We start from the raw sequence: 47,869 nt of genomic DNA on the forward strand, positions 1-47,869 counted from the left end.
CCATACCGGGTCTGCCCGAGATCCGGGTGAACCCGAACCTCGAGAAGCCCTGGGGCTAGGCCCCGGCGACCGCGGCCTGCGGTGCGGTGTGCCACCGGGATCGTCTTGTCCCAGACTTTATTGGCGCCGGCAGGGTCTCATAGCGTGATGCTTGAGGAGGTCGCGACGACTGCCTTGACATGCGCGAGGTCATCGCAGGCCGCGCCCCGAACGACGGGACCGCGCCGGTCGTGTGGTCGCATGCCGGGAACCTCGGCTGGGAGGACGACGAGGCGGCCCCGATGGGGCCGACCCTCGCCGCGTTCCTGGCCGCCACAGGACTGGCGCGTCCCGCCGCCCTGCCGTGTCCGCGACGCCGACCGTCAGGCAGCCTCTAGAGATCGACCGAGTTCGCGGGACCGTTCGACTCCGGAGTCCGCCGCCGTGCCGCGCCCGGAATCAGGGCCGTTCGGCACTCCGAGGGCCGCGGAACGTCCTCGCGCCTCGCCGGTTCCGCCCGTGTCGCCTGTCCAGGTGATCCGCTCACCGCGCCCTTACGTTATAGGGATATGAAGAGCTGGCGAGTCTTACTCCTGCCCGTGCTCCTGCTGCCGGTGGCCACGGCCACGGCGCAGCCCGCCCAGGCGGCGGACGTGCGGAAGAAGGTCTGGGTCGAACTGCGTGAGCAGGGCGGTTTCGCGGGGCTCGACGATCGCGTGATCGTCTACACCGACGGGTGCGCACGGGTGAGCCACCGGACCGGCCCTGCCGTGCGCAGGTGCCTGACCGGGGCGGAGACCCGTGCACTGCGGAGCGCCCTGAAACACCTGCGCCTCGGCCACACCCAGGTGCGGCCCCCGGGAGCCGACTTCATCAAGTACACGATCACCTACAAGAAGCACCGCGTCAGCCGCTACACCCTGTCCAGCACCTGGAAACCGCTGGTAAGACAACTGGAGAAGACTCTCCACAAGTAACCGGCGCGAACCGGCGACACCCTCCGCGAGTCGGCCGGCGAAACGGTCGAACGCCGCAAGCAGGCTCGGGCCCGCTGAGGTAACCGGCCCAACCGGCCGCAGATCGGTCTACGGTGCGGCCGTACGCTCAAGGAAGATCAGCAGTGCGATCAGACTGGATCCTCGTTGACCGACGAAGGCATCGTTCGTGGTCGTAGGACCATGAGCGGGCCTTCCAGGGTCGCCACCATGGCGAAGGGGAACCGGTCGAGCTCAAGACAGAGCGCGACGTCATCGGGATGGGCTCCTTGACGCACCCCCTGCGCGAGTTCGGCGGCGGCGCGCGAGCCGGCGGCGCGGCGGAGGAACTCGGCGGCATCCGTCCCGGCCTCGGTGACCCGCCGGGCGATGTACTGAGCACACGCCAGATCTTCGTCGGCCCGCCCACCTTCGCCGGTGACCACGAACGTCACACCATCACTCCTGCGCGTCCGCAAGAGCCGGGCCGTCGCCTCCGCCACCACGAATCCGGCGCACAGCACCAGCGACGCATCCTTGACCGCAAGGGCGCCGACCGTTCCCGCCGTGGTCTTCTGCACAACCGTCCGTCCGCCAAGGTCGGCAGACCGCAGCAGGCCCGGCGAGTTGACGGCGTCGAACCCGGCCGCGGGCGGACCGTCCTTGAGCGCCACCCACTCCGGATGGCGAGCCTTGAGCGCCAGGGCCTCATTCAGCGACCCGGCCAGAACGATCTTTTCCGCGCCTCGGGCGAAGGCCCAGGCGGCGACGGTGAAAGCTCGCATGACGTCGACCACGACCGCCACGGACGGAACTTCGACCAGCTCGGTGATACCTAGGAAATGAGTGTCCATTCCGGACATGATCGTGCACACCCGACCCGTGCGCCCCGCGATGATGGAGCGGCACACCGACGATCACCGGAGGAACGATGGCGGACATGACCGGCATGTGGGAGATGGTTCCCCGGCTGCTCGGGGAGAGCCGCTACCTCGTGCAATGATCGAGCGGCACCCATCGGCATCGGCGCCGAGGTGGCCTGAGCCGGGCCCACCCGCCGCGGCGGACGAGGAAGGGTCAGGTGAGCGCATGATCGCGCGGATGTGGCGAGGATGGGCCTCGGCGGCGACAGCCGACGACTACCGGCGCCATTACGAATCCGAGGTGGCCGAGCACCTCCGGCACATCGCCGGCTTCCGCGGCGCCCGCCTGCTCCGTCACGACGACGGCGACGAAGTGATGTTCACCTCGCTCACCTTCTTCACCAGCATGGACGACGTGCGCGTCTTCGCCGGACAGGACCCGGAGCAGGCCGTCGTCGAAGACGCGGCCCGTCGCGCTCTGACCCGGTGGGACGAACGCGTCACCCACCACGAGGTCACCGTGGATCTCCGCCCCTGACCGGCGCGATCAGGCGCGCGGCCGGCCTCGCCGCCGATGAGGCGGCCGTGGTCTCGTACGCGGGAGGGGGGCGGCCTGGAGCCTGGCACGCTCCGACAGGACCGGATTAGGGTTATCGGTAGGCTGAAGTGCATGACGACGCCTGCGGAACGCTATGCCGCCTTCCGTGAAAAGCATGCCCACAGCGGGCCCGCGCTCACATCGTTCCGCGGGCTGTACGACTTCGAGCTGGACGAGTTCCAGCTGGACGCCTGCCGGGCATTGGAGGCGGGCGACGGCGTGCTGGTGGCGGCCCCGACCGGTTCCGGCAAGACCGTCGTGGGCGAGTTCGCCGTGCACCTGGCCCTGGAGCAGGGCAGCAAGTGCTTCTACACCACGCCGATCAAGGCGCTGTCCAACCAGAAGTACAACGATCTCGTCCGCCGCTACGGCGCCAAGAACGTCGGGCTGCTCACCGGCGACAACAGCGTCAACGGCGACGCGCCGATCGTGGTCATGACCACCGAGGTGCTGCGCAACATGCTCTACGCCGGCTCCACGACGCTCGCCGGCCTGAGCCACGTGGTCATGGACGAGGTGCACTACCTCGCCGACCGCTTCCGCGGCGCGGTGTGGGAAGAGGTCATCATCCACCTGCCCGAGTCCGTGCGGGTCGTCGCCCTTTCCGCGACCGTCAGCAACGCCGAGGAGTTCGGCGAGTGGCTCGGCGAGGTGCGCGGCGACACCACCGTCATCGTCGACGAGCACCGCCCCGTGCCCCTCTGGCAGCACATGCTGGTCGGCGACAAGCTGTACGACCTGTTCGTCGACGAGGAGAACCGGCCCCGCATCAACCCCAGCCTCATACGGATCTCCCGGGACGAGCAGCGCCTGGCCCAGGCACGCGGCAAGCGCGGCTACTCCCGGCCGCGCCGCTCCGCCAACTCCGTCAGCCGTTCCGATGCCATCGAGAAACTGGACTCCGAGGGCCTGCTGCCCGCGATCACCTTCATCTTCTCCCGGGCCGGCTGCGACGCGGCCGTCCTGCAGTGCCTGCACGCCGGCATCCGGCTCACCACCGACAGCGAGCGCCACGAGATCCGGCAGATCGTCGACGAGCGCACCTCGCACCTTCCCGACGAGGATCTGTCGGTCCTCGGCTACCTGGAGTGGCGCGACTGCCTCGAGCGGGGCCTGGCGGCCCACCACGCCGGCATGCTCCCCGCCTTCAAGGAGGTCGTCGAGGAGCTGTTCACCCTGGGCCTGGTGAAGGCCGTCTTCGCCACCGAGACCCTGGCCCTGGGCATCAACATGCCCGCCAGGTCCGTCGTCATCGAGAAGCTCGACAAGTGGAACGGCGAGACCCACGCCGACCTGACCCCGGGGGAGTACACCCAGCTCACCGGGCGGGCCGGGCGGCGCGGCATCGACGTCGAGGGGCACGCCGTGGTCGCCTGGCAGCCCGGCATGGACCCCGTCGCGGTCGCCGGCCTGGCCAGCACCCGGACCTACCCGCTGCGCTCCAGCTTTCGCCCCTCCTACAACATGGCGGTCAACCTGGTCGGCCAGGTCGGCAGGGAGCGTGCTCGCACCCTGCTGGAGGCGTCCTTCGCCCAGTTCCAGGCCGACCGGGCGGTGGTCGGCATCGCCAAGCAGGTGCGGCGGGCCGAGGAGGCGCTCGACGGCTACTCCGAGGCGATGACCTGCCACCTGGGCGACTTCCAGGAGTACGCCCGCATGCGCAGGGAGCTGTCCGACCGCGAGGCCGACCTGTCGCGCCAGCGCGGTACGGCCCGGCGGGCGCAGGCCGTGCGCTCCCTGGAGGCGCTCAAGCCCGGTGACGTGATCCGGGTCCCTGGCGGCAGGCGCGCGGGCCTCGCGGTCATCCTCGACCCGGGCCTGACCATGCGCACCGAGGGGCCCTCGCCGCTGGTGCTGACGATCGGCAAGCAGGTCAAGCGGCTGTCCGCGGCCGACTTCCCCGTGCCGGTGGAGCCGGTCGAGCGCCTGCGCATCCCCAAGGGGTTCAACGCGCGGGCGCCCAAGGACCGCGCCAACCTCGTCGCGACCCTGCACGCCAAGATCGGTGACCGCGATCTGGGCCGCCCGGTCCGCGTGCGCGACCACGACGCCGACAGCATGCTGTCGCGCGGTGCCACGCCCGGCACCCCCGAGTGGGACATCGCCGAGCTGCGCCGCCGGCTGCGCGCCCACCCCTGCCACGGTTGCGACGAGCGCGAGGACCACGCCCGCTGGGCCGAGCGCTACTACAAGCTGCTCCGCGAGACCGAGGGCCTGCGGCGCCGGGTGGAGAGCAGGTCCCACGTGATCGCGCGCACCTTCGACCGGGTGTGCGGGGTGCTCGACCAGCTCGGCTACCTGGAGGGGGAGGCCGTCACCCCCGAGGGCCGCCGGCTCGCTCAGCTCTACACCGAGCTCGACCTGCTCACCGCCGAGTGCCTGCGCGCCGGCGTCTGGGAGGACCTGGACCCGGCCGAGCTGGCCGCGTGCGTCTCGTCCCTGGTGTTCGAGTCACGGCAGGCCGACGACGCGCGGCAGCCGAAGATCCCGGCGGGTGGCGCCAAGGAGGCGCTGGCCGCGACGGTGCGGATCTTCGCCGAGCTGGAGGACATCGAGCGCGACCACGGCCTGTCGTTCATCAGGGAGCCGGACTTCGGGTTCGCCTGGGCCGCCTTCCGCTGGGCCAAGGGCCACAGCCTGGACGCCGTGCTCACCGACGGCGACCTGGCCGCGGGCGACTTCGTGCGCTGGGTCAAGCAACTGCTCGACCTGCTGGACCAGGTCGGCAAGGCCGCCCCGCCCAGCAGCAAGGTCAAGCAGAACGCCTCCAAGGCCATCGACGCCCTCCGCCGCGGCGTCGTCGCCTACTCCTCGGTCGCCTGACGCGGCGCGGGTCAGGCCATGACCCGGGTGATCGGCGCGCGGGTCAGGCCACGGTGAACCGGACTTCCCGGGTGACCAGGTCCGCCCGCGTCAGCCGGACCTGGACCCGCTCACCGAGGGCCAGGCCCTCGCCGTCGCACTTGGCGACCACGGCCGGGTCGGCGACCTGCACGACCCCGCCGGGCTTGCCGTCGCCGACATCGACCACGACCGCCTCGAAGGTCTGCCCGACCCGGTCCCGCAGGACGAACGCCTCCACCAGGTCGACGCAGGCACGCTCGACGGCGGCCGCCCGGCGCCCGGTGCCCGCCATGAGGGCGGGAAGCCCTTCCAGGGCCTCCTGGACCGGCTCTGGCACCGGAACGCCCTCGGCGACGGCCAGGCACACCTCGGTGCCGTAGCGATCGACCAGGCGGCGCAGCGGGGCGGTCACGTGGGCGTACGGCGCGGCCACGGCGGCGTGGGTGGCGTCCTTGGGAGGCTCGCCGTTGAAGGCGGTGTACCCGGCGCCGCGCAGCAGGATCGTCGACTCCTGGAGGAACGCCGCGTTGCCGGGGATCTTGGGGTCGAGGTTGTGCACGACCACCCCGAAGCCCGCGCCCTCGGGCCAGGACACGCCCAGCGCCGCCGCGATCCTGCGGACCCGCGCGACCGTCTCCTGCGGGGCGGGGGGCAGCGTGCGCAGCACTCCCATCTCGGCGTCGAGCATCATCGCGGCGGCCGCCATGCCGGTCATCAGGGAGATCTGCGCGTTCCACGCCTCGGCGGGCAGCGGCGTGCGGAACTCGACGCGGTAGCCGTCGCCGTGGGGGACCACCTCCTGCTCGGGCGTGGGCAGCGTCACCCCGCCGCGTGCCCGTTCGAGCTCCAGGCGGAGCCCGCCGACGATCGGCAGCAGCCTTAGCGTGCCGTCGGCGGTGCCGGTGTCGACCGCCGCCTGCACGTAGTCGTAGTCGAGCCTCTCGCGGCTGCGCACCAGCGCCCGGGTGACGTCGGCTCCCACGGTCCGCCCGTCGGAGTCGAGGTCGAGGCACCACAACGCGGCCGGGCGGATGACGCCCGGCAGCAGGCTGGCCGCCCCCTCCGAAAGCACGGGCGGGTGCAGCGGGATGCGGGCGTCCGGCATGTACACGGTCTCGCCGCGCCTCCTCGCCTCGCCGTCGATCGCGCCCCCCGGCGAGACGAACGAGGCGACGTCGGCGATGGCGTACCACACGCGGTAGCCGCTGGGCCGCTCCTCGATGCACAGCGCCTGGTCGAGATCCATCGAGCCACGGGGATCGACGGTCAGCAGCGGCAGGTCGGTGCGGTCGGGCAGGGAGGGCGCCGCGGCGGCGGACACCCGATCGGCCTCCTCCAGCGTGGGGAGGGGGAACTCCTCGGGCAGCTCCAGCTCGCCGCGGATGCGCTCGAAGCCCTCGGCGAGCCGCGGCGCCTCGGACACAAGGATCGTTTTAGGACGCACAATCGAGGATCTTATGGGGCCAGCGTGGCAAGCAGGCGGTTCAAGGGGCCGTCGAGGCCGTAACGGTCGGCCAGGGCGACCAGCGCCTCGGGGTCGCGCGGCTTGGAAGGGCGGGCCGTGGTCACCTCGGGCAGCGGCGCGTCGTGGGCCACCTTCACCACGGCGGGGGCGACGGCGAGGTACTCGCGGGCCTTGGCGAGCTTGAGACGGCTGCCGGCGGGGAACCCGTCGGTCACCCCGTCGTCGAGGGCCTTGAGCATGGCTTCCAGGGAGCCGAACCTGGTGATGAGCGCGGCGGCCGTCTTGTCGCCGACCCCGGGGACGCCGGGGAGCCCGTCGCTCGGGTCACCCCGCAGGGTGGCGTAGTCGGCGTAGGCGCGGCCGGGGATGCCGTACTTGGCGGACACCTGCGCCTCGTCGATCACCTGGAGATTGCGAATCCCCTTTATCGTGTAAAGGACGCGGCACGGCTGATCGTCGTTCACGAGCTGGAACAGGTCGCGGTCGCCGGTGACGATCTCGACCTCCCCGGCGGCGCGCGCCGTGAAGGTGCCGATCACGTCGTCGGCCTCGTACCCCGGAACGCCCACACGGGCGATGCCGATGGCGTCGAGCACCTCTTCGATCACCGGGACCTGGGGGGCGAGGGTGTCGGGGATCTCCTCCTCGTGCCCGGTCGCGACCCGATGGGCCTTGTAGGAGGGGATCGCCGCCACTCGGAAGGCCGGCCGCCAGTCGGCGTCCATGCAGGCCACGATCTCGTCGGGGGAGTTGGCGCGGACCAGCGTGGCGATCATGTCGATCAGCCCTCTGACGGCGTTGACCGGCATGCCGTCGGGAGCGGTCATCGACTCCGGGACTCCGTAGTAGGCCCGGAAGTACAGCGATGGGGTGTCGAGAAGCATCAGCCCTGGCATGGGCCTATCCTTCCAGCACTCCCACGGCCAGCAGACAGATATCGTCCTCCGGATTGGGACCGCCCACCGACTCGACCAGCGTGTCGAGCCTCTCTTCCAGGCAATCGTCCCAGCTCAGCGTCTCGGCGGCGGCGACGGTGAGGGCGAGGCCCTCGTCGATGTCACGCCCGCGCCGCTCCACCAGGCCGTCGGTGAACAGCAGGAGCAGATCGCCGGGGCGCAGGTCGAGATCGCCCAGGGCGTAGGGCAGCTCCAGGCTCGCCCCGAGCAGCACCCCCTCGGGAGGGACGAGCTGCCGCGCGACGCCGTCGCGCACGAGGATCGGGGGAAGGTGGCCGGCCTGCGCCCAGGTGAACAGGCCGGAGAGGGGCTCCAGATGGCCGACCACGGCCGTGGCCGTGCCCTCGTCCATGCGGTGGAACACCAGGCCGTTGAGCCAGGCCATCAGCCGGTCGGCGGGCTCCCCGGTCATGGCGAGGCCCACCAGGGCATGGCGCAGCTGGGCCATCTGCGCGATGGCGGGCAGGCCGTGGCCGGCGACGTCGCCGATGGCCAGCAGCACCCTGCCGTCGGGCAGCGTGGTCGCCTCGTACCAGTCGCCCCCCAGGCTGGAGGCCTTCTCCGCCGGGACGTACCGCACGGCGATGTGGGCGCTCGGCAGGCGGATCGACCCGCCGGGATCGGGCAGGATGGCGTCGCGCAGGGCCAGGGACACCTGCCGCGCCTCGGCCGCCCGCTGGCGCGCGTCGAGGAGCTGCCTCCTGGACTCCGACATGATCCGCTGCGCGTGGGCGAGCCGCGCGCGCAGCCGCAGGATCGTCTCGGTGGTCGTCAGCGGCGCGGGGCCGTCGGGGAGTTCAGCCTCTCGGTCGTTCGGTGTGGGGAGGGGTGGCGGTGAGCCGCCCACTACGCCGACCATGTAGCAGCTCGCTCTCAGAACGCAGTGAAGTTGGAGTATTAAGGAACGGAACGTGATCGCCCCTATGCGAATAGTAGCCAGACCGGTGACCGTGTGAGGAGCGTTTCCCATGGCCGGAGGCATGGACCTGGGCCCATGACGGGTGATGCGGGCGGGGAGATACCGGTGGAATACATTGGTCGTTGTGACAACGACGTCGTCTGATCTTTACCCCGTGACCCGCGTGGCGGAGGTGCGCGAGGCCACCGCCGCCGCGGGCATCGACGCCCTGCTGCTGACCCCCGGCCCCGACCTTCGCTACGTCACCGGATACGACGCGCTGCCGCTGGAGCGGCTCACCTGCCTGGTGGTGCCGGCCCGCGGGGAGGCGTTCATGGTGGTGCCGAGACTGGAGCTCCCCGCGGCCGAGCACTCGCCCGCCGCGCGGCTCGGGGTGGAGTTCGTCCCCTGGGACGAGACGGACGACGCCTACTCCCTGGTCGCGGGCAGGATCGGACGCGTGGCCACCGTCGGGCTGGCCGACCGCATGTGGGCCATGCAGTCGCTGCGCTTCCGCGCCGTCATGCCGGGCTCCGAGCAGGTGCTGGCCGGATCGGTGCTGCGTGAGCTGCGCATGCGCAAGAGCCCCGCGGAGGTGGCCGCCCTGCGTGAGGCGGGCGCCGCCATTGACGCCGTCCACGCCCAGGTGCCCGGGTTCCTCAAGGCGGGCCGCACCGAGCGCGAGGTCGGCAGGGACATCGCCGAGGCGATCCTCGCCGCGGGGCACGCCAGCGTCGACTTCGTCATCGTGGGCTCCGGCCCCAACGGCGCCAGCCCCCACCACGAGCTGTCCGACCGGGTCATCGAGGCCGGCGATCCGGTGGTCGTCGACATCGGCGGCCAGATGCCGAGCGGATACTGCTCCGACTCCACCCGCGTCTACTGCGTGGGCGAGCCGCCCGCCGGCTTCGCGGAGTACTACGAGGTGCTGCGCCGCGCCCAGGACGCGGCCTGCGCCGCCGTACGGCCCGGCGCATCGTGCGAGTCGGTCGACGCCGCCGCCAGGCAGATGATCGCCGAGGCGGGCTTCGGCGACCACTTCATCCACCGCACCGGCCACGGCATCGGCCTGGAGACCCACGAGGAGCCCTACATCGTCTCGGGCAACACCGAACCCCTCGAGCCGGGATTCGCCTTCTCCGTCGAGCCGGGCATCTACCTGCCCGGCCGCCACGGCGCGCGCATCGAGGACATCCTGATCTGCACCGAGACGGCCGGAGAACGACTCAACAACCGGCCACGCGATCTGGTCATCGTGTGACCTGTGAGGTGACGCCCGTGCCATGCGAACCTCGGCGACCGGCCGCGCTGTGCGGCCATCCACCGTGTGACCGCAGTACCGACGCTCATGACAAGTGACCCCCTGTGACCCGGAGTGCATCGATGGCGGTCGACCGCGCCCTGCCCACCCCCGAGGCCCACGACCTGCTCGACCTGGTCCGGGACCTGATCGCCAAGGAGGTCGCGCCGCGAGCGGCCGGTGACGAGGCCGAGGGGCGGTTCCCCCGTGAGGTGTTCGCCACGCTCGGCCGTGCGGGGCTGCTGGGCCTTCCCTACCCCGAGCAGTACGGCGGGGCCGAGCAGCCGTACGAGGTCTACCTGCAGGTGATCGAGGAGCTGGCGGGGGCGTACCTCGCCGTCGGGCTCGGCCTGTCGGTGCACACGCTGTCCTGCTTCCCCCTGGCCTCCTACGGCACCGAGGAGCGGCGCGCCGCGCTGCTGCCCGGCATGATCGGCGGCGAGCTGCTCGGCGCGTACTGCCTGTCCGAGCCGCAGTCGGGCTCGGACGCCGCCGCGCTGACCACCCAGGCCGTGGCGGCGCCGGACGGCGGTTACGTCGTGGACGGCGTCAAGGCCTGGACCACCCACGGAGGCGTGGCCGACTTCTACACGCTGATGGCGCGCACCTCGGGCGCCGGGGCGCGCGGCATCTCCTGTCTCCACGTGCCGGCCTCCTCTCCGGGGCTGTCGTTCGGCCGCCCTGAGCGCAAGATGGGCATGAGGTCGTCCCCGACCGCGCAGGTGCGTCTCGACTCGGTACGGCTGGCGCCGGACGCGCTGATCGGGTCCGAGGGCGAGGGGTTCCGCATCGCGATGGCGGCCCTCGACGGGGGGCGGCTCGGCATCGCCGCCTGCGCGGTGGGCGTCGCGCAGGCCGCCCTCGACACCGCCACCTCCTACGCTCGCGAGCGCCGCCAGTTCGGCACGCGCATCGCCGACTTCCAGGGCGTGGGTTTCCTGCTCGCCGACATGGCCACCCAGGTCGCCGCGGCTCGTGCGCTGTATCTCGACGCCGCCCGGCTGCGCGACGCCGGAAGGCCGTACGGCACGCGGGCCGCTATGGCCAAGCTGTTCGCCACCGACATGGCCATGAAGGTCACCACCGACGCGGTACAGGTGCTCGGCGGCTACGGCTACGTCGAGGACTTCCCCGTCGAGCGCCTCATGCGCGAGGCCAAGGTCCTGCAGATCGTCGAGGGCACCAACCAGATCCAGCGCGTAGTGATCAGCCGGGCCCTCACCAAGGACGACGCGCGCTGACCCCTTCCGCATGGGGCCCGGCCGCGTGAACGTTTCATGGCGGAGGGGGCCCGCGAGCCGGTCGTCGGGAGCACCTTCCGCAGGGCGTTGACCAGGTGATCGGCATGGCGTACGTTGCCGCCTGAAACAGTTCGGGAATTTTTCGAAAGTTTCGGATCGTGGCCATCGACAGCCGTGCCGACAGGAGCCTCTGATGACGCGTCTCATGTCCGTGTTCCGCACCGCATGGCATGGCCGCCGTGAGGTCCTCCGTCGGAGGGTGAGCCGGTCGAAGCCGTCCCCGGTCGCGGGCGTGGGGCCCGCGCGGGACGCGTCCTCCTTCCTCAGGATGGTCGTCGTCGCGGCCGTCGCGGTCGCCGTCACCGCGGCCTCTCCGGCGCTCGGCGACATGACCGGGCGGAGCGGCCCCGGGACCCCCGGTGCCGCGGCCAAGGTCACCCCGAAGATGAACGGGCACTGGGTCAACACCTGGGTCTCGATGCCGCAGCTGACCGAACCGCACAACATGCCGCCGGCCCCGTTCACCCAGGACGGCCTGGTCCTCGCCGACAGCACGCTCCGGCAGACGATTCACACCTCCGTGGGCGGGCGGCAGATGCGGCTGCGCTTCTCCAACGCCTTCGGCGGCACGGCACTGCCCATCACGCGGGTCTCGGTGGCGCTTCCGGCCGGTGGCCAGGCCGGCGTCAGCGCCATCAAGCCCGGCACCTCGCAGGCGGTGACCTTCCACGGGCGGCCCTCCGTGGTGATCCCGGTCGGGGCGCAGGCGGTCTCCGACCCGCTGAACTTCGAGCTGGCCCCGCGGTCGAACCTGACGGTGACGGTCTACCTCGCGGAGGGGCAGAGCTCGAACGAGATCACCTCGCACCCCGGCTCCAGGACCACCTCGCACATGCTGACCGGCGACCATACCGATGACGAGGACCTGCCGGGGGCGGCCTCCACCGCTCACTGGTACTTCCTCAGCGGGCTGGAGGTGTGGTCCAAGCACACCACCACGGCGGTCGCCATCGTCGGCGACTCGCTCACTGACGGCAGAGGCTCCACCACGAACATGAACGACCGCTGGCCGGACCAGTTGCTCGACCGGTTGCAGGCCCACCCCGGCACCACCGAGATCGCGATCCTGAACCAGGCGGCCGGCGGCAACCGGGTGCTCAACGACGGCCTGGGCCCCAACGCCCTCGCGCGGCTCGACCGCGACGTCTTCGCGCAGAGCGGCGTCAGCTGGCAGATCGTCTTCGAGGGCGTCAACGACCTCGGCACGGCCGAGGCCACCGAGGCCGCCCAGAAGAAGGTCGCGGGCGACCTGATCGCCGCCTACGACCAGATGATCCTCCGGGCCCACGCCCTGGGCATCCGGGTGTACGGCGCGACGCTGACGCCGTTCGGCGGCAACGAGGCCTACGACGACGCCCAGGGATACCGGGAGGCGGCCCGGCAGGAGGTCAACCAGTGGATCCGCACCAGCCGCCGGTTCGACGCCGTGATCGACTTCGACCGGGCGGTGCGCGATCCGGCGGACCCCCGGCGGCTGGCGGCCGCCTTCGACGTCGGCGACCATCTGCACCTCAACCCCACCGGCTACAAGGCGCTCGCCGACGCGGTCCCGGCCCGCCTGTTCCGGTACGAGCCGCTTCCGTGGGGATTCGGCTTCCAGTGAGCCGCCCTGCCGCCGATGATCGCCGGTCCCGGCTTCGGCTCGATGCCCGGGGATGCCGTCGACGCGCACCATCACCGTCCGTCATCTCTCACCGAAACGTTTCGAGGACTGTTCGGCGGCGTACGCACGTGCGACCCCTGTGGCGCCGGCGGGCCGTTGACCCGGCGTACGAGCACCGAAACTCGATCGCACCTGGTGGATGAAGGGTGGTGACCGTACACGTTCGCGCGGGATGGTGTGACCCTTGACACACCATCCACCGAAATCTAGATTGGCGTGCCCCACGGTCATTTCATCATAATGCCGAAATGTTTCGGCCAGCAGTCAAGGAGAGAGTGGACCAGCGGCATCGGAGGGTGCTGATCCAGGCCCGCCGGCCACCGCGTCGACGACCAACGAGCCGTGGCCAGCCCTTGGCGTTTCGAGTACGGAGATCAGCGTGGAGCCCAGGACAACGTCTCGCCGCACCTTCATCAGCCTCTCCTTGGGCCTGCCCCTGGGAGCCGCGCTCGCCTCCTGTGGCAGCGCCGGGCCGGGCACCACCAGCGGTGGTGGCACCAAGGCCACCTACTGGTACCTCTCCACACAACCGGCGGAGGGCGTCCGCAAGGCCACCGTGGACCGGTTCAACAAGGCCAACCCCAACGGCCAGATCACCGCGACGCCCTTCCAGAATGACGCCTACAAGACCAAGGTCAAGACGGCGATCGGCGCCGGCCAGGCGCCCACGCTGATCTTCGGCTGGGGCGGCGGCACCCTGCGCAGCTACGTGCAGGCCGGCCAGGTCGACGACCTGACCCCGTGGTTGCAGCAGAACGCCGGGGTCAAGGACCGGCTGTTCGACTCCGCGTTCGGCGCCGCGACCATCGACGGCAAGATCTACGCGTTGCCGATCGAGCGGGTGCAGCCGATCGTCCTGTTCTACAACAAGAAGGTGTTCGAGCAGGTCGGCGCCAAGCCCCCGGAGACCTGGGGCGACATCATGGACCTGGTGCCGAAATTCAACGCCAAGGGCATCGCGCCGTTCTCCCTGGGCGGCCAGTCGCGCTGGACCAACATGATGTGGCTGGAGTTCCTCTACGACCGCATCGGCGGCTCGGAGGTCTTCCAGGCCGTGTTCGACGGCGAGAAGGACGCCTGGAACAACCCGGCCTCCCTGGACGCCCTGGGCAAGGTGCAGGAGCTGGTCAAGGCCGGCGGCTTCATCAAGGGCTTCTCCTCGATCACCGCCGACTCCAACGCCGACCAGGCGCTGCTGTACACCGGCAGGGCCGCGATGATGCTCCACGGAACCTGGTCCTACGGCGTCCTGACCGACCAGGGCGGCGACTTCGTGCCGAGCGGCGGCCTGGGGTACATGACCTTCCCGCCCGTGGACGGCGGCAAGGGTGACCCGAGTGACACCGTCGGCAACCCCGCCCAGTACCTGTCGATCTCCGCCAAGGCCACCCCCGAGCAGAAGGAGATCGCCAAGAAGTTCTTCGCCACCGGACTGTCCACCGACCAGGAGGTCAAGGACTGGATCGGCACCGGCTCGGTGCCGATCGTCAAGGGCACCGACAGCCTGCTGGCCGCCTCCAAGGACGCCGAGTGGCTGAAGTTCCAGTACGACATCGCCAGCAAGGCCAAGGTCTTCGCCCAGTCGTGGGACCAGGCGCTCAGCCCGACGGCGGCCGAGGTGCTGCTCGACAACATCGCCAAGCTGTTCCAGCTGTCCATCTCGCCCAAGCAGTTCGCGACCAACATGAACGCGGTCATCGGCAAGTGAGCACTCTCGCGGCCTCCACCCCGCGAGGAACGCCGCCCGCCGCCACGCGCGGCGGGGAGCGCTCTCTGGCGTGGCTGGGCCTCCCCGCGCTGATCTTCTTCATCGCGTTCGCGGTGATCCCGCTGGTCGGCGTCCTCGCGCTCAGCTTCACCACCTGGGACCAGGTCGGTGTCATCCAGCCGTCCGGCCTCACGAGCTGGCGCGCCGTCCTGACCGACCCCGGGCTCCCGCACGCGCTGTGGGTGACGTTCCTGGTGGTGGCCGTCTCCTGGGCCGTCCAGACGCCGATGAGCCTGCTGCTCGGGGTGTTCCTGGCCGGCGTCCAGCGCTACCGCGCGGTACTGGCCGTGCTCTACTTCATCCCGCTCCTGCTCAGCTCGGCGGCCATCGCCGTCGCCTACAAGGCCCTGCTCGACCCGAACTTCGGCCTCGGCGCGGGGCTCGGACTCGATCTGCTCCGCCAGGACTGGCTGGGAGAGGGCCACCTCGCCTTCAGCGTGGTGATCTTCGTGGTGTCGTGGCAGTACATCCCGTTCCACTCGCTGATCTACCAGGGCGGGGTGCGGCAGATCCCGCGGTCGATGTTCGAGGCGGCGCAGCTGGACGGCGCCGGGCGCGTCCGCACGTTCTTCAGCATCACCCTGCCGCAGCTGAAGTACACGATCATCACCTCCTCGACGCTCATGGTGGTGGGGTCACTGACCTTCTTCGACCTGATCTTCGTGCTGACCGCCGGCGGCCCGGGGGACGCGACCCGCGTGCTCGCCCTGGACATGTACAAGCGGGGCTTCCAGGCCAATCTCATGGGCCCGGCCAGCGCGATCGCCGTCATCCTCGTCCTGGTGGGCCTCGCCCTGGCGCTGCTTCTGCGCCGGCTCGGCGGGGGAAACGACGGCGCCAGCCAGATGGACGGTATCTGACATGGGGACGACCGTCATCGAGACCCCCGAGCGGACGGCCGAGCGCCGCGCCCAGGAGCGCGTCGGCAAGCCGACCCGCCGCCGCAACTGGCTGGGCGGCGCGGCCGGATGGCTGTGGCTGGCCATCGTCATCGTGCCGATCTACTGGATCGTCATCACCAGCTTCAAGGCCCAGTCGAGCTACTACGCGTCCAACCCGCTCGCGCCCCCGGTCGAGCCGACCCTGGAGAACTACCGGGCGGTCATCGAAGCGGACTTCGCGCAGTACTTCATCAACAGCGTCATCGTCACCGCCGGCGCGATCGTTCCCGCGGTGATCTTCTCGTTCATGGCCGCCTTCGCCATCGTGCGGAGCGGCGGCGGCCGCTTCCTGAGCGGGGTCAGGTGGCTGTTCCTCATGGGCCTGGCCATCCCGCTCCAGGCCGTGGTCATCCCGATCTACCTGATCATCATCCGGCTCCACCTGTACGACACCCTGCTGGCGATGATCCTGCCGTCGATCGCCTTCGCCATCCCGCTGTCGGTGCTGGTGCTGGCCAACTTCATCCGCGACGTGCCCAAAGAGCTGTTCGAGTCGATGCGGATGGACGGCGCGAGCACCTGGGTGATCCTCTGGCGCCTGGCCTTCCCGCTCACCCGCCCGGCGGTCGTGACGGTGACCATCTACAACGGGCTGCACACCTGGAACAACTTCCTGCTTCCCCTGATCCTCACCCAGGACCCGACCAAGCGGACGCTGCCGCTGGCCCTGTGGTCCTTCCAGGGCGACCACGGCGTCAACGTCCCGGCCGTGCTGGCCGCCGTCGTCCTGACCACCCTGCCCATCCTCGTCCTGTACGTCGTGGGCCGCCGCCAGCTCCTCAGCGGCCTCACGGCGGGATTCGGCAAGTGACCACTCCCGCCGCCGGTCGAGGCATGAGCGGCGCCGGTCGAGGGGACACGCCGTGAGCGGCGCCGGTCGAGGGGGTGCGCCGTGAGCGGCGCCGTTCTAGGGCAAGCGCCGTGAGCGGCGCCGGGCCGGAGGTCCGCGTCGCCGCGGGGAGGGTGCGCGGGCTCGTGGAGGACGGCGTGGCCGTCTTCCGTGGCATCCCGTTCGCGCGCCCGCCGGTGGGGGACCTGCGGCTGGCCGCGCCGGTGCCCGCCGAGCCGTGGGACGGGGTGCGCCCAGCCGTCGCGTTCGGCCCGCCGCCGCCGCAGTCCCAGATGCTGGGGCTGAGCCAGGCGGGGAACGACGGGAGCGAGGACTGGCTGACGGCCAACGTCTGGTCGCCCGACCTGGGCGCCCGGCTGCCGGTGATGGTATGGATCTACGGCGGGGCGTACATCTTCGGGTGGTCGGGGGACCCGGCCTACGACGGGGGCGTGCTCGCCCGGCACGATGAGGTCGTCGTGGTGACCTTCAACTACCGGGTGGCCGCCGAGGGCTTCGGGCACTTCGAGGGGGCACCGGCCAACCGCGGGCTGCTGGACCAGGTGGCCGCGCTCCGGTGGGTGCGCGACAACATCGCGGCCTTCGGCGGCGACCCCGACCGGGTCACCGTCTTCGGCGAGTCCGCCGGAGCCGGTTCCGCGGCGGCGCTGATGACGATGCCCAGCGCCGCCGGGCTGTTCCACAGGGTGATCGCGCAGAGCGTTCCCGGCCCGTTCCTGAGCACCGAGCTGGCCGCCGACGTCGCCCGCGCCGTCGCCGGTGAGCTCGGTGTGCCCCCGGTGGCGGGCGAGCTGGCCCGCGTCCCGCCGCAGCGGCTGATCGAGGCCGGGGACGCGGTGGCCGCCACGATGAGGGGGAACCTCCGCTGGGGTCAGCTCGCGCACACCCAGACCGCGTTCTCCCCGGTCGTGGACGGAGAGATACTGCCCGCGGCGCCGTGGCGGGCGCTGGCGGACGGGGTCGCGCGGGACGTGGAGCTGATCGCGGGCCACACCCGCGACGAGTACCGGCTGTTCATCGCCATGCGCGGCGACATCGGGCGGATCACCGAAGAGCAGGCCGCCACGGCGCTACGGGTGTTCGCCCCGGACCCGGACGCCTACCGCGCCGCCTACCCCGGTGCCGGCGCCGAGAGGCTGTACGAGCTGGTGTACTCCGACTGGCTGTTCCGGATGCCCTCCCTGCACCTGGCCCAGGCGCACCAGGCGGGCGGCGGGCGGGCCCATCTCTACGAGCTGACCTGGCCGGCCCCCGGCATGGGCGGCGAGGTGCTCGGCGCCTGCCACGGCCTGGACGTGCCGCTGACCTTCGGCAACCTGGCTGCAGGGGGGCTAGGGCTGCTGATCGGAGGTTCCCCCTCCCGCGAGACGGCCGATCTGTCGGCCCGCGTCCGCGCCGCGTGGACCGCCTTCGCGGCGACCGGCTACCCCGGGTGGCCGGCGTACGAACCGGAGGGCGGGCACACCTGGGTCATCGACGCCAAGCCGGAAGTCGCGGCATACCCCGAGAACACCTCACGCGCCCTGTGGGCCGAACACACCTTCGGCCCCCTTCCGCTGTGCGCGGGCTGACGGCCGATGCTCGGACGACCGGGGCGCCGGTCTCCCGTAACCTGCTGTCCATGACAGCGTGTGCCACGCCCCACACCCCCACGCCGGCTGACCCGGCGACGTGACCGGTAACCGCGGCTTCTTCGCCGGCCGTACGATCGCCGACCTCGGACGTGACCTGTCCGCCGGACTCCTGTCCGCCGCCGACCTGGTCGATCATGCCCTCGACTCGATCACCTCGCTCGACCGGGCGTTCAACGCCTTCGTGACCGTCGGCGCAGACGCGGCGCGTCTGGCCGCCCGGCAGGCGGACGCCGAACGTGCTGCCGGAGTCCACCGTGGTCCGCTGCATGGGATCCCGGTCGCGGTCAAGGACATCATCGACACCGCGGGAATGGCGACCCGTATGGGCTCCGCGCACTTCGACGGCCACATCCCCGGCCAGGACGCCGCATGCGTGCGGCGACTGCGCGACGCCGGCGCGATCATCGTGGGCAAGACCACCACCCACGAGTTCGCGTACGGCCCCACCGGCGACCGGTCCCGCAACGGTCCCTCGCGCAACCCGCACGACCCCGCGCGGATGACCGGTGGATCCAGCGGTGGCAGCGCGGCGGCCGTGGCGGCGGGAATGGTCCCCCTCGCGGTCGGCACCGACACCGGTGGCTCGGTTCGCATCCCGGCGGCGCTGTGCGGCGTCGTGGGCTTCAAGCCCGCGCACGGCGCGGTGCCGGTGGACGGGGTCTTCCCGCTCGCGTCGTCTCTCGACCACGTCGGGGTGCTCGCCGGCACGGCCGAGGACTGCGGGCTGGCTTTCGGCGTCCTGGCCGGCGAGGCGCGGGTGCCCTCCCCGGGCGACACGGTCTCGCCTCGGGTCGGCTGGCTGGCCACCGACTCCATGGCCCTCGGGGACCCAGCCGTAGGCGACCTGGTCAGGGCCGCGTTCCCCGACAGCGAGGAGGTCGCGCTGACCGGTGTCGCCGAGCTGTACCAGACGTACGCGGCGATCCAGGGCAGCGAGGCGTACGCGGTGCACGCCGACCGGGTCGCGCGATCACCGCAGCTGTTCGACCCCGAGGTGCTCGAACGGCTGCACCTCGCGGGAGCGATCCCCGGCTGGCGCTACGTCCGCGCGGTGGAGGCACGCGAGAGCTTCCGGCGGCGAGCCGCGGCGCTCCTCGACCGGTACGACCTGCTGGCGCTGCCGACCGTAGCCGTCGTGGCACCACCGGTGGGCGCGCGTGTCCTCGACATCGGCGGCGCCCAGGTCCCGGTCCGCGACGCCCTGCTCTCCTTCACCAGCCCGTGGAACCTCGCGGGGCTGCCCGCGCTGAGCGTCCCCGTGGGCACCGCCGGCGGCCTGCCGGTCGGCGCCCAGCTCATCTGTCGCACCGGGCGGGAGGAGACGCTCTTCGCGTACGCCGACCGCCTGCGGGCGGCCTTGGCCGGGCCGCGGGGATGAGCGGGCGGCTGACCGATACGGCTGGTGGGGCGTCGGGAGGAGCGGGTGGTTGACCGGTGTGGTTGGTGGAGCGTCGGGATGAGCGGGCGCTGACCGGTGCGGCCGTCGGGAGAGGATCGAGCGGTTGACCGGTGCGGCCGTCGGAGAGGATCGAGCGGTTGACCGGTGCGGCCGTCGGAGAGGATCGAGCGGCTGACCGATGTGGTCGGCGGAGCGTTTGATCCATTGACAGGTGGGTTGACTAGAGGAAAGCTCTGTAACAGCTGCGCATTCTGGTGTGGCATGGACATATCCCACGCCGGGTGCGGACGTCGCCGGAGTACTTCGGAGGTACGTCGTGATCGGTTCCCCTCGTCCGTCCCGCCGTCACCTGCGGCCGATCCGGCGGCGGGCCGCCGGAGTGATCCTCACCGCGCTGGCACTGGTGGCCGCCGGCAACGGATCGGCGGGTGCGGCCGGCACCCGGCCGGCCTCGACGGCACCCGGGGCGGTGGCCTCGCCCACCGTCAGCGGCCCGGTGACCGCGGGCGTCCACGGGTTCCCGTTCACCGCCTCATCGGTCGACCTGCGCTCGCACGGGTACGCCGAGCAGGAGTACTTCTTCTCCGGCACCGCCCGCGCCTTCACCTCGGATGTGCCGTTGACCAGCGACGGCAGATGGCAGGTGCGGGAGGGTGCCACGGCGCCCTACAAGTCCCGGATGCTGGTGCGTGCGCCCATGGATCCGAAACGGTTCAACGGCACGGTCGTCGTCGAGTGGCTCAACGTCAGCGCGGGGCGCGACATCGACGTCGACTGGGACTTCGGGTACAACCAGCTCCTGCGCGACGGCTACGCCTACGTCGGAGTCACCGCCCAGACCGTCGGCCTCAACGCTCTGCTCGCGTGGGACCCGGCGAGGTACGGCTCCCTGAACATCCCGTCCGACGACTACTCCTACGACATCTTCAGCCAGGCCGGCCAGGCATTGCGCTCGAACGGCCCGCGTAGCCCGCTGCGCGACCTGCGCGCCAGGCACCTCATCGCCGACGGCGAGTCGCAGTCCGCCGGCCGCCTGACCACCTACGTCAACGCCGTCGCGCCCTCCGCCAAGGTCTATGACGGCTATCTCATCCACAGCAACGGCGCCACCGGGGCCCTCCTGTCCGGCACGCTGCGCCCGCCCACGCCGACGTTGCTCCGCACCGATCTCGCCAGGCCGGTGCTCAACTTCGAGACCGAGACCGACGTGCTTGCCCATCTCCCGGCACGGCAGCCCGACGACGGGTACCACCGCCTGTGGGAGGCGGCCGGCACGGCTCATGTGGACAACGACGTGCTGACCTTGATGGGCTACCAGGGGCATCGTCAGACACCGCAGTCGGCCGACCCGTCCTGCACGGCGTCGCGCAACACCGCTCCGCAGAGCTACCTGTTCGACGCCGCCTACGCCGCGCTACGGGCGTGGGTGCGCTCGGACAGGCCGCCGCCGATCGCGCCGCGCATGCGGATCAACGCCGAGGGCACCGACGTGGCCAGGGACGCTTTCGGCAACGGCCTGGGCGGGATCCGGCTGCCGCACCTCGAGGTGCCCACCGCGACGCTGACCGGAACCGGCAACGGACCCGCCGACACCAACCCCATATCGGCGTTCTGCCGTCTGTTCGGGACGACCACCCCGTTCGACGCGGCCACGCTCGCCAGGCTCTACCCCACCCACGCCGCCTACGTGCGGGCGTTCGGCGCGGCGACCAGGAAACTCGCCGCCCAGGGCTTCCTGCTTCCCTCCGGCGCACAGGCCGCCCTGTTCACCGCCGAGCAGGCACCGGTACCCGGCGATTGACCCGACGCGCCCGTCAGCCTGGACCCTGCCCGTTACGGTGTTCAACCGCCCATCCAGCAGTCGCACAGGGGATCGACGCGGACGCGGTCTCGCCCCGTACGGCCCGAAGCCCCGCCTCTCTCGCCGAGACGGGGCTCTGAACCAGGGTTAGTCGCGGGTCATGTACCACTTGCCGTTGGCCGACACGCTGACGTACTTGGTGCCCGCGGGGATCCGCACCTTCCCGCCGACGGCCCCGATCTTGTTCACGAGTAGGTCCGGGTTCCCCGCCAGGGGGAACGCGTAGATTGCGAAGTGGCCGTCTCCGGAGTGCTTGTACCGAAGCGTGCGCAGCCCGCGGGTGGGGGCCTTCAGCTTCACCACCTTGTCGCCCTGGTTGCGGACGGTGGCCGTCTTCCACAGCGGGGCGTGGGAGATCGGCCGGACGACGGCCTTCCAGTCACCGTCGGCGTTGATCTCGAACGCGCTGGTCTTGCTCCAGCTGTAGACGTTGAACACGTTGGTCCCGGAGTAGTCGCCGATCGTGTTGACGACCAGCTCGCTCTGCTTGCCGCCGGGCTTGAGCGCCCACACCACGAAATTCTCCTCCCCCCGGTGGGTGAGGGTGATGATGGCGCGGGCCTTCGTCGCGGTGATGCGGGCGACATCGTCACCCTGCCCGGAGAACGTCTTACCGGCGGCGGCCTGGGCGGCGGGGGCGGCCGACGCCGGCGGGCTTATGAGCACGACGCCGAGCAGGGCGGCGGAGACTACGAGCAGACGGGGTACGCGCATTGAAGTGACGCTCCTGAGCGTAGAGGGACTCTTACTCAGCGTAGGACGCGAGAGGTGGAGGATCAGGTGACAGCCATGCGGATCGAGTCGTAGTGACAGACGCGCCTCGAATGCGGGGGCAAGCTGGATGGCTCTGTATTCAGGACCCGCCGGGTCCATGGCGCGTCTCGGGAAGGCGGTCGGCGGGCGGGGCGCTCAGGTCGTGCGCTGGGAGATGAACACGAACTCGCGACCTGGGCGATCAGCGGCTTCTCGCACATCCAGCACTCGGTATCCGTGGGCGACAAGGCTCGACTCCATCTCGTCGCGCCCGCGGAACCGGAGGGTGGATTCGGAGGTGACCACCGCGCCGTCCGACCAGAACCTGTAGGTGTAGCGGAAGGAGACGAACGGAAGGCTCACGTCGGTGATCTCACGACGCTGCTCTACCAATCCGCTCCCTGGGATTTCGAGGGTCACCTGAGCGGCGTCAGCGGCCCATACTTCCCAGGCCCGGCGTTCGGGACGCCTGGTCTCGAAAACGAAATGGCCGCGTGGACGAAGGGCGGCGTGGATGCCCTGGAGAGTTCGTGTCCAGTCGTCATCGGTGAGGAAGACCTGCGCCACGTTTCCCGTCATCACCGCGAGATCAGCGCCAAGCGCCGGCACTGTCGTGGCGTCGCCGTGTACCCAGGTGATTCGTGTGGTTCGATCCTTCGACTTCGCGACTTCAAGTGATGCCTCGGCCGGATCGACGCCCACGACGGTGCGGCCGCTCTCAGCCAGCAGCAGCGCCAGGCATCCTGTGCCGCAGCCGACATCGAGCACCCGGTACGCACCTAACTCATCGGCGATGTCGAGGTAGGCGGCCAGGTCATCTCGGTCTCCGTCGAAGACATCGTAGATGGATGCGAGGCGAGGATGGGCAAAGATCGCATCAGGCACCCGGCGACCATATCCACGTACAAGCGTCCCGGCGACGGCCTTTTGGCCGCCACTGGTGCACTCATGCCGCGTAGCGTTGACGTCGCCCGTAACTTCGTCTGGCAGGGCGACGGCCGCGGCCGAACTTGTCTTCGCTCCGACGCAATCTATGGCTCGCGCTCGCGGCCGGATGTCGCAGATGTCGCAGCTCAGCCTCCCACCTGCCCCGTGTCCGTTTTCAAGGTGGAGTCGAGCACTGACGTCTTTGCTCTCCCGACTTGGTCGGGAGGTAGCGCAGCCAGGTAGGCCGCCAAGACGGCGCTCGCCCAGGTCGCCCGGACCACCGACCACCCTGGCGACGTTCTTCGGCTACTACAAGAACCTCGGCGGCAAGGCGACCGGCCGCGGCACCGCCCCCGTAATGGGGCAGTGCGTACACCGATCCACGCTGGCGGGTCGAAGCGATCTGCGTCGCTCCTCCACTGCCGCACGACGTGGACGATCACCTCCGGCGGGCGACGGCCGCGCTCGTGTCGGCGAACCTCGCACCGAAGCCGCCGGTCTGGTGTGGCGACGTGCACCAACAAGGCGATGGCACGTATCACCAGATCGAACATGAGGGTGGCCACATTCTCGTCAGCACTCTCGGGCGATTCGTCACCGGCGGTGACGGGAACGTCAACGTCGCCGCGCGGAGCGCGCTCGAAGCGGCCGGCTTCCGCTGGATCGATGAGACGCTCGGCTATATCTGCGTCACGGGGCTCTGCGTCTACTACTTCGGCCACCGTGGACCGCGGCGTGCACACCCTGCTCTTCTACTGGCAGGACTGACGGCTGCGGTGACACCGCGGCGGGCTGAGCACCAAGATCCACCTGGTTGCCGACCGGCACTGCCGTCCCCTCGCGCGGATCATCAGCCCTGGCGTCCCGGACGGCGGCGGGACACCGGGCCGGGTACCGCCACGCCAGCCCCGCCGTACCAACCGAACGCTCCGACCGGGGTTTGCCACTCCGCCGCACAGATGCAGCCCTCACGATCACCACGACATGGCCAGCGCGGCCTTGCGCTCAGGAATCAAGTACGGCGGCGACTGCTTCGATCTCAACGAGCTGGTCGGCATAACCAAGCACGGTGACTCCCAACAAGGTGCTCGGTACGTCATGGTCACCGAACGAGTCCCGGACCACCTCCCAGGCAGCCACCAAATCCTCCCGCCTGGTGGAGGCGACGAGAACCCTTGTGCTGATGACGTCCTGCAATGATGCGCCAGAGGCAGTGAGAGCCGCCTGCATATTCTCGATGGCTTTCGCTGCTTGGCCTGCGTAATTTCCAATTGCTGCCGTCGACCCGTCCTCGTTCAGGGGACACGCACCGGCGAGGAAGATGAGTCGTGACTCGGCGGGCGCCGTGGCCGCGTAAGCGTACTGGGCGACGTCGGACAGAGAAGCGGCGCGGATCAAAGTAATGGCGCTAGGCATAACCATTCAGTTCCCTTCACATCGGGTACAGAGCGATCATCCTGACATGGGCATCCTGATTGCCGCCTCCTGTTTTCGCAGGCCAAGCCGCCCGTACCTCGCGCCCGCCCATTGTCACGCCGCTGCACAGCACAGATACAGGCCTACGATCGCCACTGCGTGGTCGGACACCCTATGTGGTCGGGGGCGATCGAAGGTCCAGGGCTTCGTTCCTGATGGCGGTGCGGGAACGTTCCCTGGTCCGGTCGGGGTGGTGGATGCCTTCTTGGCACGACAAGCGGTGGAAGCGGTACGAAAAGCAGCCGCCCGGCCACCGAGTGTAGATCGACGTCAAGTTCATCGAGCCGATCGCCGGCGCCACCGTCCGCAAGGGCGGGCGCAACAAGTACTACCATTCACCGCGATCGACGACTGTACCCGGCTGCCGGTGCTGCGCATCTATCCCCAGCTCGACCAGAAGACCGCCATCCAGTTCCTCGACTACGTGCTGCAACGCCTGCCCTTCCAGGTGCAGGTCATCCAGACCGACAACGGGGCGGAGTTCCAGTCGGACTTCCACTGGCACGTGCTGGACAAGGGCATCGCCCACACCTACATCAAACCGCGGACACCCCGCCTGAACGGCAAGGTCGAGCGCTCCCACCGCATCGACGCGCGGCGCGGGCGCCGATCCGGCATTCTGGGCGACCTTGATCAGAATTTCAGCCCGATATCCGGGCAAACCGGTGAAACAACCAAGAGTTAGGTTGGCGTTCTCCGTGACCCATACGATAGTGACTACGACAATGAAGCCAAGTTTCGGCGATGGAGCGAGCATTGGGGTCTGACTCGATCGAACGGCGGGTCACCGTCGCCGACATCGCCGCCGAGGCCGGGGTGTCGCGCGCGACCGTGTCGAAGGTGCTCAACGGTCGTTCGGACGTCGCGCCGGTGACCCGGGCCCAGATCGAGGCCATGCTGGTCGCGCGCGGATACGTCCCCACCAAACGCACCAAGCGCGCCGTGACGGCCGTCAGCCGCGGCGGCCTGATCGAGATGCTGTTCAACGACGCCAGCACGCCGTGGGCCGCCGAGATGATTCACGGGGCCGAGGAGGCGGCGCGGGCCGTACGCATCGGGATCGTGGTGTCCGTGCTCGACAGCGGCCCTGGACACGGCCGGCAGTGGCTGGAGGACATCGCCGAGCGGAGCCCACGCGGGATAGTCCTCGCGCTGTCCGAGTTGTCGGCGGCCGATCACAAGCGCATCGCCAAGCTGGGCGTGCCGGCGATTCTCGTCGATCCCGTCGGCGACTCCGACCTCGACATCCCTTCGATCGGCGCGGGCAACTGGGGCGGCGGGATGGCCGCCACCCGGCATCTGATCGATCTCGGCCACCGGCGCATCGGGCTGATCACCGGGCCGATGCGCTTTCTGTGCAGCCAGGCGCGGCTGGCCGGATACCGGGCGACGCTGGAGCGGGCGGGGATACCGGCCGACGACGCGCTCATCGAGCACGGCGACTTCCACTACTCCTCCGGCCTGAAACTGGCGCTCGCCCTGCTCGACCAGCCCGACCCGCCCACGGCCATCTTCGCGGCCAACGACGAACAGGCGCTCGGCGTCTACGCCGCCATCCAGCGGCGGGGCCTGTGCGTGCCCGACGACCTGAGCGTCGTGGGCTTCGACGACGTGCCGATGTCGCAGTGGGTCACGCCGCCCCTGACGACGGTCCGGCAGCCCATCGCCGAGCTCGCCGCCCTGGCCGTCCGGACACTGCTCGCGCACCAGGACGGCACCGACCTGCCGGAGGGCCGGGTCGAGCTGTCCACGAAGCTGGTGGTGCGCGGGAGCACCGCGCCCGTGGCCCGCCGCCGTGCGAACCTCTGATCACGTCCTCGGTTGTAGTTTCGGTCTGTATGAGACGAGTTTCGATACAGTGGCCTGGCCCTCCGGAGAGCTACCGCGCGCTCAAGCAGGTGCGCGACCGGGTGCGGGTGCCGGTCTCGGTGGGCGAGCGGCTGCACACCCGGTGGGACTTCGTCCCGGTGTTCGAGGAGGGGCTCGCGGACTTCGTGATGTCGGCCGGACGTGACCTGGACCGGCGGATATCCGAGCTCAAGAAAGATCGCCTCGGTGGCCGAGGCCTACTACGTTCCGGTCTCGCCCCACGACGCGAGCGGGCCGGTCAACTTCGTCTTCGGCGGTTGAGCGCGCCGGTTCGGGAAGGAGTCAGGTGAACATCGTCAGGTACCGAACGCGGCATTCCGCGGAACCACGGGTCGGCCTGCATGACGTCGAGGGGGTCGCCGAGCTGGTGGGCGTCGCGTCGCTCGCGGAACTGTGGGCGCTGCCGCTGGCGCAGTTGCGCGCCCGGCTGGCCGACGGCCCGCTCGGCGACCGCGTGCCGCTCTCGGAGGTCGATCTGCTGGCGCCGGTCGATGGCCGCACCGAGGTGTGGGGCGCGGGCGTCACCTACGAGAGCTCGCGCGAGGCCAGGGTCGAGGAGAGCGAGCAGGCCGCGACCGTCTACGAGCTGGTCTACGACGCCGAGCGGCCGGAGCTGTTCTTCAAGTCGGTCGGGTGGCGGGCCGTCGGCCCCGGCGGGCGCCTGTCCATCCGTCCCGACTCGGCCGTGGACGTGCCCGAGCCCGAGCTCGCCCTGGTGGTGAACCGCCTCGGGGAGATCGTCGGCTACACGGTGTGCAACGACATGTCCTCGCGCAGCATCGAGGGCGAGAACCCGCTCTACCTGCCGCAGGCCAAGATCTATTTCGGGGGCTGCGGCCTCGGCCCGTGGATAAGGCCGGCCTGGGAGATCGATGATCCCTACAGCCTGACGATCGGGATGACGATCCACCGGGACGGCAGCCCGGTATGGAGCGGTGAGACCAGCACCGCGCGGCTGCGCAGGCGGCTGGACGCTCTGGTGTGGTACCTGATGCGCAACGACGTGCACCCCGACGGGGTCGTCCTTTCGACCGGCACCTGCCTGGTGCCGCCGTCGCCGTTCACGCTCGCCCCCGGCGACGTGGTCGAGATCGGCATCGGGGACGTGGGCACGCTGCGCAATCCCATCGTGCGCGGCAACCCCGACGATCCGGACAGCCCGGCCTTCCCCACGGAGACATCGCTGCGATGACGGCACAAGCACGGACCCCCGAACCCCACAAAGACATCACCGCGATGACGGCGCGAACCTAGACCCCCGAACCGTTGCGCTGGGCGATCAGCGGTATCCGGGCGAGTGACCTGCCGGGGCGGCCCCGCCAAGCGCTGCCGCCCCGGCCCGGTCAGACGGTGCCGCTCCAGCCCCGCGAAGCAGTGCCGTCCCGTCCCGCCAGGCGGTGCCGCCCCCGGGCCCGTCAGGTGGACGTGACGGTCGCCTGCATGACCCGGTCGAAGCCGACGTGGCGCCGGGGGCCGGTCATGGAGACGGTGATGGTCTCCCGGATGTCGGCGCTCGACGCCCCCACCCGCAACTCCACCTCGCCGGGGTCGACCTGGCGCCGCCAGGAGGCTCCCGTGTACGAGGTCTGGTCGGCGTGCAGCGAGATCGTGACCTCACGCGTCTCGCCCGGCGCCAGGTCGACCCGGTGGGCGCTGAGCAGCGACTGCACGGGGCGGGCGACCTCGGCGACCGGATCGTGCAGGTATACCTGCACCACCTCCGACACCGGGCCAGGCGCCCCGTTGTGGAGCGTGACCCGCACGTCGAACGTGCCGTCGGTGGGCCACGTCCCCGACGCGTCGCCGGCGACCCCCGTCCACGTGATCGGCGTGTAGGACAGCCCGTGGCCGAAGGCGAACAGAGGGGTGGGGTCCACGTTGCTCACCTCGCTGCGCCGGCCCAGGGGAGCGGCGAGGTAGGTCGAGGGCTGGTTGCCGCCGTCCGCGGGGAAGCCGACGGGCAGCCGCCCCGCCGGGTCGGCCCGCCCTGACAGCACGTCGGCCAGGGCCGCGGCGCCCTCCTCGCCGGGGAAGAACCCGCACACCACGGCCGCGAGCCGGTCGATCTGCCTGCCCAGCTCGTACGGGCGTCCGACCAGCAGCACCAGCACCACCGGCGTGCCGGTGGCCAGCACGGCCTCCAGCAGTTCCTCCTGACGGCCGGGGAGGCGCAGGCTCGTCGCGTCGCAGCCCTCGCCGGAGGTGCCGCGCCCGAACAGGCCCGCCTGGTCGCCGAGGACGGCCACGCACACGTCGGCGTCCGCCGCCGCCGCCACGGCCGCGGCGATGCCGTCGTCATCGCCGCCGAGCACAGGGACGCCCTGCTCGTAGCGCACGTCGTACCCGGCGGGGTCGGCGCGCAGCGCGTCGACCAGCGTCGGCACCTCGATGCCGAGGCCGGCGTCGGGATGGTGCACGCCGACGTGCATCGGGAAGGAGTAGCAGCCCATCATGGCCTGCGGGGTGTGCGCGCGCGGCCCGACCACGGCCAGCCTCAGGCCCGCCGCCAGGGGCAGCGTCCCCGTGTTGCTCAGTAGCACGATGGAACGGCGGGCGAGCTCGCCTGCCAGGGACCGGACGGCGGCGTCGTCCAGCACGACGTCCCCGGCCTCGTCGAGCACGGGGGGTTCGGGCGACCACCCCTCGTCGAGCAGGCCGAGGCGGCACTTCTGCAGGAGCACCCGCCGCAGGGCCCGGTCGACCAGGGCGGCGTCGACCTCGCCGCGTTCGACGGCCTCGACCAGGGGCGGCCCGTAGCAGTTCACCGTGGGCAGTTCGACGTCGATCCCGGCCGTGAGCGCCAGCCCGGCCGCCTCCGCGGGCGAACCGGCCACGTTGTGCAGGGTCTGCAGGAAGGCGACCGAGAAGTAGTCGGCCACCACCGTGCCGGTGAAGCCGTAGGTCTCACGCAGCAGATCGGTCAGCAGACCGGGGTCGGCCGCCACCGGGGTCCCGTCGATGTCGGCGTAGGAGTTCATCACCGAGCCCGCGCCCGCCTGGAGCGCCATCTCGAACGGAGGCAGCAGCACGTCGGCGATCTCGCGGCGGCCCGCCGACACCGGGGCGAGGTTCCGGCCTCCCCGGGACGCCGAGTACCCCACGAAGTGCTTCAGCGTGGCGACCACCCCCGCGGACTGCAGGCCGCGGACGTAGGCGGCGCCGATCATGCCCACCAGGACGGGGTCCTCGCCGATCGTCTCCTCGACCCGGCCCCACCGCAGGTCGCGGGTGACGTCCACGACGGGGGCGAGGCCCTGGTGGACGCCGAGGCGGCGCATGGTGGCGCCGATCTGCGCCCCCATCCGTTCGACCAGGTCGGGGTCGAAGCCTGCGCCCCAGCACAGCGGTGAGGGGTAGACGCCGGCCTTCCACGCGGCCAGGCCGGTAAGGATCTCCTCGTGCACCACCGCGGGGATCCCCCACCGCCCCGCCGCCATGATCGAGCGCTGGGCGTTCGCGAGGGTGGCCGCCCCTCTGACCACGTCGACGGGTGCGGTGCCGAACGGCCGGGTGAGCTGCCCCATGCCGTCCTTGACGAGCTCGTCCCACGCGACGGGCAGCGCGGTGAACTCGTGCTGGTGCGGTGCCATCTCGCCGTCGCTGTTGTCGATGCCCACCCAGACGCCGTAAAGCTGCGCGACCTTCTCGGGCAGGCTCATACGGGCCATCAGAGCCTCGACACGGTCCTCGGCGGACACACTGGCGTCCTTCCATACTTCCGGGGCCGTACCAGTGCTCACAACCATGGTGTCACTCCGTTTCGTCACTCCAGCCACCCGCCAGCCGGGGGTGCCAACCGGTCGAGTTCGTCCCACAGCTCGCCGGGGACCGGGGTGGTCGCGAGCTTCATGTCGCCGTAGGCGTAACGGGGCTGGACGTCGGGGCCCTTGACGAGCATTCCCCCGCCGTACGGCGCGCCGTTGACGAAGGCGACCCCGTGCGCGAGCGCGTTCCTCGATTTGCAGGTACATGACCGGTACGTGGTCGATCCCCAGCCGGTCCAGGCTCTCCTCGACCGTGGCCTCCGCCCGGTCCTCGCCCACTTCGTACCCGTAGAGCGCGGGCATGCTCGCCAGCGGGCTGGTCCCGATGCAGATGGGCGTCACGGTCAGCCCGGTGCGGCCGAACGCGCGGCGCTCCGCCGGGTCGGTCATATGGGCGTCGGTCATCTCAGATCACGAATCTGTTGGTGAGCCGGCCGCGGCATCCGGGCTCGGCCCGGAAGATCGCGCCGGCGGCGGGCTGGAGTCGCAGCTCATCGGGGGAGAGCCCCTCGGTGGAGGTGGAGATGTACAACAGGTCCAGATCGGGCCCGCCGAAGCAGCACGACGTCACCTGCGACACGGGCAGCGTGACGGTGCGATCGAGCAGGCCGTCCGGGTCGAAGCGGCACACGCGCGAGCCGCCCCAGAACGCCACCCACACACCGCCCTCGGCGTCCACGGTCAGACCGTCCGGCATGCCGGGGAGGGCGGAGGTGTCGGCGAACGGGCGGCGGCCCGACAGCGCCCCGGACGTCACGTCGTAGTCGAACACGTCGACGCGGTACGAAGGGCTGTCGACGAAGTAGCACAGGGCGGCATCGGGCGACCAGTCGAGGCCGTTGCTGATCGTGACGCCGGTCAGCACGGTGTGCAGGGAGCGGTCGGTGTCGAGGCGGTACAGGCAGGCCGCGCCCGGCTCCAGGTCGTAGGCCATGCCGCCGGCGAAGTACCGCCCGGCGGGATCGACGTTGCCGTCGTTCATGCGGATGCCGGGCCGCCCCGCCAGGGGCGCGGCGAGCCGCTCGGCGAGCCGTCCCGCCGAGGCCAGTGCGATGCCCTCGCCGTCGGCGACGATGACCGTGGCGGGATCGACCGTGGGGTGTACGGCGGTGACCGGCGCGGGCAGGTCGAACCAGCGGACGGCGGCGGTGGCGACGTCCGTGTCGAACACCCGCCCACGGGGGATGTCGACGAACCGCAGGCGGCCCGCGGCGTCGTCCCACACAATGCCCTCACAGTGGACGCCGGACACGTCCAGCCACGGGTGGGCGGCCAGGTCGCCGCCGGCGTCCGGCATCACGGCGCCTGCGGCGCGAGCGCCGCCACGGCGAGGCGGTGCCCCTCGACCAGCCGGGCCAGTATCGCGTCGGTCGCGGGGTCGGGCCGGGTCTGGTCGGTGTGGGCGGAACGCCAGCCGGACAACCGCCGGGCGCCGGCCGACCAGGTGATCGTCGGGTTGAACGCGGGGACGAACCGCTTGATCTTGGTGTTGTCGAACACCGCGCTGTGCTGCAGGTCGCCCACGATCAGGTCGGACCAGAACCAGTCGGGGGCCACGATCGGCAGGAACTCCGAGGGCAGGTGCAGGAGCCGGGCCGGGGTCCCCGACACCCGCCCGACGATGTCGTAGATCTCGTTCCAGCTCAGCACCTCGTTGGAGGTGATGTGGAAGTCCTCCCCGACGGCCTGCCAGTTGCCGATCAGGCCGACGAGGCCGACGGCGAAGTCCCGCGCGTGCGTCAGGGTCCACAGGCTGGTGCCGTCGCCGGGCACGACCAGCTCGTCACCGCGCGCGATCCGGTCCCAGGCTGTCCAGTCACCGGGCAGCGGCGGGTTCGCGTCGTCGTAGGTGTGCGACGGCCGCACGATGGTGACCGGGAAGTCGCGCTCCTCGTACGCGCGGCGCAGGACGTCCTCGGCGGCGATCTTGTCCTGGGCGTAGGCCAGGTAGGGATTGCGCCGGGTGGTGGACTCCACGAACGGCACCTGCCGCACCGGCTTGTGGTAGACCGAGGCGGAGCTGATGTGGATGTACTGACCCGTGCGGCCTTCGAACAGGTCCACCGCCGCCGAGGCGTCCTTGGCGCCGTAGCCGAGGAAGTTGACCACGCAGTCGAACGTCGCGCCGGCGAGGGCGCCACGCATGGACTCCGTGTCCTGGACGTCACCGGTGATCACGGTGACGCCGGCCGGTAGGGGCCGGCGGGCCGCGGTGCGGCCGCGGTTCAGGACGTGGACGTCCAGGCCCTGGCGCACCGACTCGGCCACGCAGGCCGAGCTGATCGTGCCGGTGCCGCCGATATGGAGGACCTTCATGCCGGACTCCAGCTTGGTGGGGATGGGGATCAGCTACGTGACTTGCCGGCGTACCAGTCCTCGAACCCGTTCTCTACGCCGGGTCGAAGACGATCTCCTGCGGCGCGTGGGTACGGAAGATCTGGAACCTGTCGGCCGAATCCATCTCGAGCGCGTCCACCAGCGCCTGATGGATCCCGTCGCCGATCCGCTCGCCCAGCCGCTCGGCGAGGGAACGCTCTAGGTCGATCTGCACCAGAGGCACCTGGTTGACTCCTTCCACGGAGGGATGCGAGAGAAACTTTCGACCAGTCTCCGAAACATCGCTAAGAATCCACAACGTAGAGCGGCCGGTCGTCGAACGTCAAGGGCAAGGAGGTGCGAAAAAGGCCAGTCTGCCCGTATTTTTGCCTGTCGGGACGACCCAGACGGCGAGTACCGCATGCCGATAGTTTCGATTAACTTTCGGTCCCAGATCGACTACCGTGGATCTCCTCTCTCGCGCACCACCTTCCGCGACCAGCTGACCGCCGGCTGAGCGGGGAGATCCCGCGGGCGCCGTGAGGGTGAGCTCAGGGCCCACCCCTACCGGGAAGCGGGGCGATGCCCGATCCGCAGGTGACCGCCTCAGCCCTGACGTCGAGCCATGACGATCAAGGGAAATACTCCTACCGCCCCGCGCTCCGGCTCTCTGGCGCGTGGGGCGGCCGCCGGGGTGCTCACCGGCGGCCTGCTGGCCGGCACCTCGTGGCGGCCACGGGAGCGGGGACCACCGGGGGGGAAGAGGCCGCGGGGACGGGCCGAGGACGACTGGTGTCCGCCACGCATCGCCGGGATTGGACGCCGCGGGTACCGGTCCGCCTCTACCTGATCGAGGGGGACGAGCAGGTGGTGAACTCCAACACCTTCCGCTGCCGCGCCGCCCTGCCGGCACGAGGCGTCAAGCCGTCAGTGGTCAAGGTGGGCCCCTTGAAGTTCCAGGGATCCAAGCACCTCGGCTCCAACGTCACCGCCGCGGCGGCCACGGTGCGATGGTTCAACCGGCTACCGTGACCTGCCCCGCGCGGTCGGGATTCGGATCGTCGCAGGAATTCTGTGGCGCAGTGTGAACGTGCCCGTCGTGGAAACGGAGAAACGAGCCGGATCAGCGGTCGAACCACGCCGAAGCGGCGGGGCGCGAGAGCAGGATCACGACGATGACCGGCAGAATCACGTTGAACAGGCTGGTGACCGTGAAGTCGGACGCCACGTTGTACCCCCAGTCGAGGATCAGGAGGCCTTCGACCACGAAAGCGGTGATGCGCACCCATCGTCTGCGTGAAGGGTAGCGGGCCGCCAGCACGCCGAGCAGGATCGTGGTCACGATGCCGAGGCCGAGAAGCAGGAGCAGCCCTCCACCGCTGAGGTCGATCGCGCTGGTGAGGGCGAAGCCGAGGAGCACCAGCGCGAGCAGCGACAACGCCACCTGCACCCACATGACCCACCGCGCGGTCGTCACTTCGCGCGGCATCAGATCGACCTTGTGCGGCTCGGACATGGGAACCTCTCGGGGGCTGGAGAGATCGATGTCGACCGAGCATAGGCGATCACCGGTCCACCCGTCACCGATGTGGCCGGCGGCGGCACTCGGAACGCCGGTACGTCAAACCCTGCAACGGCTGGTCAGGAGATTCATGCGGCCGCGCGCGGACGCCTGATACGGCGGAGGAGCGGATCTGGGAGAGGGCCGTGTACGGCGGGAGGGCCGGGGCTGCGGGCCGCTGATCGGTGGTCCGCAGGTCGGCCGGGCCGGGCGGGAAACGCCTCGGCTTCACCTGGCCGCCGGGATGCTCGCCGATGCCATCGAAGCGAATGCGGATGGTCTCAATCGGCCGGCTGGAGCCTGTTCAGTTCTGTCGAGCTGTTCTGATCGTTACGCTGATATTCTGATTTATCCGGATGTTTTTGATTCTTAGTCCCAAGTCGTTCCCGCAGCGCGGGAGTAGCCGTCCCAGGTGGTTCCCGCGGTGCGGGAGAAGCTGTCCCAGGTGGTGCCGGCGGAGCGGTTGAAGGCGGTGGAGTTCGTCATTTCTCGTCTCTTTTCGTGTGGCTTTGTGTTTGTCCTTGCACAAACAACTCTGCGGTTTCGAGAGCCCGAGAACCAGATGAATGGACGGCAGCAAGTTGCCCTCCCCTGACCACTTCCTGCCACCGCAGGACGGCGCCTGTTCCGCGAGCGGCGTCATCGCGGGTCAGGACGCCGAAGCGGGGTCGCGCCGCTGGTGGCCGACCCGATGGCGGCGCGGCATTCGGGGCGGGGCGGCACTGGCGCGTCCGGCGAACCGGCCGTCGAGGGGAGGGCGCCGGCGCGGAATCCGCGCCGCACCTTGACCCCGCACGTGCGCCGTGGCACCCCGTCGTACGCAGATGTCGGGAAATGGCGAAAATGTACCTCGCCGTACTCCGCTGGAGTGGCGCCGAACTGGACCCTGTGTGGAGGTCGGATATGCCGTTATTGTTTTTCAGCGATGATGGATCGATTATGAATCGGCCACGCCATTTTCTGAACTCGCGCCATCCCCGCCAAGGGTCACGTATCGGGCATCACCGGAATGCCGGGATTTCCCGCGCTCGCGGAGGCCTTCACCACGCGGCGGCTGATGGTGACCAGCGGTGACAGTGTCGAACCGGCCCACGACGTGTTGTTGCGCGCCTGGCCGGCCGGCTGCAGGCCGACCAGGATCACCGCATCCTCTACAGCCGACTCCGGGAGGAAGCCGAAGACTGGTGCCGGCGACGGGGATCGAGCGGCCGGGCTCATCTTCTCCGGGGGTGCGGGGCGGTCGCGTCCAGGGGGAGGCCGATGGTGCGTTTGAGGATCTTGCCGGTGGGGCTCATGGGCAGCTCGTCGGCGAACGCGATGTGGCGAGGGTACTTGTAGGCGGCCATCCGCTCCTCCACGAAGGCGCGCAGGCCGTCGGGCTCGACCGGCGTGCGCAGCACCACCACGGCCGCGACCTCCTCCCCGAGTTCCGGATGGGGAACCCCGATGACCGCCGCCTGCCGCACGGCGGGGTGCTCGTACAGGACCTCCTCCACCTCCCGGGGATACACGGTGCGGCCACCCCGGATGATCACATCGCGGCGGCGGTCGACCAGGAAGAAGAACCCGTCGTCGTCGACCCTGCCGAGGTCACCGGTGTGGAACCATCCGTCATGGATCGTCTCCGCGGTCGCGGCGGGATTGTTCCAGTAGCCCTTCATCACGTTGGGACCCCGGATGACGATCTCGCCGACATGGCCGCACGGAACCTCGCGGTCGAGTTCGTCGACCACCCTCATCTCGACGTCCTTGATGGGCCAGCCGATGGACCCGGGCCTGCGTCCGGGGCCGGCGCGGTTGGTCGCGGCGACCGGGGAGGTCTCGCTGAGGCCGTACCCTTCCACGATCGAGCAGCCGAACCGCGTCTCGTACGCCCGCAGCACGTCGAGCGGGAGCGGGGCGCCGCCGGACACGCACAGGCGCAGCAGCGACATGTCGGAGGCGCCGGGGTGGTCGAGCAAGGCGATGTACATCGTCGGCACGCCCTGGAACACCGTGACCCCGTCGCGGCGGATCACCTCCAGCGCCCGGCCGGGCTCGAAGCGCGGCAGCAGCGTGAGCCGCGCGCCGGCGTGGACGCTCGCGTTGAGCGAGCAGGTCTGCCCGAAGGTGTGGTAGAGCGGAAGCGCTCCGAGGACGACGTCGTCCACCCCGAGGGCGTGCATGCGGGCCACCGTCGTGGCGTTGCTCACGAGGTTGGCGTGGGTCAGCTCGATGCCCTTGGCCCGGCCGGTGGTCCCCGAGGTGTAGTGGATGACCGCGGTGTCGTCGGCCGACCGCGAGACGATCTCGTGTTCGGCGGCCACGCCGCGCAGCAGCCGGCGGAACTCCTCGGGCACCACGAAGAAGCAGTCGGCGCCGGTGCCCGAGGTGCCGGCCTCGGCGGTCTCGGCGAACGCGTGCCAGGCGATCAGCAGCCGGGCCCCGCAGTCGCCGACGTAGGAGGCGATCTCCCGTCTCTTCAGCAACGGGTCGAGCGGGACGACCACGGCGCCGATCCGCAGAACCCCGTAGTAGATGACGGCGAACTCCGGCACGTTCGGCAACATGACCGCCACCCGGTCGCCGGCGCCGATCCCACGGCGCCGCAGCAGCGCCGCGACGCGCGCGCTCATCAGCTCCAGCGCACCGTAGGTGATCTCCGCCTCGTCGAGCGTGACGACCGCTCTCCCGGTGAGCCGCCCGGCGGTGGCAGGGAGCCGGTCAGCGAGATTCATGGGAATGACCGTACGTCTGGCTTCCACGGCTCTCATTGGTCGCGGTGGCCAGTCTTTTCCGTTCGGGATTGGTGCCCGGCGACAGCGTGTCGTGAAGCGCGATGGCGACGAGCAGATCGACGAGGTCGTTGATCCGGCGCAGATTGCGCCCGGTGCGCTCCCGGATCCGGCGCAGCCGGTACTGGGCGGTGTTGGGATGGATCTGCAATCGCTCCGCGCAGGCGCGCAGGTTCAGGTCGGCGGCGGCGAAGGCCCGGATGGTGGCCGTGAGCACCCCGCCGCACGCTCGGTCCTCGGCAAGCAGCGCGGTGATCCGCGGATCGACCAGGTGCCGGGCGGTGTCGTCCGCCTTCAGCGCCAGGTACTGGAAGGGCGTGATCCTCGGCAGGGCCGCCACCCCTCCCTCCTCGGGCAGGAACTCAAGGACGGTGCGAGCCTCCTCGTAGGCCTGCGGGATCTGGGCGATGCCGGCGATCACGGTGCTGACGCCCATGGCGAGGACGATCCCCTCGCCGAGGAGGTTCTCCCGCACCGCCTGCAGCCGGTCGCACATCTCCTCCGGATCGGCGCCCGGGCCGAGCGCGGGGATGGCCACGATCTCCGACTGGCGCACGACAGACAGCGTCCTGGTGCCGTTCGCTCCGGTCCGGGCGATCGCCGCGCATGCCGCGTGCCGCGCGTCGGCGCCGCGGCCCGGGCCCGTCGGCACGGACTCTCCACCCGGTCTGGCGGTACCCGGCAGCAGGATCGCGATCAACACGAGCAGCGGCGTGCGGGAGTCGGGGCCGAGGCCATGCGCCTGGGCCGCGGCCAGTTGCCGGCCGCGCATGGTCGTGTTCCCGGCTAGGAGGGTCTCCAGCAGGTCCCTGCTCTCGCGCACCGCCTCGGCGGCGGCGTACTGCTGGAACTCCATGTACGCGTTGGCCGCGTGGGTGCTGGCGAAGTCGCAGCAGTGCATCAGCGGGCCGGCCAGCGAGAGCGCGGCCTCATGGCCGGCGGACGAGCCGCCGGCGCGCTTGACCACCGACTCCCACAGCACCTGCCGGCCGACGTGGAAGGCGTTGATGTAGTCGGCCAGGGCGACCCCGGCCCGCGCCCGCCGCATCGCCGCCCGTCGGGTGAAGGCGAAGTCGTTGAGCGTCACCGTGCGGTCTTCGAACAGGACGGCCAGCTTGCTGCGGTAGTGCTTGGCCACCTGGTCTCGTACGTCGGCGTGGAACACCTCGTCCTGAGCCGCGTACGCGGGGATCTCGGCCCGCATCGTGCCGGCCGCGGTGTCGGCCAGCGCGTCTAGATCGTTGAGGAGTTCGGAAAGGATACGTACGCGTTCAGCGCGGACCGCTTCCGCATCGGTGAGTGTCACCGTCGTCCTTAAGCCACTGGACATGTCGGGATGATCCATGGTTGTGGCCGGGCGGTCAACGGTTCGTAACCGGTCCGAGACACACCCTGTGCACGGCGGACAACACGCTTGTCACATTTTGGGTGGCCGCACCCAATGCGGTGGCTGACGGGCGGATTCTACGCTGACCACAACTTCAGAACATTGTTCTTCCGCTCGTGCGCCCAGGAGGCCGGATGCTGGAGGTACACGATCTCAGCGTTCGCTTCGGCGGCATCACCGCACTGGACGGTGTGGGCTTCTCCGTACGGCGCGGCGAGATGGTCGGCCTCATCGGGCCGAACGGCGCCGGCAAGACCACGTTGTTCAACTGCCTGACACGGCGGTACGACGCCGACGCGGGGACCGTCCAGTACGAGGGAGAGAACCTGCTGGCCGTACCGCCGCACGGCATCGCCGCGATGGGCATCGCGCGGACCTTCCAGAACCTCGGCCTGTTCCCGCACATGTCGGTGCGCGACAACGTGCTGGTCGGCGCCCACCACCGAGGAGAGGCCGGTTTCCTCACCGCGGCACTGCGGCTGCCACGGGTACGCCGCGAGGAGGCCCGGCTCCGCGCCGAGACCGAAGCCGTGCTGGAGCGGCTGGCGCTGACCGGGGTCGCCGAGCACCCGGCGGCGGGGCTGCCGTTCGGCACGCTCAAGCGGGTCGAACTGGCTCGGGCGCTGGTCGGCGGCCCCAAGCTGCTGTTGCTGGACGAACCCGTCAACGGGCTCAACTCCGGGGAGGTCGAGGAGTTCTCCGGCACCCTTCGCGCCATCCGCCAGGAGTTCGACGTGACGATGGTCGTGGTCGAGCACCACATGGGCTTCGTCATGGGGATCTGCGAGCGCATCGTCTGCCTGAACTTCGGCCGAAAGATCGCAGAAGGGCCGCCCGCGGAGATCCAGCGCGATCCCGGGGTCATGCAGGCATACCTGGGGACGGCCGTATGAGCGACAACCCCTTCCTGACGGTCGCGGACCTGCGTGCCGGCTACGGAGGCGCCCAGGTACTGCACGGCGTGAGCCTGACGGTGGGGCAGGGGGAGATCTGCGCCATCCTCGGACCCAACGGAGCGGGCAAGACGACCTTGCTCCGGGCGCTGTCCGGCATGGTCCGGGTGCGCGGCGGCGTCCGGCTCGACGGGGCCGAGCTGGCCGGGCGCTCACCGGACACCATCGCCCGGCAGGGCGTCGCGCACGTGCCCGAGGGACGCGGCACCTTCATGCCGCTCACCGTCGAGGAGAACCTGCGCCTCGGGGCCTTCGTCCGCCGGGGGCGCGGCGCGGTGGACGCCGACCTGGAACGCATCTGCACCTACTTCCCGGCGCTGAAGAGTCGGCTGGCGCAGGTGGCCGGCAGCCTCAGCGGCGGCGAGCAGCAGATGCTCGCGATCGGCCGGGCGCTCATGCTGCGGCCGCGGCTGCTCCTGTTGGACGAGCCGTCGCTCGGGCTCGCCCCGATGGTCACCCAAGAACTGTTCCGGATCGTACGGGCCGTCAACGAAGAGGAGCGGACCACCGTGGTCGTCGTCGAGCAGAACGCCCATCTCGCCCTCGGCATCGCCCAGCACGCCCATGTCCTCGAAAGCGGCCGGATCGTCCTGTCGGGATCGGCCGAGCAGATCCGGGCGGACGAACAGGTCGCCCAGTCCTACCTCGGATACCGGGTCTAGGCATGGCCGGCTTCCTGCAGCAGATCGTCGAGGGGCTCGGCGCCGGCGCCATCTATGCCAGCCTGGCCCTGGCCCTGGTGCTGATCTACCAGTTCACCGGGATCGTCAACTTCGCCCAGGGTGAGCTGGCGATGTTCTCCGCCTACATCGCCTGGCAGTTCATCGCCGGGGGCCTGTCGTTCTGGCCCGCTCTTGGGCTGACGCTGGCGGTGTCGTTCGTCGGAGGCATGCTGATCGAGCGGCTGGTCATCCGCCCCGTGGAAGGCGCCCCCGAACTGACCGTGGTCATCGTCACCGTGGGGCTGTTCATCTTCGTCAACGCCGCCGCCGGGTGGATCTGGACGTTCCTCATCAAGGACTTCCCCAACCCGTTCCCCGCCGGCGCCATCGAGGCGGGCGGGCTGAGCGTGGGGTACTCGACGCTGGGCATCCTCGTGGTGGTCGCCGTGGTGATGGGCCTGCTGTACGTGCTCTTCCAGCACACCAAGATCGGCCTGGGGATGCGCGCCGTGGCGACCAACCCCGAGTCGGCCCGGCTCGTCGGCATCCGCGTGGGCTGGACGCTCGCGCTCGGCTGGGGGCTCGCCGCCACCGTCGGCGCGGTGTCGGGCATCCTGGTGGCCCCGCTGCTCTTCCTCGAGCCCAACATGATGGGCGGCGTCCTCATCTACGCCTTCGCCGCGGCGACCCTCGGGGGGTTCGACAGTCCGGTGGGCGCGGTGGTGGGCGGCCTGGTCGTGGGCGTCGCCGAGACGCTCGCCGGCGCCTACGTCGGCTTCATCGGACCTGACCTCAAGGTCGGCGTGCCGCTGGTCATCATTCTCTGCATCCTGCTGTTGCGGCCTCAGGGCCTGTTCGGCCGAGCGGTGGTGGACAGGACATGAGCGGGTCGGTGAAGGTGACCGAGAACGCCGCCCGAGCGGGCGCGCCCACCCGGGGGCGGGCGCTGGCGCGTGTCGCCACCCTGCGCTGGCGGTGGATCATGATGGCGGCGCTGCTCATGGCGGCGTGTTACGCGCCGTTCCAGCTCCCGCCCTTCCGCGTGTTCCAGTTCACCATGGTGCTGGTCTACGCGGTGGCGCTGCTCGGGCTGAACCTGCTCGTCGGCCACGCCGGCCAGATCTCCCTCGGCCACGGCGCCTTCTTCGGCATCGGGGCCTACGTGACCGCGATCATGCTCGACCGGTGGGACATGCCGCACGTGGCGACCTTGCCGATCGCCGCCGCGGTGGCGTTCGCGCTCGGCCTGGGGCTCGGCCTGCCGGCCATGCGCCTGCGCGGGCTCTACCTGGCCCTGGTGACGCTGGCCATCGCGATCTTCCTGGTCCCGCTGCTCAAGCGGTTCGAGCCGGTGACCGGTGGTTCCATGGGGCTGACACTCGCCAAGCCGGCGCCTCCGGCGTGGACGGGACTGGCCGAGGACCAGTGGCTGTACTTCCTGACGCTGGCCGTGGCCGTCGTCGCCTTCCTGCTGGCCCACGGCCTGCTGCGCTCTCGGGTCGGCCGGGCCCTGCACGCCGTCCGCGACAACGAGGCGGCGGCCGAGGTGATGGGCGTACGGCTGTCGTTCTACAAGACGCTCGCCTTCGCCTGGAGCGCGATGCTCGCGGGGGCGGCGGGCTGCGTCTACACATGGGTCATCGGGTTCGTCTCTCCGGACTCGTTCTCCGTCAACCTCTCGATCACGCTCCTGGCGGGCCTCGTCGTCGGCGGCCTCGGATCGGCGTCCGGGCCGCTGCTGGGCGGTCTGTTCGTGATGTTCGTGCCGAGCATCTCCCAGGACGTCAACGACGCCGCGCCCGGCGTCATCTTCGGCTTGCTGATCATCGCGGTGATGTACGTCGCTCCGACTGGTCTGGCCGGGCTGGCGGGACGCGTGACGCGCTCGATCACAAAGGTCCTCCGGAAGGAGTAAGGAATGCGGGTATCTGCGATCGGCTGTACGGCGATGACGGCGACCCTGCTGGTCGCCCTGGCGGCGTGCGGGGGGCGAGAGGGGAACGAGGCGGGCTCGACGGCGGCGGCGTCCGGGGCGTGCCAGGGACAGCAGACCACCGGCATCACCGACAAGAGCATCAAGCTCGGCGGCATCTACCCGCTCTCGGGACCGGCTTCCGCCTACGGCGCCATCCCCAAGGGCATCAAGGCCTACTTCGACTTCGTCAACGCCGAGCAGAACGGGATCGGCGGACGCAAGGTCGAGTTCGTGGTGCGCGACGACGGCTACCAGCCGCCCAAGGCCGTCGAGGAGGCCCGCAGGCTCGTCGAGCAGGAGCAGGTGTTCGCGCTCTTCCAGACGCTGGGCACGCCCTCGACCACGGCGACCTGGGACTACACCAACCAGCGGAAGGTGCCGCAGGTCTTCGTCGCCACCGGCGCGTCGAAGTGGGGCACGGACACCAACCACCCGTGGACCATCGGCTGGCAGCCCAACTACGTCTCCGAGGCCCGCGTGTACGCGCAGTACCTCAAGAAGGAGCGGCCCGACGCCAAGGTGGCGGTGCTCTACCAGAACGACGACTTCGGCAAGGACCTGTTCGGCGGGTTCAAGAGGGCCATCGACGGCAGCGGGATCAAGGTGGTCGCGGAGCAGAGCTACGAGGTCTCCGATCCGAGCGTGGAACCGCAGATGCGCAACCTGGCCGGGTCCAAGGCGGATGTCCTGCTCAACGTGACGACGCCCAAGTTCGGCTCCCAGGCCCTGGCGGCCGACGCCAAGAACGCGAGCTGGAATCCGCTGCACATCATCAACAACGTCTCCGCCTCGATCACCGTGATCAAGCCGGTCGGCTTCAAGAACGTGCAGGGCATCGTCTCGGCGACCTATTACAAGGACCCCATCGACCCCACGTGGAAGAGCGATACGGAGATGATGCGCTACTACGCGACGATGAAGAAGTACGCCCCCGACGCCGATCCCGCCATTCCGTACCACGCCTTCGGATGGGCGGTGGCCACCGCCTTCCACAAGGCGATGGACGCCGCGAAGTGCCCGACACGCGAGGGACTGCGTGACGCCATGCGTTCGCTCAACAGCGTCCCGGTCGAGATGCTGCTGCCGGGAGTGACGATGACCACCGGACCGGACGACGGCTTCCCCATCGAGTCCATGCAGCTCATGAGGTTCAAGGGCGAGCGATGGGAGCTCTTCGGCGACGTGATCGACACCCGCAAGGAATTCGGCCCGCTGACCGGCTGACCGCGGGATCCCGCACCGGGCGTGCACGAAGGTCAGTGGCCTCCCCCCCGGCCACTGACCGCACATCCTCTGGTAAGGCTCGTCAGGGGCGTGCCGCCATTCGGCGTTACGGGGAATCTGGTCAAGGCCGAGGTCGGGGGCCCGGTGGGGCCGCCCTCGTCGAGCAGGGTGATCGGCTCACCCGTGCCGCCTCAACCAGGCAGGTCGAAGGTGTCGAAGGCGGTGGGCGGGCCGCCCACGGCGGTCACGATCTCGGCGGCCAGATCGCGGAGTTTGATGTTGCGGTTCTGGGAGGCGCGGCTGAGGATGGCGAACGCGGCCCTGGCGGAGCAGCGCTGCTGGGCCATCACGATGCCGATCGCCTGGTCGATGGTGCTGCGCGTGTCCAAGGTGGCGCGCAGGTCCTCGTTCAGCCTCGCTTGGTCGGACGCACGCAGGGCCAGGGCGACGGCGCCGGCCGCGGTGCCGGCGAAGACGCGCATCCGCTGCTGGTCGTCGTCGTCGAAGGCACCGGCATGGGTGTTGTACAGGTTGTAGCCGCCGACGATCTGGGTCGGCCCCTGCAAGGGCAGCGACAGGCAGCTGCGCACCCCGTGGGCGAAGGCCTCGGCGCAGAACGCCGGCCAGCGCGCTTCCGTGGAGGTGTCGGGAATGTAGTGGCTTTCTGTGGTCGCCAGGGTGTCCAGACACGGGCCTTGGCCGGTGCGGTACTGAATGTGGTCGACGGCCAGGGTCAGCGCGTCGCTGTTGGCCACCGTCGCCGCGCCGGAGTCGCGGACGATGGTGATCCCGCACATGCTGCCCTCGGGCAGCGCCGCCACGGTGAGCAGGGTGAGCTCGTGGAGGAACGTCTCAAAGGTGTCGGTGGACAGCAGCAGTGACAGCAGCGCATCCTGCTGGGTGGGTTCGGTCGCCGAGGTGAACGATGTCGACATGGCGCCTGCCGTTTCCGGGGGTTCGTCCCACCGGTCACCGGTGACAAGACGTCGAGGCGACGCCTGGAAAGGCCTACGGCGACTCCTCAGCATTACCCGCCCGCGGCGCATCCATTCCATTCCTTGACCACCCTGACCTCGAACTCCCGGCGACCGCCGTGGCCGGTCCCTGTCCCTAGCGCCAGGGGATTCCGGTGCGGTCGATGTAGAGGATGGCGTTCATGATGGTGCGCAGGTCATGCTCGCACGGGCGGCCGATGTCGAGGCCTTGTGTGCGGCGGTCGGTCCGCCAGGCGCTCAGCACCGGCTCGATGAGCGCCCAGCGGGCGTCGGAAAGGTCGCTGGGGTAGGTTCGCTGCTTGGCCATACCTCCGGCGTACCTTTCGGTGCGGGGGAGGCCCAGCCTCTTGAGGCGGCCCTCACCAGCGGGTAAGGCCCAAAGCGCGAGGTCATGGGATGAGACAGGAGTTTGCGGTACGAGATCGGCAGCAGCCGGTCGAGCGGCTGCGCTTCAGGGGCCCGCAAATCCGCTGAGACTTCGCATATGCCGCTGCTCCGCTGGCTGGACATATCTGGGCATTCATTCACGGGAAGGGATCAAACGCCCACTTAGGGCGTGGGCGGGGTCGAACTTGCGCGGGATCGGCTCCCATTCGTGCAGGTCACGGAAGAACGCGCGGGGCAATGCCCCAGCCTTATGCCGTCAGGGAGTTCACGGGTGCTCCGAACACGTCATCAAAGCGATGGGCCAAGCGTGTGTTAACCAGGTAGTACGAGCCACTTGGGTCGTAGGAATCGCGGGGCGTTGCGCCGCGAGCTGACCGCGTTCCTGCGCATTGGTGATGTACCGGATAACGTGTAGGAGCCACCCGCCGACCGGATACGTGGAACGCCTGCTCGGCCGCGTTCGTCTGACCGGTACAAGAGCGAGGGCACGCCCTATGACGCCTTCCGCCGTCGCTGCCAGACGGTAAGCACGGAAACTATCTTCACCACCGATATCAGGGCACCGATGGTCAAGGTGACCGCTCCCAGGAAGACATTGAACGTCGCCAGCAGATATTTGGCGTCCGGATCGCCTAATCCGTATGCGACCGCACCGGTATCGATCCATCCTGCAGTGCTCAGTCCTAGACGCATGACGAACAGCCCGAAAACGATAGTGCAAATGCCCAATAGCAAACCAGGGCGCTTCAGCGGAGGCCTGCCACGGCGGGTGCCCTTCCAGGCGAAGACCAGGAGGGCGGTCGGGACAGTGAGGAATTGGCCGAAATTAAGGGTGAGCAACACACTCAGACTCCACTGATGGAAGTCGCCGGTCGGCACTAGGTGTCCCGAACGCGATAAGAGGGCGACGGCGATAACCGCGCCAGCGAGAAGACCAATCGAAAGAAAGCGAACGAAAACCATGCCTAGCATGGTCTCATACGGTTCAGACCGGGCTGCCTGAGCCAAGAGGAGCGCCACACGAAAGCGGGGGATTCACATGCGCTTACATGCCGCCATCAGGGCGGGACTGATCGACGAAGCGGGACAGCCCTCGGGGACGACTCACTCGAGGGCTGTTCGTTATGGGCGGGATGCTCGTGGCGATGACGTCACCGCTGAGGGAAGCCGCGTGGAGTTTGGCTGCTGCCGTATTGGTCGCTCGGCGAGGCGTGAGGCCGGCATCTGCGATACCGGGGCCGCGGTCTGACAGGCAGGCCATCGCATGTTGGACTCCCCTGCCCGTGTCAAGTAAAGCGTCCCAATCCCCATACGCCCGCCGGACTACGCCGGAACGATCATCGGCGCGCTGACCTTGCGCGGACGATCCCCCAGCGATCCCCCACAGTGCCGAACAATGCTCCAGAGCAAGAGTGGATCATGTGAAGTCGCAGGTGAAGGGCATGATCGCGAGTAGGGCGGGTGGGACTTGAACCCACGACCTACGGATTATGAGTCAAGAGGACATCGCTACTCTGCTGGTCCTCTGAACTGCGAAGACGTCGATCGCGCGCGCCAAGCTGAGTCCAGTCGGGGAAGCATTGGGTAACGACAACTGACCGACAACCCGCGAGCGGCAATAGGAACGGGCGGGACTCAGTGAGACTGGAGATCCGTCCGTTCCTGCGTTATCTGCCCTGGTAAGCGGACAGTTTCCACCGGCCTGGATCTTGCGCCCCTGCAGTGTGCTGGTACAAGACACAGGAAACCCGTGCCTCAAAACACAAGAATCGTGAGGCAAGTGGATCAATTCGGGTGATTGACTCTCTAGAGCAAGGCGTTCATCGTTGTCATATGACGGACCATCCGCCTGGCCCTTGGGCGACGCACAAGGCTTCGCCGAGATGGTCAGCTTGGATCTCCAGACAGAAAACTTGGTTGATTGCGACTGTCGCGGCGGCACTGTCAGCAGCAGTGAGCGCCATGGTGGTTGATGCTGCCCAATCGGGCTTGGCGAAGCTTTCGGAGCCGAAGGATCCTTTTGGGTGGACCGTTCAGATTATCGATCCAGAAGGTTATCCACGAGGACCAAATGGCTGCTTCTGGGCATTTAGCGAAATACCGCCAGACAAATTTCCGCTTCCAGACGTGAGTCAGACCGACTGGGGAGTTCTGCCCAAAGGGGCGACGGGCGGCTGGGCTACTCAAGTGAGTATCTCTCTCCAAGGCTACACTTCCAAGGTAGTTGCATTGCAGCGCATGAGAGTTGTGGTGACGCGAGTTGTACGCTCTTCGGGGTTCATGTATGACATTGTTACCGGATGTGGAGGGGCTATTGAAGAGCGAATGTATGCAGTGGATTTAGACAAGCGACAGCCGTCCGCGTCCCCACTTCCTAACAAGAAATGGGATGAAGAGACCGAAAAATGGCTTCCTGCTCCACCTGTTCAGTTTCCCTATGAAGTTTCCTCGGAAGAAATCGAGATTTTCAACATAATAGCTTCGACGGCCAGTTGCGACTGCCGCTGGCATATAGAGTTGGACTGGTCATCTGAAGGCCGTTCGGGCACAGCCGTGGTCAACTTGAGAGGTAATGAATTTCGAACTGTCGGCGGTGATGGTCTACCTCGCTATCGCCTTCCACTGCAAAGGGATAGAATCAAAGATTGGATACCTAAACCGTGAGAAGGAGCAGGGTGCCCGACTGCAGATTGATGCTGATGGTTTCGCTGGCAGCCGACAGCGGCCGACTTCAGATGTCCCCGAAGTCCGACATGTTGATCCATGCTCCGTTGGAGCCCAGCAACTTGACCCTTGCTTGGTGGGGGATTAGATAAGCATCAAGCTTGAGATCCGAGGTCCGGCCTTGCTCTGGCCTGCCCATCAGAGCATCTCTGAACCTCTCGTTGAGCCGTCAGTGTTCGTCTGGGATGCTTGGCGTAACGTGATGGGCATCCCCGAGCATTTCGATCCGCGCGGACCTGACAGATGTACAGGGGTTACGAGCAGGCGGTGTGCGGCCAGATCAAGGTTTGAGAACTTCCATGGGCGAGACGTTTGCCGTTGTTTCGGGGGGTAGCGGTAGCGGCCCCAACGGCCCCATTCCATGGGAGGCTTTCATGGCCACATCAGGCACCCGGGCGAGCCGTACGCCGGTCCAGCTCGCCGCGCTGGTGGTCGGCGTGGTGTTCCTGCTGGTCGGCGTGCTGGGCTTCATCCCCGGCGTCACCACGCAGTACGACACCATGCAGTTCGCGAGCCACGACTCCGACGCGCTGCTGCTGGGAGTGTTCCAGGTCTCGATCCTGCACAACATCGTCCACCTGCTGTTCGGCGTCGCCGGCATCGCACTGGCCCGCACGTGGTCGGGCGCCCGTAACTACCTGGTCGGAGGGGGAGTGGTCTACCTCGTCCTGTGGATCTACGGGAGCTTGATCAACCACGAGAGCTCGGCCAACTTCGTCCCGGTCAACACCGCCGACAACTGGCTGCACCTGGCCCTGGCGATCGGCATGATCGCGCTGGGTCTGCTGCTGACCCGCCGCGACGCGGCGACCCGCTGAGCACGGTCGG

General features: G+C 69.4%; 45 protein-coding genes (1 of these 45 only partly in view). 26 read left to right on the plus strand and 19 right to left on the minus strand.

The window, feature by feature from the left end:
- The 3 genes from ABD810_RS21220 to ABD810_RS21230 form a co-directional block, all read left to right on the plus strand.
- On the plus strand, positions 1-59 hold the 3' portion of the coding sequence (locus ABD810_RS21220) for a hypothetical protein (protein ID WP_344942923.1). Its footprint begins 433 nt before the window's first position; 59 of the gene's 492 nt are visible here — the last part of the coding sequence; the start codon falls outside the window, past its left edge; it ends in the stop codon at positions 57-59.
- Between the two features lie 120 nt (positions 60-179).
- Positions 180-377, plus strand: a complete 198-nt coding sequence (locus ABD810_RS21225; protein WP_344942926.1) for a hypothetical protein — start codon at positions 180-182, stop codon at positions 375-377.
- Between the two features lie 171 nt (positions 378-548).
- The gene (locus tag ABD810_RS21230; RefSeq protein ID WP_344942929.1) at positions 549-956 is read left to right on the plus strand and encodes a hypothetical protein; all 408 of its coding nucleotides are present in this window, start codon (positions 549-551) and stop codon (positions 954-956) included.
- A 149-nt stretch (positions 957-1,105) separates the two neighbouring features.
- Here the strand turns inward: ABD810_RS21230 and ABD810_RS21235 are convergent, their stop codons facing one another.
- A complete protein-coding gene (locus tag ABD810_RS21235; RefSeq protein ID WP_344942931.1) occupies positions 1,106-1,807 on the minus strand; it encodes a 2-phosphosulfolactate phosphatase in 702 nt (233 codons plus the stop codon).
- Between the two features lie 235 nt (positions 1,808-2,042).
- Here ABD810_RS21235 and ABD810_RS21240 point away from each other — a divergent pair, with 235 nt between their 5' ends.
- Both ABD810_RS21240 and ABD810_RS21245 read left to right on the plus strand, forming a co-directional pair.
- Positions 2,043-2,354 (plus strand): antibiotic biosynthesis monooxygenase family protein, encoded by a 312-nt coding sequence (locus ABD810_RS21240; protein WP_344942934.1) that lies wholly within the window; start codon positions 2,043-2,045, stop codon positions 2,352-2,354.
- Between the two features lie 132 nt (positions 2,355-2,486).
- Positions 2,487-5,237, plus strand: coding sequence for a DEAD/DEAH box helicase (locus ABD810_RS21245; RefSeq protein WP_344942937.1), 2,751 nt, complete (start codon positions 2,487-2,489; stop codon positions 5,235-5,237).
- Positions 5,238-5,280: 43 nt separating this feature from the next.
- Here the strand turns inward: ABD810_RS21245 and ABD810_RS21250 are convergent, their stop codons facing one another.
- Genes ABD810_RS21250 through ABD810_RS21260 form a run of 3 tightly spaced genes read right to left on the minus strand, consistent with a single transcriptional unit; the run spans position 5,281 to position 8,538 of the window.
- A complete protein-coding gene (locus tag ABD810_RS21250) occupies positions 5,281-6,681 on the minus strand; it encodes an RNB domain-containing ribonuclease (protein WP_344942940.1) in 1,401 nt (466 codons plus the stop codon).
- Positions 6,682-6,713: 32 nt separating this feature from the next.
- A complete protein-coding gene (locus ABD810_RS21255) occupies positions 6,714-7,619 on the minus strand; it encodes a 5'-3' exonuclease (protein WP_344942943.1) in 906 nt (301 codons plus the stop codon).
- A gap of 4 nt (positions 7,620-7,623) precedes the next feature.
- On the minus strand, positions 7,624-8,538 hold the full coding sequence (locus tag ABD810_RS21260) for a PP2C family protein-serine/threonine phosphatase (RefSeq protein WP_344942946.1): 915 nt from the start codon (positions 8,536-8,538) through the stop codon (positions 7,624-7,626).
- A 145-nt stretch (positions 8,539-8,683) separates the two neighbouring features.
- On the opposite strand from ABD810_RS21260, the gene ABD810_RS21265 reads away from it, so the two are divergent.
- From ABD810_RS21265 to ABD810_RS21305, 9 genes are all read left to right on the plus strand, one after another.
- Positions 8,684-9,838: a M24 family metallopeptidase gene (locus ABD810_RS21265; RefSeq protein WP_344942949.1), complete on the plus strand. Its 1,155-nt coding sequence runs from the start codon at positions 8,684-8,686 to the stop codon at positions 9,836-9,838.
- Positions 9,839-9,960: 122 nt separating this feature from the next.
- Positions 9,961-11,118, plus strand: a complete 1,158-nt coding sequence (locus ABD810_RS21270; RefSeq protein WP_344942952.1) for an acyl-CoA dehydrogenase family protein — start codon at positions 9,961-9,963, stop codon at positions 11,116-11,118.
- 193 nt (positions 11,119-11,311) lie between these two features.
- A complete protein-coding gene (locus tag ABD810_RS21275; RefSeq protein ID WP_344942955.1) occupies positions 11,312-12,781 on the plus strand; it encodes an SGNH/GDSL hydrolase family protein in 1,470 nt (489 codons plus the stop codon).
- Positions 12,782-13,220: 439 nt separating this feature from the next.
- Positions 13,221-14,549, plus strand: a complete 1,329-nt coding sequence (locus tag ABD810_RS21280) for an extracellular solute-binding protein (protein ID WP_344942959.1) — start codon at positions 13,221-13,223, stop codon at positions 14,547-14,549.
- Positions 14,546-15,469, plus strand: a complete 924-nt coding sequence (locus ABD810_RS21285) for a carbohydrate ABC transporter permease (RefSeq protein WP_344942962.1) — start codon at positions 14,546-14,548, stop codon at positions 15,467-15,469. Before ABD810_RS21280 ends, ABD810_RS21285 begins: the two co-directional genes overlap by 4 nt.
- Before the next feature lies 1 nt (position 15,470).
- Complete coding sequence (locus tag ABD810_RS21290; protein WP_344942968.1) at positions 15,471-16,361, plus strand: carbohydrate ABC transporter permease; 891 nt, start codon at positions 15,471-15,473, stop codon at positions 16,359-16,361.
- A 110-nt stretch (positions 16,362-16,471) separates the two neighbouring features.
- On the plus strand, positions 16,472-17,971 hold the full coding sequence (locus ABD810_RS21295; protein ID WP_344942972.1) for a carboxylesterase/lipase family protein: 1,500 nt from the start codon (positions 16,472-16,474) through the stop codon (positions 17,969-17,971).
- Between the two features lie 100 nt (positions 17,972-18,071).
- Positions 18,072-19,412 (plus strand): amidase, encoded by a 1,341-nt coding sequence (locus tag ABD810_RS21300; RefSeq protein ID WP_344942979.1) that lies wholly within the window; start codon positions 18,072-18,074, stop codon positions 19,410-19,412.
- A 337-nt stretch (positions 19,413-19,749) separates the two neighbouring features.
- Positions 19,750-21,234, plus strand: coding sequence for an alpha/beta hydrolase domain-containing protein (locus ABD810_RS21305; RefSeq protein WP_344942983.1), 1,485 nt, complete (start codon positions 19,750-19,752; stop codon positions 21,232-21,234).
- Positions 21,235-21,381: 147 nt separating this feature from the next.
- On the opposite strand, the gene ABD810_RS21310 is transcribed toward ABD810_RS21305, so the two are convergent.
- The 3 genes from ABD810_RS21310 to ABD810_RS21320 form a co-directional block, all read right to left on the minus strand.
- A complete protein-coding gene (locus ABD810_RS21310; protein WP_344942986.1) occupies positions 21,382-22,008 on the minus strand; it encodes a hypothetical protein in 627 nt (208 codons plus the stop codon).
- Between the two features lie 195 nt (positions 22,009-22,203).
- A complete protein-coding gene (locus tag ABD810_RS21315) occupies positions 22,204-22,932 on the minus strand; it encodes a class I SAM-dependent methyltransferase (RefSeq protein WP_344942989.1) in 729 nt (242 codons plus the stop codon).
- 1,047 nt (positions 22,933-23,979) lie between these two features.
- Positions 23,980-24,390, minus strand: a complete 411-nt coding sequence (locus ABD810_RS21320; RefSeq protein ID WP_343983802.1) for a RidA family protein — start codon at positions 24,388-24,390, stop codon at positions 23,980-23,982.
- Between the two features lie 46 nt (positions 24,391-24,436).
- Between ABD810_RS21320 and ABD810_RS41290 the strand changes: the two genes are divergently transcribed.
- From ABD810_RS41290 to ABD810_RS21340, 4 genes are all read left to right on the plus strand, one after another.
- The gene (locus tag ABD810_RS41290; RefSeq protein WP_344942992.1) at positions 24,437-25,135 is read left to right on the plus strand and encodes a DDE-type integrase/transposase/recombinase; all 699 of its coding nucleotides are present in this window, start codon (positions 24,437-24,439) and stop codon (positions 25,133-25,135) included.
- Between the two features lie 71 nt (positions 25,136-25,206).
- Positions 25,207-26,259 carry a LacI family DNA-binding transcriptional regulator gene (locus tag ABD810_RS21330; RefSeq protein WP_344942995.1) on the plus strand — a complete coding sequence of 351 codons (1,053 nt, stop codon included), beginning with the start codon at positions 25,207-25,209 and terminating at the stop codon, positions 26,257-26,259.
- Between the two features lie 201 nt (positions 26,260-26,460).
- Complete coding sequence (locus ABD810_RS21335; protein WP_344942997.1) at positions 26,461-26,580, plus strand: hypothetical protein; 120 nt, start codon at positions 26,461-26,463, stop codon at positions 26,578-26,580.
- A 25-nt stretch (positions 26,581-26,605) separates the two neighbouring features.
- The gene (locus tag ABD810_RS21340) at positions 26,606-27,511 is read left to right on the plus strand and encodes a fumarylacetoacetate hydrolase family protein (RefSeq protein WP_344943000.1); all 906 of its coding nucleotides are present in this window, start codon (positions 26,606-26,608) and stop codon (positions 27,509-27,511) included.
- A gap of 223 nt (positions 27,512-27,734) precedes the next feature.
- Here ABD810_RS21340 and ABD810_RS21345 read toward each other — a convergent pair whose 3' ends face one another.
- The 5 genes from ABD810_RS21345 to ABD810_RS21365 form a co-directional block, all read right to left on the minus strand.
- Complete coding sequence (locus ABD810_RS21345; RefSeq protein WP_344943004.1) at positions 27,735-30,065, minus strand: beta-xylosidase/alpha-l-arabinosidase; 2,331 nt, start codon at positions 30,063-30,065, stop codon at positions 27,735-27,737.
- Between the two features lie 17 nt (positions 30,066-30,082).
- The gene (locus tag ABD810_RS21350) at positions 30,083-30,217 is read right to left on the minus strand and encodes a hypothetical protein (protein WP_344943007.1); all 135 of its coding nucleotides are present in this window, start codon (positions 30,215-30,217) and stop codon (positions 30,083-30,085) included.
- Positions 30,218-30,489: 272 nt separating this feature from the next.
- Positions 30,490-31,380: an SMP-30/gluconolactonase/LRE family protein gene (locus tag ABD810_RS21355; protein WP_344943010.1), complete on the minus strand. Its 891-nt coding sequence runs from the start codon at positions 31,378-31,380 to the stop codon at positions 30,490-30,492.
- Positions 31,380-32,399, minus strand: coding sequence for an NAD-dependent epimerase/dehydratase family protein (locus ABD810_RS21360; RefSeq protein WP_344943013.1), 1,020 nt, complete (start codon positions 32,397-32,399; stop codon positions 31,380-31,382). Before ABD810_RS21360 ends, ABD810_RS21355 begins: the two co-directional genes overlap by 1 nt.
- 73 nt (positions 32,400-32,472) lie before the next feature.
- Positions 32,473-32,634: a hypothetical protein gene (locus tag ABD810_RS21365; protein WP_344943017.1), complete on the minus strand. Its 162-nt coding sequence runs from the start codon at positions 32,632-32,634 to the stop codon at positions 32,473-32,475.
- 557 nt (positions 32,635-33,191) lie between these two features.
- On the opposite strand from ABD810_RS21365, the gene ABD810_RS21370 reads away from it, so the two are divergent.
- The gene (locus ABD810_RS21370; protein ID WP_344943020.1) at positions 33,192-33,431 is read left to right on the plus strand and encodes a hypothetical protein; all 240 of its coding nucleotides are present in this window, start codon (positions 33,192-33,194) and stop codon (positions 33,429-33,431) included.
- 91 nt (positions 33,432-33,522) lie between these two features.
- On the opposite strand, the gene ABD810_RS21375 is transcribed toward ABD810_RS21370, so the two are convergent.
- The 4 genes from ABD810_RS21375 to ABD810_RS21390 form a co-directional block, all read right to left on the minus strand.
- A complete protein-coding gene (locus ABD810_RS21375) occupies positions 33,523-33,915 on the minus strand; it encodes a hypothetical protein (protein WP_344943023.1) in 393 nt (130 codons plus the stop codon).
- A gap of 1,032 nt (positions 33,916-34,947) precedes the next feature.
- On the minus strand, positions 34,948-35,103 hold the full coding sequence (locus ABD810_RS21380; RefSeq protein WP_344943026.1) for a hypothetical protein: 156 nt from the start codon (positions 35,101-35,103) through the stop codon (positions 34,948-34,950).
- A gap of 71 nt (positions 35,104-35,174) precedes the next feature.
- A complete protein-coding gene (locus ABD810_RS21385; RefSeq protein ID WP_344943029.1) occupies positions 35,175-36,677 on the minus strand; it encodes a long-chain-fatty-acid--CoA ligase in 1,503 nt (500 codons plus the stop codon).
- Positions 36,664-38,040 carry a PucR family transcriptional regulator gene (locus ABD810_RS21390; protein ID WP_344943033.1) on the minus strand — a complete coding sequence of 459 codons (1,377 nt, stop codon included), beginning with the start codon at positions 38,038-38,040 and terminating at the stop codon, positions 36,664-36,666. Before ABD810_RS21390 ends, ABD810_RS21385 begins: the two co-directional genes overlap by 14 nt.
- Before the next feature lie 215 nt (positions 38,041-38,255).
- On the opposite strand from ABD810_RS21390, the gene ABD810_RS21395 reads away from it, so the two are divergent.
- Genes ABD810_RS21395 through ABD810_RS21415 form a run of 5 tightly spaced genes read left to right on the plus strand, consistent with a single transcriptional unit; the run spans position 38,256 to position 42,935 of the window.
- Positions 38,256-39,014, plus strand: a complete 759-nt coding sequence (locus tag ABD810_RS21395; protein WP_344943036.1) for an ABC transporter ATP-binding protein — start codon at positions 38,256-38,258, stop codon at positions 39,012-39,014.
- Positions 39,011-39,736: an ABC transporter ATP-binding protein gene (locus ABD810_RS21400; protein ID WP_344943038.1), complete on the plus strand. Its 726-nt coding sequence runs from the start codon at positions 39,011-39,013 to the stop codon at positions 39,734-39,736. The genes ABD810_RS21395 and ABD810_RS21400 overlap by 4 nt, the downstream gene beginning before the upstream one ends.
- A gap of 2 nt (positions 39,737-39,738) precedes the next feature.
- Positions 39,739-40,620 (plus strand): branched-chain amino acid ABC transporter permease, encoded by an 882-nt coding sequence (locus tag ABD810_RS21405; protein ID WP_344943040.1) that lies wholly within the window; start codon positions 39,739-39,741, stop codon positions 40,618-40,620.
- Positions 40,617-41,651, plus strand: coding sequence for a branched-chain amino acid ABC transporter permease (locus tag ABD810_RS21410; RefSeq protein WP_344943042.1), 1,035 nt, complete (start codon positions 40,617-40,619; stop codon positions 41,649-41,651). Before ABD810_RS21405 ends, ABD810_RS21410 begins: the two co-directional genes overlap by 4 nt.
- Positions 41,652-41,654: 3 nt before the next feature.
- The gene (locus ABD810_RS21415) at positions 41,655-42,935 is read left to right on the plus strand and encodes an ABC transporter substrate-binding protein (protein ID WP_344943044.1); all 1,281 of its coding nucleotides are present in this window, start codon (positions 41,655-41,657) and stop codon (positions 42,933-42,935) included.
- Between the two features lie 191 nt (positions 42,936-43,126).
- Here the strand turns inward: ABD810_RS21415 and ABD810_RS21420 are convergent, their stop codons facing one another.
- From ABD810_RS21420 to ABD810_RS21430, 3 genes are all read right to left on the minus strand, one after another.
- On the minus strand, positions 43,127-43,870 hold the full coding sequence (locus ABD810_RS21420) for a GAF and ANTAR domain-containing protein (RefSeq protein WP_344943046.1): 744 nt from the start codon (positions 43,868-43,870) through the stop codon (positions 43,127-43,129).
- Positions 43,871-44,045: 175 nt separating this feature from the next.
- Complete coding sequence (locus ABD810_RS21425; RefSeq protein ID WP_344943048.1) at positions 44,046-44,237, minus strand: transposase; 192 nt, start codon at positions 44,235-44,237, stop codon at positions 44,046-44,048.
- 572 nt (positions 44,238-44,809) lie between these two features.
- A complete protein-coding gene (locus ABD810_RS21430; RefSeq protein WP_344943050.1) occupies positions 44,810-45,280 on the minus strand; it encodes a hypothetical protein in 471 nt (156 codons plus the stop codon).
- 954 nt (positions 45,281-46,234) lie between these two features.
- Between ABD810_RS21430 and ABD810_RS21435 the strand changes: the two genes are divergently transcribed.
- Complete coding sequence (locus ABD810_RS21435; RefSeq protein WP_344943052.1) at positions 46,235-46,981, plus strand: hypothetical protein; 747 nt, start codon at positions 46,235-46,237, stop codon at positions 46,979-46,981.
- 434 nt (positions 46,982-47,415) lie between these two features.
- The gene (locus tag ABD810_RS21440) at positions 47,416-47,859 is read left to right on the plus strand and encodes a DUF4383 domain-containing protein (protein ID WP_344943056.1); all 444 of its coding nucleotides are present in this window, start codon (positions 47,416-47,418) and stop codon (positions 47,857-47,859) included.
- Positions 47,860-47,869: the final 10 nt, after the last annotated feature.

Source organism: Sphaerisporangium flaviroseum, assembly GCF_039537005.1.
GTDB classification, from domain to species: domain Bacteria; phylum Actinomycetota; class Actinomycetes; order Streptosporangiales; family Streptosporangiaceae; genus Sphaerisporangium; species Sphaerisporangium flaviroseum.

Excerpts from the sequence above, each read along its gene's own strand:
- ABD810_RS21225 (WP_344942926.1), top strand. The coding sequence starts at position 180 with ATGCGCGAGGTCATCGCAGGCCGCGCCCCGAACGACGGGACCGCGCCG.
- ABD810_RS21230 (WP_344942929.1), top strand. The coding sequence starts at position 549 with ATGAAGAGCTGGCGAGTCTTACTCCTGCCCGTGCTCCTGCTGCCGGTG.
- ABD810_RS21235 (WP_344942931.1), bottom strand. The coding sequence starts at position 1,807 with ATGGACACTCATTTCCTAGGTATCACCGAGCTGGTCGAAGTTCCGTCC.
- ABD810_RS21240 (WP_344942934.1), top strand. The coding sequence starts at position 2,043 with ATGATCGCGCGGATGTGGCGAGGATGGGCCTCGGCGGCGACAGCCGAC.
- ABD810_RS21245 (WP_344942937.1), top strand. The coding sequence starts at position 2,487 with ATGACGACGCCTGCGGAACGCTATGCCGCCTTCCGTGAAAAGCATGCC.
- ABD810_RS21255 (WP_344942943.1), bottom strand. The coding sequence starts at position 7,619 with ATGCCAGGGCTGATGCTTCTCGACACCCCATCGCTGTACTTCCGGGCC.
- ABD810_RS21260 (WP_344942946.1), bottom strand. The coding sequence starts at position 8,538 with ATGGTCGGCGTAGTGGGCGGCTCACCGCCACCCCTCCCCACACCGAAC.
- ABD810_RS21265 (WP_344942949.1), top strand. The coding sequence starts at position 8,684 with ATGCGGGCGGGGAGATACCGGTGGAATACATTGGTCGTTGTGACAACG.
- ABD810_RS21270 (WP_344942952.1), top strand. The coding sequence starts at position 9,961 with ATGGCGGTCGACCGCGCCCTGCCCACCCCCGAGGCCCACGACCTGCTC.
- ABD810_RS21275 (WP_344942955.1), top strand. The coding sequence starts at position 11,312 with ATGACGCGTCTCATGTCCGTGTTCCGCACCGCATGGCATGGCCGCCGT.
- ABD810_RS21290 (WP_344942968.1), top strand. The coding sequence starts at position 15,471 with ATGGGGACGACCGTCATCGAGACCCCCGAGCGGACGGCCGAGCGCCGC.
- ABD810_RS21310 (WP_344942986.1), bottom strand. The coding sequence starts at position 22,008 with ATGCGCGTACCCCGTCTGCTCGTAGTCTCCGCCGCCCTGCTCGGCGTC.
- ABD810_RS21320 (WP_343983802.1), bottom strand. The coding sequence starts at position 24,390 with ATGCCTAGCGCCATTACTTTGATCCGCGCCGCTTCTCTGTCCGACGTC.
- ABD810_RS41290 (WP_344942992.1), top strand. The coding sequence starts at position 24,437 with ATGGGCATCCTGATTGCCGCCTCCTGTTTTCGCAGGCCAAGCCGCCCG.
- ABD810_RS21345 (WP_344943004.1), bottom strand. The coding sequence starts at position 30,065 with ATGGTTGTGAGCACTGGTACGGCCCCGGAAGTATGGAAGGACGCCAGT.
- ABD810_RS21350 (WP_344943007.1), bottom strand. The coding sequence starts at position 30,217 with ATGCTCGTCAAGGGCCCCGACGTCCAGCCCCGTTACGCCTACGGCGAC.
- ABD810_RS21355 (WP_344943010.1), bottom strand. The coding sequence starts at position 31,380 with ATGCCGGACGCCGGCGGCGACCTGGCCGCCCACCCGTGGCTGGACGTG.
- ABD810_RS21360 (WP_344943013.1), bottom strand. The coding sequence starts at position 32,399 with ATGAAGGTCCTCCATATCGGCGGCACCGGCACGATCAGCTCGGCCTGC.
- ABD810_RS21375 (WP_344943023.1), bottom strand. The coding sequence starts at position 33,915 with ATGTCCGAGCCGCACAAGGTCGATCTGATGCCGCGCGAAGTGACGACC.
- ABD810_RS21385 (WP_344943029.1), bottom strand. The coding sequence starts at position 36,677 with ATGAATCTCGCTGACCGGCTCCCTGCCACCGCCGGGCGGCTCACCGGG.
- ABD810_RS21395 (WP_344943036.1), top strand. The coding sequence starts at position 38,256 with ATGCTGGAGGTACACGATCTCAGCGTTCGCTTCGGCGGCATCACCGCA.
- ABD810_RS21400 (WP_344943038.1), top strand. The coding sequence starts at position 39,011 with ATGAGCGACAACCCCTTCCTGACGGTCGCGGACCTGCGTGCCGGCTAC.
- ABD810_RS21405 (WP_344943040.1), top strand. The coding sequence starts at position 39,739 with ATGGCCGGCTTCCTGCAGCAGATCGTCGAGGGGCTCGGCGCCGGCGCC.
- ABD810_RS21410 (WP_344943042.1), top strand. The coding sequence starts at position 40,617 with ATGAGCGGGTCGGTGAAGGTGACCGAGAACGCCGCCCGAGCGGGCGCG.
- ABD810_RS21415 (WP_344943044.1), top strand. The coding sequence starts at position 41,655 with ATGCGGGTATCTGCGATCGGCTGTACGGCGATGACGGCGACCCTGCTG.
- ABD810_RS21420 (WP_344943046.1), bottom strand. The coding sequence starts at position 43,870 with ATGTCGACATCGTTCACCTCGGCGACCGAACCCACCCAGCAGGATGCG.
- ABD810_RS21425 (WP_344943048.1), bottom strand. The coding sequence starts at position 44,237 with ATGGCCAAGCAGCGAACCTACCCCAGCGACCTTTCCGACGCCCGCTGG.
- ABD810_RS21430 (WP_344943050.1), bottom strand. The coding sequence starts at position 45,280 with ATGGTTTTCGTTCGCTTTCTTTCGATTGGTCTTCTCGCTGGCGCGGTT.
- ABD810_RS21440 (WP_344943056.1), top strand. The coding sequence starts at position 47,416 with ATGGCCACATCAGGCACCCGGGCGAGCCGTACGCCGGTCCAGCTCGCC.